Annotated in this window: 50 protein-coding genes and 2 tRNA genes (1 of these 52 running past the window's edge); 31 read left to right on the forward strand and 21 right to left on the reverse strand. The window is 67.8% G+C overall.

The window, feature by feature from the left end; genetic code table 11:
* Together ACT6QK_RS04435 and ACT6QK_RS04440 are read right to left on the reverse strand one after the other, a co-directional pair.
* A partial coding sequence (locus tag ACT6QK_RS04435) for a UDP-N-acetylglucosamine 1-carboxyvinyltransferase (protein WP_444596601.1) occupies positions 1–960 on the reverse strand: 960 nt, incomplete at its 3' end.
* Positions 961–1,064: 104 nt separating this feature from the next.
* A complete protein-coding gene (locus ACT6QK_RS04440) occupies positions 1,065–1,304 on the reverse strand; it encodes a hypothetical protein (protein ID WP_444596602.1) in 240 nt (79 codons plus the stop codon).
* A gap of 96 nt (positions 1,305–1,400) precedes the next feature.
* On the opposite strand from ACT6QK_RS04440, the gene ACT6QK_RS04445 reads away from it, so the two are divergent.
* A tRNA-Thr gene (locus ACT6QK_RS04445) sits at positions 1,401–1,475 on the forward strand.
* 121 nt (positions 1,476–1,596) lie between these two features.
* On the opposite strand, the gene ACT6QK_RS04450 is transcribed toward ACT6QK_RS04445, so the two are convergent.
* The 4 genes from ACT6QK_RS04450 to lipB all read right to left on the reverse strand — a co-directional run bounded on the left by ACT6QK_RS04450 (position 1,597) and on the right by lipB (position 5,156).
* A complete protein-coding gene (locus tag ACT6QK_RS04450) occupies positions 1,597–2,178 on the reverse strand; it encodes a hypothetical protein (protein WP_444596603.1) in 582 nt (193 codons plus the stop codon).
* 49 nt (positions 2,179–2,227) lie between these two features.
* Complete coding sequence (gene msrB / locus ACT6QK_RS04455; RefSeq protein ID WP_444596604.1) at positions 2,228–2,716, reverse strand: peptide-methionine (R)-S-oxide reductase MsrB; 489 nt, start codon at positions 2,714–2,716, stop codon at positions 2,228–2,230.
* A 72-nt stretch (positions 2,717–2,788) separates the two neighbouring features.
* Positions 2,789–4,273, reverse strand: coding sequence for a hypothetical protein (locus ACT6QK_RS04460; RefSeq protein ID WP_444596605.1), 1,485 nt, complete (start codon positions 4,271–4,273; stop codon positions 2,789–2,791).
* A gap of 127 nt (positions 4,274–4,400) precedes the next feature.
* A complete protein-coding gene (gene lipB / locus ACT6QK_RS04465) occupies positions 4,401–5,156 on the reverse strand; it encodes a lipoyl(octanoyl) transferase LipB (protein WP_444596606.1) in 756 nt (251 codons plus the stop codon).
* A gap of 74 nt (positions 5,157–5,230) precedes the next feature.
* On the opposite strand from lipB, the gene ACT6QK_RS04470 reads away from it, so the two are divergent.
* From ACT6QK_RS04470 to ACT6QK_RS04505, 8 genes are all read left to right on the forward strand, one after another.
* Positions 5,231–5,482, forward strand: coding sequence for a FliM/FliN family flagellar motor switch protein (locus ACT6QK_RS04470; RefSeq protein ID WP_444596607.1), 252 nt, complete (start codon positions 5,231–5,233; stop codon positions 5,480–5,482).
* Between the two features lie 150 nt (positions 5,483–5,632).
* Positions 5,633–5,884, forward strand: coding sequence for a four helix bundle protein (locus ACT6QK_RS04475; RefSeq protein ID WP_444596653.1), 252 nt, complete (start codon positions 5,633–5,635; stop codon positions 5,882–5,884).
* A 79-nt stretch (positions 5,885–5,963) separates the two neighbouring features.
* Positions 5,964–6,048 (forward strand) — tRNA-Leu (locus ACT6QK_RS04480).
* Positions 6,049–6,199: 151 nt separating this feature from the next.
* Positions 6,200–7,627: a magnesium transporter gene (gene mgtE, locus ACT6QK_RS04485; protein ID WP_444596608.1), complete on the forward strand. Its 1,428-nt coding sequence runs from the start codon at positions 6,200–6,202 to the stop codon at positions 7,625–7,627.
* Between the two features lie 99 nt (positions 7,628–7,726).
* On the forward strand, positions 7,727–8,935 hold the full coding sequence (locus tag ACT6QK_RS04490; RefSeq protein WP_444596609.1) for a glycoside hydrolase family protein: 1,209 nt from the start codon (positions 7,727–7,729) through the stop codon (positions 8,933–8,935).
* A gap of 62 nt (positions 8,936–8,997) precedes the next feature.
* A complete protein-coding gene (locus ACT6QK_RS04495) occupies positions 8,998–10,161 on the forward strand; it encodes an isovaleryl-CoA dehydrogenase (protein ID WP_444596610.1) in 1,164 nt (387 codons plus the stop codon).
* Positions 10,162–10,191: 30 nt separating this feature from the next.
* Positions 10,192–10,377, forward strand: coding sequence for a DUF3008 family protein (locus ACT6QK_RS04500; RefSeq protein ID WP_444596611.1), 186 nt, complete (start codon positions 10,192–10,194; stop codon positions 10,375–10,377).
* 72 nt (positions 10,378–10,449) lie between these two features.
* Positions 10,450–11,214, forward strand: coding sequence for an exopolysaccharide biosynthesis protein (locus ACT6QK_RS04505; RefSeq protein ID WP_444596612.1), 765 nt, complete (start codon positions 10,450–10,452; stop codon positions 11,212–11,214).
* Here ACT6QK_RS04505 and ACT6QK_RS04510 read toward each other — a convergent pair.
* Positions 11,211–13,073, reverse strand: coding sequence for an AMP-binding protein (locus tag ACT6QK_RS04510; protein ID WP_444596613.1), 1,863 nt, complete (start codon positions 13,071–13,073; stop codon positions 11,211–11,213). The genes ACT6QK_RS04505 and ACT6QK_RS04510 overlap by 4 nt on opposite strands.
* 149 nt (positions 13,074–13,222) lie before the next feature.
* Between ACT6QK_RS04510 and ACT6QK_RS04515 the strand changes: the two genes are divergently transcribed.
* A complete protein-coding gene (locus ACT6QK_RS04515) occupies positions 13,223–14,215 on the forward strand; it encodes a winged helix-turn-helix transcriptional regulator (RefSeq protein WP_444596614.1) in 993 nt (330 codons plus the stop codon).
* 21 nt (positions 14,216–14,236) lie between these two features.
* On the opposite strand, the gene ACT6QK_RS04520 is transcribed toward ACT6QK_RS04515, so the two are convergent.
* The gene (locus ACT6QK_RS04520; protein ID WP_444596615.1) at positions 14,237–16,441 is read right to left on the reverse strand and encodes a TonB-dependent receptor; all 2,205 of its coding nucleotides are present in this window, start codon (positions 16,439–16,441) and stop codon (positions 14,237–14,239) included.
* Positions 16,442–16,579: 138 nt separating this feature from the next.
* Between ACT6QK_RS04520 and ACT6QK_RS04525 the strand changes: the two genes are divergently transcribed.
* From ACT6QK_RS04525 to ACT6QK_RS04565, 9 genes are all read left to right on the forward strand, one after another.
* Entirely contained in the window at positions 16,580–17,494 is a 915-nt protein-coding gene (locus ACT6QK_RS04525; protein WP_444596616.1) for an SDR family NAD(P)-dependent oxidoreductase, read from the forward strand.
* Positions 17,495–17,570: 76 nt separating this feature from the next.
* On the forward strand, positions 17,571–19,046 hold the full coding sequence (locus ACT6QK_RS04530; protein ID WP_444596617.1) for a carotenoid oxygenase family protein: 1,476 nt from the start codon (positions 17,571–17,573) through the stop codon (positions 19,044–19,046).
* A 13-nt stretch (positions 19,047–19,059) separates the two neighbouring features.
* On the forward strand, positions 19,060–20,208 hold the full coding sequence (locus tag ACT6QK_RS04535; protein ID WP_444596618.1) for an acetyl-CoA C-acyltransferase: 1,149 nt from the start codon (positions 19,060–19,062) through the stop codon (positions 20,206–20,208).
* Between the two features lie 2 nt (positions 20,209–20,210).
* Entirely contained in the window at positions 20,211–21,899 is a 1,689-nt protein-coding gene (locus ACT6QK_RS04540; RefSeq protein WP_444596619.1) for an aldehyde dehydrogenase family protein, read from the forward strand.
* Complete coding sequence (locus ACT6QK_RS04545; RefSeq protein WP_444596620.1) at positions 21,896–23,122, forward strand: thiolase family protein; 1,227 nt, start codon at positions 21,896–21,898, stop codon at positions 23,120–23,122. The genes ACT6QK_RS04540 and ACT6QK_RS04545 overlap by 4 nt, the downstream gene beginning before the upstream one ends.
* Positions 23,119–24,627, forward strand: a complete 1,509-nt coding sequence (locus ACT6QK_RS04550) for a class I adenylate-forming enzyme family protein (protein WP_444596621.1) — start codon at positions 23,119–23,121, stop codon at positions 24,625–24,627. The genes ACT6QK_RS04545 and ACT6QK_RS04550 overlap by 4 nt, the downstream gene beginning before the upstream one ends.
* On the forward strand, positions 24,624–26,339 hold the full coding sequence (locus tag ACT6QK_RS04555) for a class I adenylate-forming enzyme family protein (RefSeq protein ID WP_444596622.1): 1,716 nt from the start codon (positions 24,624–24,626) through the stop codon (positions 26,337–26,339). Before ACT6QK_RS04550 ends, ACT6QK_RS04555 begins: the two co-directional genes overlap by 4 nt.
* Positions 26,336–27,295 (forward strand): NAD(P)H-dependent flavin oxidoreductase, encoded by a 960-nt coding sequence (locus ACT6QK_RS04560; RefSeq protein ID WP_444596623.1) that lies wholly within the window; start codon positions 26,336–26,338, stop codon positions 27,293–27,295. Before ACT6QK_RS04555 ends, ACT6QK_RS04560 begins: the two co-directional genes overlap by 4 nt.
* The gene (locus tag ACT6QK_RS04565) at positions 27,292–27,780 is read left to right on the forward strand and encodes a PaaI family thioesterase (protein WP_444596624.1); all 489 of its coding nucleotides are present in this window, start codon (positions 27,292–27,294) and stop codon (positions 27,778–27,780) included. Before ACT6QK_RS04560 ends, ACT6QK_RS04565 begins: the two co-directional genes overlap by 4 nt.
* 173 nt (positions 27,781–27,953) lie before the next feature.
* On the opposite strand, the gene ACT6QK_RS04570 is transcribed toward ACT6QK_RS04565, so the two are convergent.
* The gene (locus ACT6QK_RS04570) at positions 27,954–29,171 is read right to left on the reverse strand and encodes an acetyl-CoA acetyltransferase (protein ID WP_444596625.1); all 1,218 of its coding nucleotides are present in this window, start codon (positions 29,169–29,171) and stop codon (positions 27,954–27,956) included.
* A gap of 11 nt (positions 29,172–29,182) precedes the next feature.
* A complete protein-coding gene (locus ACT6QK_RS04575; protein ID WP_444596626.1) occupies positions 29,183–30,700 on the reverse strand; it encodes a carotenoid oxygenase family protein in 1,518 nt (505 codons plus the stop codon).
* A 132-nt stretch (positions 30,701–30,832) separates the two neighbouring features.
* Here ACT6QK_RS04575 and ACT6QK_RS04580 point away from each other — a divergent pair, with 132 nt between their 5' ends.
* A complete protein-coding gene (locus ACT6QK_RS04580; RefSeq protein WP_444596627.1) occupies positions 30,833–32,020 on the forward strand; it encodes an acyl-CoA dehydrogenase family protein in 1,188 nt (395 codons plus the stop codon).
* Between the two features lie 361 nt (positions 32,021–32,381).
* Here ACT6QK_RS04580 and ACT6QK_RS04585 read toward each other — a convergent pair whose 3' ends face one another.
* The gene (locus ACT6QK_RS04585; protein WP_444596628.1) at positions 32,382–34,700 is read right to left on the reverse strand and encodes a TonB-dependent receptor; all 2,319 of its coding nucleotides are present in this window, start codon (positions 34,698–34,700) and stop codon (positions 32,382–32,384) included.
* 372 nt (positions 34,701–35,072) lie between these two features.
* On the opposite strand from ACT6QK_RS04585, the gene ACT6QK_RS04590 reads away from it, so the two are divergent.
* From ACT6QK_RS04590 to ACT6QK_RS04605, 4 genes are all read left to right on the forward strand, one after another.
* Entirely contained in the window at positions 35,073–36,416 is a 1,344-nt protein-coding gene (locus ACT6QK_RS04590) for a spinster family MFS transporter (protein ID WP_444596629.1), read from the forward strand.
* Positions 36,413–38,056 (forward strand): AMP-binding protein, encoded by a 1,644-nt coding sequence (locus tag ACT6QK_RS04595; protein WP_444596630.1) that lies wholly within the window; start codon positions 36,413–36,415, stop codon positions 38,054–38,056. The genes ACT6QK_RS04590 and ACT6QK_RS04595 overlap by 4 nt, the downstream gene beginning before the upstream one ends.
* Before the next feature lie 31 nt (positions 38,057–38,087).
* Complete coding sequence (locus tag ACT6QK_RS04600) at positions 38,088–39,026, forward strand: winged helix-turn-helix transcriptional regulator (protein WP_444596631.1); 939 nt, start codon at positions 38,088–38,090, stop codon at positions 39,024–39,026.
* 73 nt (positions 39,027–39,099) lie between these two features.
* Positions 39,100–39,495 carry a nuclear transport factor 2 family protein gene (locus tag ACT6QK_RS04605; protein WP_444596632.1) on the forward strand — a complete coding sequence of 132 codons (396 nt, stop codon included), beginning with the start codon at positions 39,100–39,102 and terminating at the stop codon, positions 39,493–39,495.
* Between the two features lie 42 nt (positions 39,496–39,537).
* Here the strand turns inward: ACT6QK_RS04605 and ACT6QK_RS04610 are convergent, their stop codons facing one another.
* From ACT6QK_RS04610 to ACT6QK_RS04630, 5 genes are all read right to left on the reverse strand, one after another.
* Positions 39,538–41,073, reverse strand: coding sequence for an AMP-binding protein (locus ACT6QK_RS04610; protein WP_444596633.1), 1,536 nt, complete (start codon positions 41,071–41,073; stop codon positions 39,538–39,540).
* Between the two features lie 5 nt (positions 41,074–41,078).
* Positions 41,079–41,888: a DUF1295 domain-containing protein gene (locus ACT6QK_RS04615; RefSeq protein ID WP_444596634.1), complete on the reverse strand. Its 810-nt coding sequence runs from the start codon at positions 41,886–41,888 to the stop codon at positions 41,079–41,081.
* 39 nt (positions 41,889–41,927) lie between these two features.
* Positions 41,928–42,686 carry an SDR family oxidoreductase gene (locus ACT6QK_RS04620; protein WP_444596635.1) on the reverse strand — a complete coding sequence of 253 codons (759 nt, stop codon included), beginning with the start codon at positions 42,684–42,686 and terminating at the stop codon, positions 41,928–41,930.
* Between the two features lie 10 nt (positions 42,687–42,696).
* Entirely contained in the window at positions 42,697–43,242 is a 546-nt protein-coding gene (locus tag ACT6QK_RS04625) for a nuclear transport factor 2 family protein (protein WP_444596636.1), read from the reverse strand.
* 77 nt (positions 43,243–43,319) lie between these two features.
* Positions 43,320–44,342, reverse strand: coding sequence for an NAD(P)H-dependent amine dehydrogenase family protein (locus ACT6QK_RS04630; protein WP_444596637.1), 1,023 nt, complete (start codon positions 44,340–44,342; stop codon positions 43,320–43,322).
* A 148-nt stretch (positions 44,343–44,490) separates the two neighbouring features.
* On the opposite strand from ACT6QK_RS04630, the gene ACT6QK_RS04635 reads away from it, so the two are divergent.
* Positions 44,491–45,462 carry an SDR family NAD(P)-dependent oxidoreductase gene (locus tag ACT6QK_RS04635; protein ID WP_444596638.1) on the forward strand — a complete coding sequence of 324 codons (972 nt, stop codon included), beginning with the start codon at positions 44,491–44,493 and terminating at the stop codon, positions 45,460–45,462.
* 52 nt (positions 45,463–45,514) lie between these two features.
* Positions 45,515–46,054, forward strand: a complete 540-nt coding sequence (locus ACT6QK_RS04640) for a hypothetical protein (RefSeq protein WP_444596639.1) — start codon at positions 45,515–45,517, stop codon at positions 46,052–46,054.
* 128 nt (positions 46,055–46,182) lie between these two features.
* Here ACT6QK_RS04640 and tgt read toward each other — a convergent pair whose 3' ends face one another.
* The 4 genes from tgt to ACT6QK_RS04660 form a co-directional block, all read right to left on the reverse strand.
* Positions 46,183–47,292 carry a tRNA guanosine(34) transglycosylase Tgt gene (gene tgt / locus ACT6QK_RS04645; RefSeq protein ID WP_444596640.1) on the reverse strand — a complete coding sequence of 370 codons (1,110 nt, stop codon included), beginning with the start codon at positions 47,290–47,292 and terminating at the stop codon, positions 46,183–46,185.
* A 44-nt stretch (positions 47,293–47,336) separates the two neighbouring features.
* Positions 47,337–48,329, reverse strand: a complete 993-nt coding sequence (locus tag ACT6QK_RS04650; RefSeq protein ID WP_444596641.1) for an alpha/beta hydrolase — start codon at positions 48,327–48,329, stop codon at positions 47,337–47,339.
* A 68-nt stretch (positions 48,330–48,397) separates the two neighbouring features.
* Positions 48,398–49,687 (reverse strand): MFS transporter, encoded by a 1,290-nt coding sequence (locus tag ACT6QK_RS04655; RefSeq protein ID WP_444596642.1) that lies wholly within the window; start codon positions 49,685–49,687, stop codon positions 48,398–48,400.
* A 78-nt stretch (positions 49,688–49,765) separates the two neighbouring features.
* The gene (locus ACT6QK_RS04660; protein WP_444596643.1) at positions 49,766–50,593 is read right to left on the reverse strand and encodes a 2-keto-4-pentenoate hydratase; all 828 of its coding nucleotides are present in this window, start codon (positions 50,591–50,593) and stop codon (positions 49,766–49,768) included.
* 170 nt (positions 50,594–50,763) lie between these two features.
* On the opposite strand from ACT6QK_RS04660, the gene ACT6QK_RS04665 reads away from it, so the two are divergent.
* The 5 genes from ACT6QK_RS04665 (at position 50,764) to ACT6QK_RS04685 (ending at position 56,413) form a co-directional block, all read left to right on the forward strand.
* Positions 50,764–51,816, forward strand: coding sequence for a LacI family DNA-binding transcriptional regulator (locus ACT6QK_RS04665; protein ID WP_444596644.1), 1,053 nt, complete (start codon positions 50,764–50,766; stop codon positions 51,814–51,816).
* A 112-nt stretch (positions 51,817–51,928) separates the two neighbouring features.
* Positions 51,929–52,774: a 5-dehydro-4-deoxy-D-glucuronate isomerase gene (kduI, locus tag ACT6QK_RS04670; RefSeq protein WP_444596654.1), complete on the forward strand. Its 846-nt coding sequence runs from the start codon at positions 51,929–51,931 to the stop codon at positions 52,772–52,774.
* A 21-nt stretch (positions 52,775–52,795) separates the two neighbouring features.
* Positions 52,796–53,554 (forward strand): 2-dehydro-3-deoxy-D-gluconate 5-dehydrogenase KduD, encoded by a 759-nt coding sequence (gene kduD, locus ACT6QK_RS04675; RefSeq protein ID WP_444596645.1) that lies wholly within the window; start codon positions 52,796–52,798, stop codon positions 53,552–53,554.
* Positions 53,555–53,575: 21 nt separating this feature from the next.
* Positions 53,576–54,622: a PfkB family carbohydrate kinase gene (locus tag ACT6QK_RS04680; protein ID WP_444596646.1), complete on the forward strand. Its 1,047-nt coding sequence runs from the start codon at positions 53,576–53,578 to the stop codon at positions 54,620–54,622.
* 138 nt (positions 54,623–54,760) lie between these two features.
* A complete protein-coding gene (locus tag ACT6QK_RS04685; protein WP_444596647.1) occupies positions 54,761–56,413 on the forward strand; it encodes a pectate lyase in 1,653 nt (550 codons plus the stop codon).
* A gap of 164 nt (positions 56,414–56,577) precedes the next feature.
* On the opposite strand, the gene ACT6QK_RS04690 is transcribed toward ACT6QK_RS04685, so the two are convergent.
* Positions 56,578–57,671: the 3' portion of a UxaA family hydrolase gene (locus ACT6QK_RS04690; protein WP_444596648.1), read on the reverse strand. It continues 406 nt past the right edge of the window; only the last 1,094 of its 1,500 coding nucleotides appear in the window; the start codon falls outside the window, past its right edge; it ends in the stop codon at positions 56,578–56,580.

Raw genomic sequence — 57,671 nt, forward strand, 5'->3', positions numbered from 1 at the left:
CATCAGGGCCATGAACTGGGCCTGCAGGTCGGTGGCGAAGCCGGGATAGACCTCGGTCGCCACATTGACCGCCTTCAACCGCACGGCCGGGTCGCGCTTGACGATCACGCCGTCGTCGGTCGGCGTCACCTCGACCCCCGCCTCGACCATCGGGTCCATCAGGGAGGCGATCAGCCCGGGCGCGGCCTTGGTCAGCCGCACCTCGCCCCCCGCCATGGCGGCGGCGCAGGCGTAGGAGCCCATCTCGATCCGGTCGGCGATCACCGCCCAGTCCGTCCCCTTCAGCGAGGTCACGCCGGTGATGGTCAGGGTGTCGGTGTCCACGCCCTCGATCTTCGCCCCCATGGCGGTCAGGCAGCGGACCAGATCGCCGATCTCGGGCTCCCGCGCGGCGCGGCGCAGAACCGTCGTCCCCTCGGCCAGCACAGCGGCCATCAGGGTATGTTCGGTGGCCCCGACGGAGACGAAGGGAAACTCGATCTCGGCGCCCTTCAGCCCCTTCGGCGCGACGGCGGACACATAGCCCTCTTCCAGCTCGATCACCGCGCCCAGGCGCGACAGGGCGTCGAGGTGCAGATCGACAGGCCTGGCGCCGATGGTGCAGCCGCCGGGCAGGGAGACCTTGGCGTGGCCGGTCCGCGCCAGCAGCGGCCCCAGGACGTTGAACGAGGCCCGCATCTGGCGCACGAGATCATAGGGGGCGAAGGTGGAGGTGATGTCCTTCGCGTCGAACAGGGTCTGTTGGCCGTCGGGGCCGTCGCTCTCGGTCACCGTCACACCGAACTGGCGCAGCAACTGGCCGAGGAATTTCGTGTCCGCCAGACGCGGCATATTGGTCAGCCGCACCGGCTGATCCGTCAGGATCGTGGCGGCCATCAGCTTGATCGCCGAGTTCTTGGCGCCGCTGACGGAAATGTCGCCGTAGAGGGGGCCGTTGCCCCGAACCGCTATACTGTCCATGTCGATCCTGAGGCGGCGCGCCGTCCGTGGCGCGCAGCGAGCCGGCTATCTAGCGCTCGCGAGGGGTTGGGCGAAAGAGGCCCGGGCGCGCCGGACGATGACTTTCAGTTGCCGCTGCTGGGGGGCGGCCGTTTCGGCGCCTTGCGGCGGCGCAGATTGTCACGAAGGGCGCCGGCCAGCCGCGCCGCCCGCGCGGTCTGCTCCGCCGAACGCGACGGCGTGGTCGTCACAGGCGTCGTCGGCCCGACCACAGCGGGCGTCGCGACGGCGGGCGCGGCGGTGACCGGCGCGGCCTCCTCCGGCGAGGGATCGACGGGGGCGGAAAATTCAGGACCTTCGGGCATGTCCGCATCAAGCCCCGGAATTCTTTCCGCGCCAAGCTGCTTTTCGGGCTTTCCCCCCGCCTTGCGTTTGGCTATACGGCCGCTTCCTCAGAACAGGCCGCCGTAGCTCAGTGGTAGAGCGCATCCTTGGTAAGGCTGAGGTCGTGGGTTCGATTCCCCCCGGCGGCACCATCTGAACTGAAAGGCCCGATCGCGAGATCGGGCCTTTTTCAGTTTCAGGCCCCGGCTGGCGCGCCATCTTCGGTTCCGGCCGTTCGCATGCGCCGCCCCCCTGACGAGGCGGAGACGCGCCTCAATCGTCGGCGGTGAAACCCGGCGCGCGCCTCGTGTCGCGATCCTTGTCCCAACTGAGACCCAGAGACATCGACTGGCTGCTGCGGCTCGGCGACCCGTAGAAATCGTCATAGGCGCTGAACGGCGACGCGCGGTCGCCGTAACCGTACACGCCCGGATAGCCATAGCCGTAGCCATAACCCCAGGGGGCGTTCTTGGTCTGGCGATAGCTCAGATCGACACGGCCGGTCTCGCCGAACGGGATCGAAACCCGGGCCCCGTAGGACGAATAGTCGTTCGTGCCGATGCCGGCGGTGACCTCGCCATGGATCTTGCGGTCATCGCGGAACGCGAAGGGGTCGCGCGTCGAATCGCCGAAGGGCCGCTCTTTCGGGGCCCGTTCGCCGACCCAGCGGTCGATCTGCTGGGCCGTGGTCAGGCCGTGCGGCGACAGGGCCTGGAGCGACACCGACGGCGCCTCCACGACCGGGGCCACGGCGTCGGCCGCGACCGACTGAACCCCGCCGGGCGCCGTCGCGATCACCCCTTCGGGGTCGTCGGATCCGGCCAGCAGGGACAGGGCGATCAGGGCGGTCAGCATCGTGATAATCCTCCAGCGGCCTCAGACTGGGCCGGGATTGCGGCGGGGTTCAGGCGAGGCCGTCTCCGCGTCGCAACGGATCGGGCAGGGCCTCGCCCTGGGGCACGAAGGTCAGGGCGACCGAGTTGATGCAGTAGCGCAGACCGGTGGGCGGCGGTCCATCGGGAAAGACGTGACCCTGATGTCCGCCGCAACGGGCGCAGACCGTCTCGATCCGCACCATGCCGTAGCTGGTGTCGCGGATCTCGCCGACGTGGTCGGGGTCAACCGGCTCGGTGAAGCTGGGCCAGCCGGTGCCGCTCTCGAACTTGGTGCCGGCCCGGAACAGGGGCAGGCCGCACTCCCGGCAACAGACGACGCCCGGCCGCTTTTCGCCCAGCAACACACCGCAGAAGGGCGCCTCCGTGCCGTGGGACAGCAGAACCCGCTTCTCCTCGGGGTTCAGGTCCGCCTCCAGAGCGGCGCGCTCGGCGTCGTCGGGCGGCGTCAGGTCATAGCCGGAGGCGGAGCGGAAGGGGGCGGCGCGTGTGTCTGTCATGTCTCCGAAATAGGAAGGGGCGGCCGGGAGTTCCACCCCGACCGCCCCCGAAAGCCTGACGGCCGTCGATTCCTAGAACAGCGTGCCGACCCAGGTCCGGACAGCCGCTTCATCCGCCGGGTTGCCCGTATAGACGAGCCCCTGGGCCGGGGTGAAGGCGGTGTTCGAGGGGCGCTGGCGCGACGTCCAGGCCTTGTGACCGTAGCTGAGGTCCGAATAGTTCGACGGCAGGCGCTGCACGGTCGGCTCGATGAAGATCGAATCCGTCGCCGTCGGCGAACCGACCAGACGCACGTTGGGCAGACGGATCAACAGGTCGAGGGTGTCCAGGCAGCCGCCGGCGCAACCGCCGTCGACCAGCACCACGACCGGTCCGGTCACCGGATTGGCTGCGCCCGTGTCCGGCACGGCGGGACGGCCGGCCAGGGTGAAGGTGGTCTGGCCCGAGGCCAGGGCGGCGTCGAAGGCGGCGATGATGGCGCGCGTCTCCTCGATCACCGGCATGGATTCCTGCACGAAGCGCGGATCGGCCTCCATCCGGCCCAGGGTGGCGGCGTACCAGGCGCGGTTGTCGGGGGTTGCGCGATAGGTGATTTCACCTGCGGCCGGCTGGCGGCTGACGGTGAACTCGGGCGTCCAGATGCGGTTGGCCAGGCCATAGCCGCGCGAGGTCGAGCTGTAGGACTGGCCGCGCGCGCCGCGCAGGTCCAGCACGAAGCCCTGCGGGCCACGCAGCGCGGCCGCCTGGGCCTCGACCTGGGCGTTGAAGGCCTCCCAGCCGGCGCTGTCGGCGAAGGAGTGGACATGCACCCACGGACGGCCGTTGACCGTCTCCACGCCCAGCGGGGTGGCCGGGGCGACGAAGACGGTGGCGCGATAGGCGGCTTCCAGATCCGCGATCACGCCGGGCTGCGCCGTCAGGCGGAATTCGCGGGCGCGCCGGTTGTTGACGCTGAAGTTGCAGGCCAGCGGCATGCCGGCGGTGAAGGGGTTGTTGCGATTCCACAGAAGGAAGGGAGCGCTGTTGACGCGACCCGCTTCGGAGGTCAGGTCGGCCTCCCAGCGGTCCAGCTTCTCCTTGGCCAGGTCCTCGGCGGTCTTGCCGCCGCAGTCGACCAGGGCGGCGCCCAGGGGCGGCGCGCCGCGGACCCCCTCCTTGACGTAGGTCACGACGTATTTGCCGCCCCGCCAGCCGGTGGTGAAGCCGGGCCAGCTCGTGGCGAAGAAGGGGCTCAGACCCTCGAAGCTCGGCGTCATTGCGATGTTCGAGTCGCGGAAACCGCCCGCATAGTAGCGCATCAGATAGGCATGGCTGTCGCCGCTGCCGGCGCGCCCGGCCTTCTCGAGCGAATCCGCCAGACCGGCGTCGATCCAGGACTGGAACGGGGCGCTGGCCGGGCCCGAAATGACCGCGGCCGGGTGGTTGGCCTTGAGCGCGTCATGCGCCGCCTGCAGGTCCTGGCGCGCCAGGGCGCGGAAATCCTGGGCCGCGACGGCGCCGGCGGACACGGCGAGGGCGAGAACAGCCGTAGAGGCGGCGAGCAGACGATGGATCACAGGGAGCTCCAGATAACCGGTCGCAGAAGGGAGACGTGCGTTAAACCTTTCCCGGCCGTGATTGCCAAGTCCGAACCGCCCGCCGTTGATGCAGATGCGACATCAACGCCGTCGAATGCGGCAGGTTTCAGGCCGGAGCGCGGCCGACCGTCACGGGCCCGAAAATCCGTACGAAGGCCGATTTTAGCGCGTCGTCGGCCTCGTCCATCGTCGCGGGCACGCCCAGATCGACCAGGCTGGTCACACCGTGCTCGCGGATGCCGCAGGGCACGATGCCTCCGAAATGATCCAGGTCCGGCTCCACATTCAGGCTGATCCCGTGGAAGGTCACCCATTTGCGGACCTTGACCCCGATCGCGGCGATCTTGTCCTCGCGCGTCCACAGGCCGCCGTGATCGTCCGGCCCCTTGCGTTCGACCCAGACCCCGACGCGACCCTCGCGGACCCCCGCCTCAACACCGAACCGGTCCAGCGCGCCGATCAGCCATTGCTCCAGCCCCCGCACCAGTCCGCGCACGTCCCGGCCCCGCGCATTCAGGTCCAGCATGACATAGGCCACCCGCTGGCCGGGCCCGTGATAGGTGAACTGCCCTCCCCGTCCTGTCCGATGAACGGGGAACCGGTCGGGCGCCAGCAGGTCGTCGTCCCTGGCCGAGACCCCGGCGGTGTAGAGGGGCGGATGCTCCAGCAGCCAGACCAGCTCGGCCGCCTCTCCCGCCGCGATCGCCGCGACCCGCGCCTCCATGGCCGCGACCGCCGCCTCATAGGGCACCGGGGCGTCGGACACCGCCCATTCGACCGGGCGGCCGTCCTCGCGCATCCGCCTCGCATCGGACGGGGAGCCGGGCGAAGAATTCGGAGGGCTTAACGGCTCGGCAAGCATGATCCCTTCAATGTGGTTGCGGAGCCGCGCACACAAGTCCTTCGCCCGGCCCGCGACGACCGCCAGAGTATGCCGTGAGCCAGATCAACGCCGTCAATGTCGAGATTTCCGTCGTGCTGGGCCGCTCGGTCCTGCCGATGGCGCAGCTGTTGAAGATGGGTCGCGGCGCCGTGATCCCGCTGGACGCCTCCGAACACGACGAGGTCTGGATCCTCGCCAACAACCACCCTGTCGCCCGCGGCCAGATCGAAATCCGCGACGACCGCATCGCGATCACGGTCACGCGCCCGGCGGACGTTTATGACTTCATGGCGGGGGCGGCCTGAGGCGAGGCAACAGGCAACAGGCAACAGGCAACAGTGAATGTCTGAAATCCGAAGCCATCGCGACCTGCTTGTCTGGCAAAAGGCCATGACCCTTGCTCAGCACACGTATCAGGCCACTCGAATTTTCCGCGAGAAGAAGTCTTCGGCCTGATCTCTCAGGCCAGGCGCGCCGCCGTTTCCATCCCAGCCAATATCGCCGAAGGATATGGCCGAGGCACACGTGCTGCCTACGTCAGCTTCCTGCGCATCGCGCGCGGTTCGCTGCTGGAACTGGAAACTCACATCGAACTGGCCGCACGGATCGAACTTTTGACCGATGCTGAAGAGACGGCGCTTTTGAGCAAGACAGACGAACTCGGTCGCATGCTTCACAGCCTGATCTCCAAGGTCGGCAAAACCTGACTTCTGTTGCCTGTTGCCTGTTACCTATTGCCTGTTGCCTCTGCGAACGACCTCCGCTATCAGCCCCGCTCCGATGCGAGCGGTCGTGGCGGAATTGGTAGACGCGCAGCGTTGAGGTCGCTGTGGGGCAACCCGTGGAAGTTCGAGTCTTCTCGACCGCACCATCGCCAAGTCGAAATCGGACCTGACCGACCCGGTCGGGCAGGTCTCAGATTTCGACCGGGTTTGAATCTGGAGCATTTTCCAAAATGCTCCAGACGAATCAGGGATATTAATCGGCGCTACCGGCTGATCATCATCGAGAGGGAGGACCGCGTGAGCGACAAAGCCGCCACTCTCGAACCTGACGTCACTCCCATCGCGTTCGAGGTCGAGGACCACGAGGCGCTCGATGAGGACTATGTCCTCACCGCCGCCTTCGTCGAAAAGGTCGTGGACGCCGCCGACGACGGCGACGGCATGCGGCTGCGGTCGTTGCTGGAGGACCTGCACCCCGCCGACGTCGCCGACCTGATGGGCTTCCTGACGGCCGAGCATCGCGCCGTCGTGGTGCTGTGGCTGCCGCCGGAACTGCTGGCCGAGACCCTGCCCGAACTGGACGACGGCATCCGCGAGGAGGTGCTGGAGCGCGTTCCCGCCGGAACCCTGGCCGAGGCGCTGCAGGAACTCGATTCCGACGACGCCGCCGCCGTGGTCGAGGAGATGGAGGACGACCAGCGAGAAAAGGTGCTGTCGGCCATGCCGGCCCCGGATCGAGCGGCCATCGAGAGCTCCCTGTCCTATGAGGAGGAGTCCGCCGGACGCCTGATGCAGCGCGAGGTCATGGCCGCGCCCCAGTTCTGGACCGTCGGCGACACCATCGACCACGTCCGGGCCCAGGGCGATGATCTGCCCGAGCTCTTCTTCGACGTCTATGTGGTCGATCCGGTGAACCGCCCGGTCGGCGGGGTGGCGATCAGCCAGCTTCTTCGCGCGCCGCGCAACACCCCCCTTGCCGAACTGATGGAGCCGATCAACGAGATCGCCGTCGACCAGGACCAGGAAGAGGTCGCCTACATCTTCGAGAAATACCACCTGATCTCGGCGCCCGTCGTCGATGCGGGCGGTCGGCTGGTCGGCCAGATCACCGTCGACGACATCGTCAACATCATCCAGGAGGAGAACCGCGAGGACATCCTGCGTCTGGCCGGTGTGGCCGACGAGGATCGCGGCTCGTCCGTCCAGGAGATCGTGCGCGGTCGCGTGCCCTGGCTGACCATCAACCTGGCCACCGCCGTCCTGGGCGCCAGCGTCATCGGCTGGTTCGAGGGCACCATCCAGCACATCGTCGCCCTGGCCATCCTGATGCCGATCGTCTCCGCCATCGGCGGCAACGCCGGCACCCAGGCCCTGACCGTGACGGTGCGGGCCCTGGCGACGCGTGAGTTGAACAGCTCCAACGCCCCGCGAACCTTCTGGCGAGAGATGGCGGTCGGCCTCGCCAACGGCCTGATCCTGGCCCCCCTCATCGGTCTCGCGGCCGGTTTCTGGTTCCGGGGCGAGGACTGGCGGATCGGTCTGGTGATCGCCGCCGCCATGGTGCTGAACCTGCTGGTTGCGGCCTCGATCGGCGTCCTGACCCCTCTGACCCTGTCGAAGCTCAAGTTCGACCCGGCGGTCTCGTCCGCCGTCTTCGTCACCGCGACGACCGATTTCTTCGGCTTCCTGATCTTCCTCGGCCTGGCGACCATCGTCCTGCTCTGATTGGCCGTTATCGGCTCGCCCCTTGCGTGAACCCGCTTCAGGCAAGCCGTCCTGTGCCGTATTGGGTCAATTCCCGTGTCCGAACCCGTCATGCCGCGAATGAAGATCTCCCGCGAAGGCGTCTTGCTGATCAAGAGCTTCGAGGGCTTCCGGCCGCGCGCCCAGCTCGGCTCCGACGGGTGCTGGATTGTGGGCTACGGCCACACGGCCTCGGCGCGCGAGGGGGCGACCATCAGCGAAGCCGAGGCCGAACTTCTGCTGCAATACGATCTGATCCCGGTTCAAACCGCCTTGGTCGAGGGGCTGACCCGTCCGGTCAATCAGCACCAGTATGACGCCCTGGCCAGCTTCGCCTTTTCGGTCGGGACCGAGGCCTTCCGCGCCTCGGACGTGCTCGCGCGGGTCAACTCGGGCGCCGAAACCCAGGCCGCAGAGGCCCTGGTCGCCTGGCCCGAGCCGCCGGTGCGCGACGCCGGCCTGCGCCGCCGGGCCGCCGAGCGGGCCCTGTTCAAGGCGGACCCGGCCTCGGCCGTGACCCTGTCCGATCTCCTCGTCGCGCCCGTCTCCGGCACGGAACCGAGCCCCGCGCCCGAGGCTCCAGCGTCCAAGGCCCCGGCGGCCGAGATCGCCGACGAAGTGCCCATCTTCGCGCCCGAGGCGCCCGCCGTCGCCTTCGAGGTCGCCGCGAACGTCGGTCAAACCGGCTCGGTTCTTTCGGTCGCACAGCCGGCCGATCCTGCGGCCGAAGTCTCGCCGCCTTCGGTGACGGCGCTGACTCCGTCCCCTGCGGACGTCATCCAGGGCGCGCTGTCCGTCACGGCGGTCCCCGCGACATCCACGAGCCTTGCCGCCGATCCAGTCACCGGGGCGGTCGCCCCGAGCCAGCCTGTGACGCCCGGCGTGCTCGACGAGGCCGCCGCGCAGGGCGAGCTTCAGACCACCGGCGTCCTGGCCGAAGGCGCGGCCCTGACCACACCGCGGCTCGTTTGGCCGGACGGTCAGGGGGCGAACGTCTCGTTCGAGAACCAGGGTCGTCTCGACCCGGTCAACGACCGGGACGTCCCGACCGAGCCGATCGACGCCGGGACCTCGGGCTTCAGCTGGGGGCGGGTCTGGGCCTATCTGGTGATGGGGGGCTTCGGACTGGTGTCTCTGGCCATGTCGATGGCGGCCCTGCGCATGGCGTCCATGGCCGACACCGACACGACGAGCATCCTGGCCATCGCCGGCGTTCTGGCGGCTATCGGCGCGATCTGCGTCGGCGTCTCGGCTTACAACATCTATCAGCGTCTCAGCGACGACCGCTGAAGCCCGTGGATGCGACGGCGCCCCTCTCGCGGCCCGGGTCGGCTTCGTGCTAACCCGGCGGCATGAGCATTCCCTTCGCCCCCCAATCCATGGATTTCAGCCTCGGCGAGAACGCCGACATGATCCGCGAGACCACCGCCCGCTGGGCCGCTGACCGTCTGGCGCCGCGCGCCGCCGAGATCGACGAGACCAACACCTTCGCCCGCGACCTGTGGCCCGAGATGGGCGAGCTGGGGCTGCACGGGATCACCGTCGAGGAAGAATTCGGCGGCCTCGGCATGGGCTATCTCGAACATGTCGTGGCCATGGAGGAGGTTTCCCGCGCCTCCGCCTCGATCGGCCTCTCCTACGGCTCCCACTCCAACCTCTGCGTCAACCACATCCGCCGCTGGGGCAATGCCGAGCAGAAGGCGAAATACCTGCCCAAGCTGATCTCCGGCGAGCACCTGGGATCGTTGGCCATGTCCGAGGCCGGCTCCGGCTCTGACGTGATGTCGATGCGCACCCGTGCCGAGAAGAAGGGCGACCGCTACGTCCTGAACGGCACGAAATTCTGGATCACCAACTCCCCCACCGCCGACACCCTGGTCGTTTACGCCCGCACCGGCGAGGGCAACGGCGGCGTCACCACCTTCCTGATCGAGAAGGGGATGAAGGGCTTCAGCGTCTCCAGGAAGCTAGACAAGATGGGCATGCGCGGCTCCGACACGGCCGAACTGGTGTTCGAGGACTGCGAAGTCCCTGAGGAGAACGTCATGGGCCCCGTCGGCGGCGGCGCCGGCGTCCTGATGTCCGGCCTCGACTACGAGCGCACCGTCCTGTCGGGCGGCCCGCTGGGCATCATGCAGGCTGCGCTCGACGTCGTCCTGCCCTACGTCCGCGAGCGCAAGCAGTTCGGAAAGGCCATTGGCTCCTTCCAGCTGATGCAGGCCAAGGTCGCCGACATGTACGTCGCCCTGAACTCGGCCCGCACCTACGTCTATGCGGTGGCGCGGGCCTGCGACGCAGGCAGGACCACTCGCTACGACGCCGCGGGCGCTATCCTGCTGGCGTCCGAAAACGCGGTGAAGGTCAGCCTCGAGGCCGTTCAGGCCCTCGGCGGCGCCGGCTACACGAAAGAATGGCCCGTCGAACGCCTCGTCCGCGACGCCAAGCTCTATGACATCGGCGCCGGCACCAACGAGATCCGCCGCTTCCTCATCGGCCGGGAACTGTTGGGCAGCTGAGACCTTCCCCATGGCGGAAGGAGCCTCTCGATGCCCGCAAAATCCGCCGCCCAGCAGAAGGCCGCCGGCGCCGCCCTGAGCGCCAAGCGCGGCGATACGCCCAGGTCGAAGCTCAAGGGCGCCTCGAAGTCGATGGTCGAAACCATGACCGAAAAGCAACTCGAAGACCTCGCCCACACCAAACGCGCGGGAAAACCCGAGCACGTCAGGAACTGACTCTGGCGTCGCGGCACACTGCATCCTAAGTGTCGGCCGGACCAGATGGGTCCCCCTGGTCCCCCGTTCCGCATGTCCCTGATCGAGCCGCCCGAACCCCGTCCCCGGGCCTTCTCCGAGGTGCTGGAGTCGCTTGGTTACGGCGCGTCTCCCAAGCTGACGCTGGATGAGTTGGTCGAGGCCTTCGGCGACCGGGGTTTCGGGGCCTTGATCCTCGTACTTTCGCTTCTCGCCCTCCTGCCATGGCCCCCGGGCGGCAAGGCCGTCTTCGCCGTGCCGATCGCCTTGCTGTCGCTGGAACTCGCGTTGCAGCGAGATACCGTCTGGCTGCCGCGCTGGGCGCTCAGGGCGTCGGTGCCGAGAGACGCCTATCGAGCCCTCGTGTCCACGCCTCTCGCCGCGCCCGCCTGGCTCCGCCGGTGGATTCTGACGCGGAGATTCAACCTCGGTTTCGGCGTTTATGTTTTCTCGCCCTGGGTGAGACGCGCCGTTCGCCGTCGGCCCCAGGGTCTCAGCATGCTTCGTGGCCTGCGACGCATGGAACAGCTCACCAAGCCGAGGATGGCCCCGCTCACCGGGGAGATCGCCGACACGATCATCGGGCTTCTGTGTGTGCTTCTCTCGATCGTCATGGCCCTTCCCATTCCGCTGGGCGACGCCTTGCCGGGCGTGGCGCTCGTGCTGTTCGCGCTCGGCATGATGCAGCGTGACGGCGTCGCGATTATTCTGGGCGCCTTGGCCAGCGCAGCCTGCGGCCTCTATCTCTTTGTCATCTGGCGCACGGTCGCCGAGGCCGTCCAGCATATTGCCGGCTGGTTCGGGCAACTGGCGGGCTAAACGCGCAGCACGTCCGCCCCGGGTTCCCGCGCATAAAGCCGTTCGACATCAGTCGCGCGCCGTTTCAGCACCGCCGCGCGATTGATCGACCCCTTGTCAGACACCTCCTGCCCCCCGACGCTCGGGAGCTCGGACAGGAACAGCAGTCGCGCAATCCGCTCGGTCTGGCCGGGATGGGCCGCGTTGTGCCGGATCAGACCCTCGCGCGCCGCCGCCGCGACGCCATCGCCGCCCAGCCGCGCCCAGGCCGCATCGTCAGGCCAGGCCATGAGGGCCAGCATGTCCTGCCCGTCGCCGCACACCACCACGTCGCGGAACAGGCCCGGACAGGCGGCCAACACCTGTCCCCTCACCCGCCCGCCGGCCACGAAGGCGCCGTTGCCCAGCTTGAACTGCTCGCCGGTCCGGCCCGCGAAATACAGGCCCTCCAGAGGCCGATCCGGATCGTGGAAGTCGGCCAGGTCGCCCATCCGCAGATACCCCTCCTCGTCGAAGGCTTCGGCGTCGCGGGCGGGGTCGTTGAAATAGCCGGGGGTCACGCTGGCCGCCTTGACCCGGACCTCATAGGCCTGACCGGCCGGAACCAGTTTCAGGCTCGCGCCCGGGACCGGCAGGCCGATCCCGACCTTGTCGCTCTCCCACCAGGTGTAGCTGATCGCCGAGCCCGTTTCGGTTGAGCCATAGCCCGAGACGAAGACGAACCTCTGGCCGATCGTCTCCACCGCCAGCTTCTGAAACCGGTCATGCAGGGCCTGTGGCAGGCCAGCCCCGCCGAACAGCATGGCGCGCAACTCGCTGAAGAAGACCCGACGCAGCGCCTCATCCGTTTCCAGCGCATCGGCCAGCAGGGAGTAGCCCAGCGGCATGGTGCCGTAGAACCTCAGCGGCAGTTCGCGCAGGTTCCTCAGGGTCTCGCCGAAGGCCTGGGCCGTCGGCCGTCCGTCGTCGATATGCAGGGTCCCACCCATGTGGGTGACGTTGGTCAGCAGGCTCGAGCCCGCGATATGGCTCCATGGCAGCCAGTCCAGCATGACCCCGCCCCAGGCGAAGACGTCGCCCATGGCCTGGGCGCCGCTGACGGTGTTGCCCGTCATCATGGCCTGGGTATGGACCACCGCCTTGGGTCGGCCGGTCGAGCCGGAAGTCAGCAGGTAACGGGCCGGGGCCGTGGGATCGAGCCCGGCGACGCCGCGACCGACGCCCTCGACATCAGGATCGGCCAGCACTTCGGCCAGATCGACGACCTCCGGCCCGATCTCCAACGGCGCGCCGCTGACCACCACCGCATCGGACGGCGCGACCGCGCGGATGGCCTCGGCGAAGGCCGCGCCCTGTTCGGCGAAGATCACGCCCGGCCGGATCAGGTCGACGACATGCCGCAACCGCTCGAAGCCGGCCTCCCCATCCGTCGCGCCCAGGGTCGAATAGTTGACGCTGACCGAGCAGACCGGAACGCCCGCCGCGATCCCGCCGAACATCCAGGCGGCGTGGACGGGAGAATTCTCCGACAGGACCAGCACCGGCCGATCCGCCGTCGCCCCGATCCTGCCAAGCCAGGTCGCCACGGCCGAGACATCGGCCCGCCCCTGGCCATAGGTCAGGGGAACCCAGTCGCCCCGCCCGCCGTCGGGCAACAGGGCCCGACGCGCGATCCAGACGCGGTCGGGGTCACGGTCCGCCCAGTCCCAGAAGGTCTTCAGCAGATTGGCCTCGAAAGGCTCCAGCGGCGCCTGGGCCGACAGGATGCGCACCCCGTCGGGCCGGGCCTCGATCTCCAGCCCGACATCGCCGAACCGCACGGGCCGACACGGCGCGTCGCGCCAGTTCGTCCCTGTCTCGCCTGTCGCCGCTGCCGTCATGTCCTGGCTCCCCGACCCGTTGGGGCCTCATCGAGACCTATGCTCCCGGTCTCTCGTCTAGCCCCCTCCGACTGACTTGCAAATCAGGATTTATCTTGGCGATTCCGGCCGCGTTTCCCCTTGCGGCAAAAGACCGATAAAACGGGGCGGTGAACACCAAGACCGAATCCCCGACAAACGACGCCGCCACCGGCCCCTCCACCCGTGATCTCATCATGGGCAACCCGACCGCCCGGGCTTTCGCCATCACGGGCGACGCCTGGACGCAGTTGATCCTGCGCGAGGCCTTCTACGGCGCGCGCCGCTTCTCGGTCTGGCGCGAGCGGCTGGGCATTCCGCGCAGCGTGCTGACCGACCGGCTGAACCGTCTGGTTGCGGCGGGACTGCTGGAACAGCGCGGCGCGCCGGGCTCGGCCACGCGCATGGAATACCGCCTGACAGAGATGGGGCTCGACATGTTCGGCGTCGCCGTCATGCAGGGTCAGTGGGAACGCAAATGGGCGCGGTCGCCGCTCCAGGAACGGTATTTCCTGGCCTTCTACGACCGCCAGACCGGCGAGCGGGTGGTGCCGGCCATCTTCGATCACGAGCGCGGTCATCCCGTCGATGTCCATCATGTGCGCTGGGAGGCGAACGCGGGCCTGACCCCGATCGCGCCCCCGACCAGTCGCCGCCGGCGCACCAGCCCGGTGGAAACCGACCGGCCGATCATCGACCGGTCCACTGACATCATGGGCGACTACTGGAGTTGGGCCGTCCTGGCCGCCGCCTTCTTCCGCCTGCGCCGCTTCGACGAGATTCACGAGGCGCTGGGCGTCGCGACCAACATCCTGGCCGATCGGCTGAACCGGATGGTGCTGCACGGGGTGCTGAGAAAGGACCTCTACCAGAAGGCCCCGCCCCGGTTCGAATACCGGCTGACCGAGGCGGGCCTGGACCTCTTTCCGATCATCATGGCCATGCACGGCTGGAGCGAGCGCTGGCTCTGCCCGGACGGTCCGCCCCTGCATCTGATCGACACCCAGACCGGAGAACCGATCAAGGCCGTGGTCTGCGACCTGGGGTCGGGCCGCGCCCTCGACCCGCGCAACATCCGCTGGGAGGTCGAGGCGGCGACGCCAGTGGAAACCGGCGCCGCCTGATCCTCGTCAGAACCGCTTCGCCTAGAACCTCTTGGACAGGGCCACGCCGAACGACCGCGGCGCGCCGAAGACGCTGAAGCCGATGCCCACGTTCTTGATGATGTGGGTCTGATACTCGGTGTCGCCGAGGTTCTTGCCGTAGACCGCCAGCTTCAGCCCGCCCGCCGTTTCATAGGAGATGAAGGCGCTGGCCAGGCCGTGGGCCGGGGATCGCACCTCGGGGTTGTTGGATGGATCGAAGAAGAAGTCGTCCTGCCACTGATAGTCCGCGCGCGCGGCCAGGACGCCGCCCGCCACATCCCATTCGCTGTCGATGTAGAGGGTGTACTGGCTGTCGGGCGAGCGCGGCAGGGTCAGGCCGTTGTAGGGCAGGATGGAAGCCCCCGACACGGCGTTGGACGTGTATTTGGCGTCCAGGCTCGTATAGGAGCCGCCGAAGGTGATGTTCGACGTCACCGCCAGGGCCGTCTCGATCTCATAGCCCTTGACCTCGGCCTCGGCGTTGGAGGTCACCAGGTTCAGGCCCAGCAGCTCATAGACCTGCAGATCCTTGTAATCGAGCTGGAAGGCCGCGGCATTGAACCTCAGCCGCCCGCCGAGCACGGTCGACTTCAAGCCGATCTCGTAGTTGTCGAGCAGTTCGGACTTGATCGGCGTGGCGGCCTGAACCGCGCTCTGGGCCGTCGAGACGAAGGACCCGGCCTTGTAGCCCCGGTCGTAGCTCGCGTAGAGGCGGATGTTCTCGATCGGCTCGACCGAGAGGGCGACTTTCCAGGTCGGCTCCTCGAAGGTCTTGGCGCCGTCAGTGGCGTAGGGCGAACCCGTCGGTCCCAACGGGATGCCGACCGGCGGATTGGCGCCGTTGTCGTTGTCCACCGCCGTCTGGGTGATCTTGCGTTCGTCGTGCGTCCAGCGCGCGCCGAGGGTCAGCTCCCAGATGCTGGCGAACGGAATGTTGGCCTGACCGAACAGGGCGTAGCTGGTGTTCTCGGCCTGCTGGGTGAACAGGGTGTCGCCCCCGAACGACGGCGGCGCGATCGGCAGGGCGGCGGACACGATGAAGCGTTCGGACCGGTCCACATTCTCGCGGAAGGCATAGACGCCCGCGACCCACTGGACCGCCGATTCCGGCTTGGAGACGAAGCGGAACTCCTGGCTGAACTGTTCGGACTGCTCCGACGCCTGGTCGTCCACCAGAAGCGGGAAGCCCGGGAACGGCAGGCCGCCCAGGTTGTCGCGCCACTTGTAGTCGTTGTTGCGGTAGGAACTCAGGGAGACGAAGTCGAACTTCTCGCCCTCATGCTCGACCCGGCCCGTCAGGCCGAAGTTGAACCGGTCCTGATAGTTGCTGGGCGAGGAGAAGCTCTGGCGCACGTCCAGCCCGGCTCGCAGGCTGTTGATCAGGGCGACGAAGGCCGGGGCGGTCGAGGCGGTCGTCACAGGGATGCGGGCGTGGCCGTCCATCTCGTCCTTGGACACATCGACGCCGACCTGCACCTTCCACGGCCCGGCCATGTTCAGCACCGACAGGCGCGCGCCCCAGGACGTGCCGCCCTCCAGCCCCTCGCCGGTGGGCACGTTCTCGGCATAGCCGTCGTTGGTGTTGTAGCGGAAGGCGAGGCGGGCGGCGGCGTCCGGGCCCAGTTGGCGGTTGACCACGCCCTCGACGCCGTATTCGCCGAAACTGCCGGCCCGCGCCGTCAGGTCGGTGGTGTTCTCCAGCACCGGCCGGTTGGTGTAGATGTTCAGCGCTCCGCCCGAGGCGTTGCGGCCATACAGGGTCCCCTGCGGACCGCGCAGAACCTCCACCCGCTGGATGTCGAGAAAGGCCAGGGCGCTGGCCCCGGCCCGGCCGATGGAGACCTCGTCGATCGAGACACCGATCGACGGATCGCTGGCCGCCGAGTCGCTGGTCGTGCCGACGCCGCGGATGAAGACCTGCGGCTCGCCGATGTTGAACTGGGTCAGGGTCACGCCCGGCGCCTTGCCGACCACGTCCTGGATACCGGTGGCGGCGGTCCGCTCCAGGGTCTCGGCGCCGAAGGCCGTGATGGCGACCGGCACCTCCTGCAGGCTCTGTTCGCGCCGCTGGGCGGTGACGATGACCTCGTCGAGCGTCACCGCCTGATCGTCGTCCGGCGTCTGCTGTGCGAGCGCCGGCGTGGCGAGCCCGCCGGCGAAGATGAGCGCCGCGACGGACGCGGCTGTGGCGTGGATCCGTTTCATTCTCTGTTCCCTCCCCAGGGTTCCTGGCGCGTCTTCCGTTGGCCGGACTTGACGATGCACGGTGAGGCTTGCGCCAATGGACCAGTTTTGCAAGTCTTTTTACGAAAGTCGCATGAAGCGACGCCGTGGGAGGCGCAGATGACCGATCGATCGCTTGAGGGCCGCGTGGTGGTGGTGACCGGCGCGGGACGCGGGCTGGGGCTGGCCTACGCCCTTGATCTGGCGGCGCGCGGCGCCTCCGTCGTGGTCAACACCCGTCCCCGCGCCTCGGGCGGCCCGGCCTCGGCCGAGGCGGTGGTGGAACAGATCGTCGCATCGGGCGGCAAGGCCGTCGCCTGCCCCCTGAGGGTCGAGGCCGATGACGCCGGCGAACGGCTGCTGGAGGCCGCCCTCGCCGCCTTCGGCCGCATCGACGGACTGGTCAACAACGCCGGGGCGCCCGAGGCGAAGAGCCTGCACAAACAGACCCTGGCCGACATCCGCAGCGTGTTCGAGATCAACTATTTCGGCACCCTCAGCGCTACCCTGCCGATCTATCGCCACATGCGGGACCAGAGCTCGGGGCGTATTCTGATCACCACCTCGGCGGCCGGGCTCTATGGGGTGCACGGCATGGCCGCCTATTCCTCGTCCAAGGCCGCGTTGATCGGTCTGGCCCGGGTGATCGCCCTGGAGGGCGCGTCGCGAAACGTCTTCTGCAACGCCGTGGCGCCCTACGCCCTGACCGGGATGACCGAGGGCTATGTCTCCGAGGAGATCGGCGCGGCCCTGCCGCCGGAATACGTCGCGCCGGTTGTCAGCTGGCTGATGACCGAGGGCTGCACCCTGAACGGGGAGACCCTGGTCGCCGGGGCCGGCAAGGTCCGTCGCGCGGTCCGGATCGAGGGGCCTGGCGTGGCCTTCGATCATCCCGAACGCCTGGCGATCGACGACCTGATCGCCGCGCAGGGGCCGATGCTGTCGCTGGAGGGCTGGACCCTGCCGCCGAACGGCAACGCCTCGTTCGACGCCTTCCTCGCCGACAAACCGCCCCGGGTCGTGGCGGTCTCGTGACTTGCATTAGGAACCCTTACTTGCGTTAAGAAACCTATCGCCGTAGGTTTTACATCTGGACGGATCGGAGATTCCCGTGGCCGACGACGCGACCCTCGCTTCCCGCATCGACAACGCCTCGTTGATCGGGGTGAATGAGATGAACCCCTATCTGCAGGGCCTCTACGCCCCTGTTTCTACCGAGACGACGGCGCTGCAGCTCGATGTGATCGGCGAAATCCCCCGCGATCTGCACGGCGCCTTCGTCCGCAACGGTCCCAATCCCGCCCATGCACCCGAGGGGCTGCACCACTGGTTCGACGGCGACGGCATGGTCCACGCCGTCTATTTCGAGAACGGCAAGGCCGAGTATCGCAACCGCTGGGTCCGCACCGCCGACTACAGCGCCGAGGCGGCCGGCCAGATGATCACCGCCGGCGGGGTCATGCTGCCCTCGGCCCGCGCCCGGCCGGGATCCGGTCGCGGCGACCTCGTCTACAAGGACACGGCCAATACCGACCTGGTCTTCCACAACGGCTCGCTGATGGCGCTGTGGTATATCTCCGGCAAGCCGGTGCGCGTGGACGCCCGGACGCTCGAAACCCTCGGCGACGAAAGCTTCGGCGGCGCCCTGCCCCGCCACGTCTCGGCCCACGGCAAGGTCGACCCGAAGACCGGCGAGTTCTGCTTCTTCGACTATTCGCTCTACGAGCCGTGGATGACCTTCGGCGTCGTGGACGCCAACAACAATCTGACCAACTTCCAGAAGGTCGATCTGCCCGGGCCGCGCCTGCCGCACGACATGGGTCTGACCGAGAACTACATCATCCTGCACGACCTGCCGGTGGTCTTCACCGAGGGCGGCCTGCGCAACAGCCAGTGGCAGATCAAGGTGGCCGACCAGCCCGCCCGCTTCGGCGTCGTGCCGAAAGGCGGCCGGGGCGATCAGGTCCGCTGGTTCGAGACCGAGACCTGCTACATCTACCATGTCGTCAACGCCTGGGAGGACGGCGACGAGGTGGTCATGACTGCCTGCATGATGACGCCGAACGGCTATCCGCCCAACCCGGCCTATGGCCCCTATGCCGCCATGGTCAACGTCCTGGCCCTCAACGCCGTGCCCGTCGAATGGCGAATGAACATGGTCACGGGCGAGGTGAAGAAGCGCATCCTCGACGACCGCATCGGCGAGTTCCCGGTGGTCAATCTGGACTACACCGGCCGCAAGTCGAAGTGGTCCTATCACGTCTCCATGGCGCCGCAGGAGCTGCAGCGGTTCGACGGCCTGTTCAAATATGACCTCGGAACTGGCGCAGCCCAGACGTGGAAGTTCGACGAGGGTCTGGGCGGCTCCGAGCCGGCGTTCGCCCCGCGCATTGGCTCGACGGCCGAGGACGACGGCTATGTCATCGTCTTCACCACCGACGCGGCGACCGGCGCGTCCGAGGTCCAGATCCTGAACGCCCAGGATTTCGAGGCCGGCCCCGTCGCCCGCATCCCCCTGCCCGCCCGCGTGCCCGCCGGCTTCCACGGAACCTGGGCGCCCGGCGACCAGATCAACGCCGCCGCCTGACCGGACCGTTCGCATGACCGCCTATATCCTCGACGCCGTCCGCACCCCGCGCGCCAAGGCCCGCCCCGACGGCGGCCTGGCCTCCATGAAGCCGCACGAGCTGGTCTCGGGCCTGATCGACGCCATCGACGCCCGCAACGACGGCGCCGCCCATCGCGCCGACGCCCTGATCCTCGGCGCCGTGGGTCAGGTCGGCGCCCAGGGGGCCAATGTCGCCTTGGTGTCCAAGCTGCACGCGGGTCTGCCCGACGGCGCCTTCGCCTTCAGCCTGAACAACTACTGCGTCTCCAGCCTGACCGCGATCGGCCAGGCGGCGAACATGGTCGAGGCGGGCGGCGTAAAGACGGCCCTGGCCGGGGGGGTGGAGATGATGTCGCGCGTCCCCTTCATGGGCGACAAGGCCGACTATTACGAAGACGCCGACTTCCCGACCCGAACCCGCTACATTCCCGTCGTCGTCGCCGCCGACCGTCTGGCCGAGGATATCGGCGTTACCCGCGAGGAGATGGACGCTGCCGCCCTGACGTCTCAGCAGCGCGCGGCCGCCGCCGAGGGCACGCCCCTGGTCAAGTCGCGCATCCCGCTTAACGGACTGGACCGGGAAGAGCCCGCCCGGGCCTCGACGACGGCCGAGAGCCTGGCCGCCATGCCCGCCGCCTTCGCCCCCCTGGGCGAACAGTATGCGGAGGCCCTGGGCGGCCGGGTCATCGACCACCGCCACACCGTCGCCCACGCCCCGCCCATGTGCGACGGCGCCTCGCTCGCCCTCGTCACGGGTCAGGCCGACGGCGCCCGCGCCCGGATCGTCGCCTATGCCGAGGCCGGGGGCGACCCCGCCGCCTCCTTGACCGCCGGGTTCGAGGCCATGGACAAGGCCCTGGCCACGGCCGGGCTGACGCTGCCCGACATGGACCGGATCGAGTTCATGGAGGCCTTCGCCGTAACGATCGTGAAGTTCCTGCGTGAACGCGACGTCGATCCGGACAAGGTCAATGTCGGCGGCGGCCACATGGCCAAGGGCCACCCCATGGGCGCCTCGGGCGGTATCCTGCTGTCCTCCCTGCTCGACGCCCTGGACGCCTGCGAGGGCCGCTATGGCCTGGTCGCCGCCGCGGGCGCCCAGGGCGTAGGCGCCGCCATGATCGTCGAACGGCTGGGCTGACGATGGACGGGTTCGTCGCCGCCTTCGACCAGAGCCGCCTCGACGTCGTCGCCCGCCACGCCGCGACCCTCGACGCCGCCATCGAGGCCGTCCAGACCCGCAAGAGCTGGTCGCCCTATCGCGACAGCCCCTCGACCAAGATCCACGGCGCCGAAAAGCCGGTTCAGGGCCGGGCCGCCTTCGATGCCCGCCTGAATACCCTGTTCGATCTCGGCCAGCCCGGCGTTGTCGGGGAGGCGGGCGAGGAGGTGTCGCCCTTCACCGGCCGGCCCCTCGGCGTCCGCTATCCCGTCAGCGACCCGAACGTGTTGGTGGACGCCGCCCTCGCCGCCTGGGGCGACTGGCGCGCCGCCGATCCCGAACTGCGTCTGGCCCTGTGTCTGGAGATGAGCCAGCGCCTCTACGACCGCAATTTCGAGATGGTCCACGCCGTCATGCATGTGGCGGGACAGAGCTACACCCAGGCCTTCTCCGGCTCGGGCCCCAACGCCCTGGATCGCGGCGTCGAGGCCCTGGCCTATGCCGCCAAGGCCATGCGCGACGTGGTCCCGACCGCCCAATATCACCGCGACTTCGGCGGCGAGGCCGTGGCGCTGGAGAAGACCTACACCCTCGTCCCGCGCGGCGTCGGTCTGGTCATCTGCTGCGCCTCCTTCCCGACCTGGAACGCCTATCCGGCCATATTCGCCTCCCTGGCGACCGGCAATCCGGTCATCGTCAAGCCGCACCCCATCGCCGTCCTGCCCATGGCCATCGTGGTGGAGACCTGCCGGGCGGTCCTCAGCGACCACGGCTTTGACCCCAATCTCGTGACCCTGGCGGTGGACACCCTCGCCGAGCCCGTCGCCCAGAAGCTGGTGGATCACCCGGACGTGCAGATCATCGACTTCACCGGCAGCCCCCGATACGGCGGCCATCTGGAGCGCACGGTGACGGGAAAGCTGCTGTTCACCGAGACCGCCGGGGTCAACACCGTCGTCATGGACAGTGTCGCCGACCTCGATGCCGTGGCCCGCGCCGTGGCCCGCTCGTCCAGCCTGTTCTCGGCCCAGATGTGCACCAGCCCGCAGGTCATCTACATCGCACCCGACCTGTTCGAGCCCATGTCCGCCGCCATCGTCGAACAGATCGACGCCATCGCCGCCGACCCGGCCCAGGCCGCGGGCATCATGGGCGCCATCCAGGGCGAGGTCAGTCTGAAGGTCGTGCGCGACGCCCGCGCCGAGGTCGAGGACAAGTCCGGCGTCCGCGTCCTGCGCGAAGCCGCACCCTACGCTCACCCGCAGTTCCCGGACGCCCGCACCCTGACCCCTCTGGTGATCGCGGTGGAGGCGGACGGCCATCACGAACTCTATGCCGAGGAACGGTTCGGCCCGGTCCTCTATCTGGTCCGCAAGGCGTCCGATGAAGCGGTGACCGAGGCGACCTGGCTGGCGAAGACCCGGGGCTCGATCTCCTCCTACCTCTATTCGACCGACGAGGAGTTCATCGACCGCGCTGTCCCGGCCTATGAGGCGGCGGGCGCCAACCTGTCGATCAACCTGACCGGGGCGATGTGGATCAACTTCGCCGCCGCCTACAGCGACTATCACGTCACCGGCCTGAACCCGGCGGGCAACGCCTGTCTGGCCGACCTGGCCTTCGTCGCCTCGCGATTCCGCATCGTCCAGCGACGACGGCCCGTCCGGTGACGGCCGATGTCTTTATCGCCGGCGTCTCCATGACCGCCTTCGGCAAGCGTCCGGCTGACAGCGTCAAATCCCTGACCGCCGAGGCCGTGACGGCGGCCCTGAGCGACGCCGGGGCGACCGTCGCCGACATCCAGGCCGCATGGTTCTCCAACACCCGCCAGCCCATGCTCGAGGGCCAGAACACCGTGCGCGGCCAGGTCGCCCTGCGGCCCCTCGGCCTGACCGGCATTCCGGTCGTCAACGTCGAGAACGCCTGCGCCTCGGGCTCGACCGCCCTGCTCCAGGCCATTCACTGGCTGCGCGCCGGGGCCGGCGACATCGCCCTTGTCGTCGGGGCCGAGAAGATGGTCTTTCCCGACCGGCCGGAACAGGCCGCCGCCGCCTTCGCGGGCGGAACCGACATCCACGACCGTGCGGGCGTCCTCGCCTATATCGAGGCCATGGGCGGCGAGGATCCGGGCCCCGGTCGCAGCCTGTTCATGGACCTCTACGCCGCCCAGGCCCGGGCTCACATGGCCCGTCACGGCACGACCCAGACGGACTTCGCCCGACTGGCGGCCAAGAACCACACCGCCGCCCGCGACAATCCGCTCAGCCAGTACCGCACCCCGATGACGGTTGATCAGGTGCTGGCCGACAAGCCTGTCGTCTTTCCCTTCACCCGCGCGATGTGCGCCCCGGTCAGCGACGGCGCCGCCGCCGTGATCCTGTGCTCGGCCGCCGGGATGGTCAAACTGGACGCCGCAGGCCGCGCCGTCCGCGTGCGCGGTTGCGCCCTCGTCAGTGCAGGCGACCGCGCTCCGGCCGACCTCGACAACCATATCGGCCGCCGCGCCGCCCTCGCCGCCTACGAACAGGCCGGGATCGCCCCCGCCGACATCGACGTGGTCGAGGTGCATGACGCCACCAGCTACGCCGAGCTTCAGCAGATCGAGAACCTCGGCCTGGCCGAGCCTGGAACCGTCGGCGCCCGAGCCGCAATCGGCGACTTCGCCCTCGGCGGCCGGACCCCGGTCAATCCGTCGGGTGGTCTGGTCGCCAAGGGCCACCCGGTCGGCGCCACCGGCCTGGCCCAGCTCTATGAGCTGACCACCCAGCTGCGCAGCGAGGCCGGCGCCCGTCAGGTCGAAAACGCCCGGATCGCCGTGGCCGAGAACGGCGGCGGCTTCCTCGGCGTGGAAGAGGCGGCGACCGTGGTCACGGTGCTGGAGCGGGCCGCATGACCCACCCTATCCACGCCCTCTACAAAAACCGCGTCGCCAAGGCCGACCGCCCGGCCCTGATCGACGGCGAGACCACGATCACCCACGCCGACCTGATCGAGCGCGTCGAGGCCGCCGCCGCCGACCTGATCCGGCGCGGCGTCCGGCCCGGCGACCGCATCGGCCTGTGCGCCGCCAACAGCGCCGATCACGTCATCGCCTATCTGGCCATCCTGCGGGCCGGCGCCGTCTGGACACCGCTCAATCCCCGCAACGGCGCACGACTGAACTCGGACTTCCAGGCTAGGGCGAAGCCGGTGCTCACCCTCTATGACGCCGCCTCCATGGCCGCGACGGGCGCCTGCTCGCGGCCCTTGCCGCTCGAGGACTGGCTGGCGGACCTACCGCCCGCTGCCGACCTGCCGCCGGCCCACGACGATCCGGCCGCCCCCTTCGCCCTGAAGTTCACCGGCGGCTCCACCGGCGTGCCCAAGGGGGTGGTCCAGAGCCAGGCCAGCGGCCGGGCGGCCCTGGACTCGATGGCCGGCTTCTACGGCTTCACCGCCGATGACGTAAATCTCGCCGTCGCCCCCCTGACCCACGGCTCGTCCCACTATGTCCTGCCGGTGCTGGCGGCGGGCGGTGCCCACGTCCTGCTGGCCGAGCCGGACCGGGCGGCGATCCTGGCCGAGCTGAAACGCCGGGTCACCGTCGCCTTCATGCCCCCGACCCTGATCGCCCTGCTGATGGCCGAGGCCGGGTTCGGGCCCGACGACTTCCCGGCCCTGCGCCACATCACCTATTCGGCCGCCCCCATGTCGCCGGACAGGATCGCCGAGGCCATCGCCCGCTTCGGCCCGGTCATATCCACCCTCTTCGGCCAGACTGAAGCGCCCATGGCCATCGCCGGGCTTTCGCCGTCGGAAATGGCCGATCCGGCCCTGCGCGCCTCCGTCGGCCGCACCTTCCCCGGCACACGGGTGGCGGTGCTGGACGCGAACGGCGTCGTCCACGACCACGGCGAGGGCGAGGTGATCGTCTCGGGCGATCTGGCCCGCACCGACTATCTCGACGCGCCGGACCTGACCGCCGCCTCGCGCCATGGCGAATGGCTCAGGACCGGCGACATAGGACGGCTGTCGCCCGATGGCCTGCTGACCCTGATCGGGCGGTCGAAGGATCTCATCATCACCGGCGGCTACAATGTCTATCCGGGCGAGGTCGAGGCGGCGCTGAACCGCCACCCCGCCGTGCGCGAGGCCTGCGCCTTCGCCGTCGAGGACGAGGTCTGGGGCGAACGGCTGGAGGCGGCGGTGGCCGTCGATCCGGGCTTCACCGACGACGTCGGCCTCCGCGCCTTCGTTCGCGACGCCATCGGTCCCGTCCGCACGCCCAAGCGGCTCCACCTCCTGTCCGCCCTGCCGCGCAACCCGGTGGGCAAGGTGGTCCGCGCCGACATCCGTGATCTGGTTCTCCCCGGCCAGCCGCACAGTCCGCCCGTAGCCCAGAGGGAGATCGCCCGATGATCGTCATTCCGCAGTCGCGCATCCGCGAGATGAAGGCCAGGGGCTGGTGGGGCGATACGACGCTCGAGGATCTGTTCCAGAAGCATCTGAAGGCCCACCCCGACGCCGAGGCCCTGATCGACCCCCCCAACATGCCCGAGATCACGGGCGGCGAGGCCGAGCGTCTGACCTGGCGCCAGACCGGCCATGCCGTCAGCCGTCTGGCCGCCGTCCTGGTCGCCCACGGCATCCGCAAGGACGACGTGGTGGTGATCCAGCTGCCCAATATCGCCGAACTGACCATCGCCTATCTGGCCTGCCAGCGGCTGGGCGTCATCTCCAGCCCGGCCCCGGTCCAGTACCGCGAGCACGAGCTGGCCTACATCATCGAGAAGACCGACGCCGTCGCCGCCATCACCGTGGACCGGATCGGCAAGCAGAAGCATGGCGAGATGATCGCGGGGCTCAAGGGCCGCTGCCGCAGCCTGAAACACGTCTTCGTCCTCGGCGAGACCTGCCCCGAGGGGGCGCTCGACCTCGAACCCCTGATGGACGGCGTCACCCGCGACCAGCACAAGGCCGCCCAGAAGGCGCAGAAAAAGGCGGCGATCACGGCCGACGACATCGTCACCATCTGCTGGACCTCCGGCACCGAGGCCCAGCCCAAGGGGGTGCCGCGCAGCCACAATGAATGGATCATCATGGGCGACGGGGTCATCGACGCCGCCGACCTGGCCCCCGGCGCGCGGCTGCTCAACCCGTTCCCGATGGTCAATATGGGCGGCATCTCGACCGCCCTGATCGGCTGGCTGCTGCTGGGCGGCGCCCTGATCCAGCACCATCCGTTCGACCTTCAGGTCCTGCTGAAGCAGCTGCGGGAAGAGAAGATCGACTACACCGTCGCCCCGCCGGCCGTCCTGAACCTGCTGCTCCAGAACGAGGCCATGCTGGCCGGCATCGACTTCGACCGGCTGAAGTCCATCGGCTCGGGTTCGGCGCCCCTGTCGGAATGGATGGTGCGCGGTTTCCACGAGAAGCACGGCGTCCAGATCGTCAACTATTTCGGCTCCAACGAAGGCGCCTCCTTCCCCTCGGCGCTCAAGGACCTGCCCGAGGCGGGCGACCGGGCCAGCCTCTTCCCCCGCCTGGGCGAGGGCTTCACATGGGCCTGCAAGCTGCACGACCGCATCTTCACCCGGCTGGTCGATCCCGACACCGAACAGGAGATCACCGAGGGCGGCCGTCCCGGCGAACTGCGGGTCAAGGGCGCCACCATCTTCTCCGGCTACTGGCGCGCGCCCGAGATCAACGCCCGCGCCTTCGACGCCGACGGCTGGTTTCGCACGGGCGACCTGTTCGAATACGCCGGCGACCGGCTGCAGCATCTGCGCTTCGTCGGCCGGCTGAAGGACATCATCATCCGGGGCGGGATGAACATCTCGTCCGAAGAGATCGAGAACCACCTGATGGCCCATCCCGCCGTGGCAGAGGCCGCCATCGTCGGCGCGCCGGACCCCAATCTCGGCGAACGCCTCGCCGCCTTCGTCGTCTTCCGCCCTGACCAGTCGGCGACGCTCGAAGAGATCAACGCCTTCCTCGTCAACGACCGTCAGGTCGCCGTCTACAAACAGATCGAGCGGCTCGAGCCGATCGCCGCCCTCCCCCGAAATCCCGTCGGCAAGGTGCTGAAACGCGACCTCCGCCAGAGCTTCCAGAAGACAGAGTCCGTATGAGCACGCCCTTCGACACCCTCCGCCTGCCCGTCTTCGCGGCGCCCATGTTCCTGATTTCCGGTCCGGAGATGGTCATCGCCGCCTGCCAGGCCGGCGTGGGCGGCGCCTTTCCGACCACCAACTGCCGAACCGTCGAGGAACTCGACGGCTGGATGGGCCGGATCACCGACGCGCTGAAGCCCGGCGACGCCCCCTGGATCGCCAATCTGATCACCCACTCGACCAACGCCCGTCTGGCCGAGGACCTGCGTCTGGTTGCGGAATACAAGCCGCCGGTGGTCATCACGGCCCTCGGCTCGCCCAAGCCCGTGATGGAGACGGTCAAGGCCTATGGCGGTCTGGTCTTCGCCGACGTGGTGTCGATGAACCTGGCGAAGAAGGCCGCAGCGGCGGGGGTGGACGGCCTGGCCTGCGTCAGCGCGGGCGCCGGGGGCCATACCGGCCACCTGTCGCCCTTCGCCTTCATCTCGGCGGTGCGGAACTTCTTCGACGGCTATATCGCGGTCGGCGGAGGCGTCGGTGACGGCGCCGGGATCGCGGGCGCGGTCGCGGCCGGAGCCGACTTCGTCTACATGGGCACCCGCTTCCTGGCGACGACCGAGAGCATGGCCCAGCCTGAATACAAGCAGATGGTCGTGGACGCCGGGCCCGACGATCTGGTGGTGTCCGCCGCCGTCACCGGCACCGACGCGTCCTGGCTCAAGCCCAGCCTGCGCGCCGCGGGCCTCGATCCCGACAATCTCGGCGGCCCGGCCGTGCGCGATTATTCGGGCGGCTCCAGCCAGAAGCGCTGGAAGGACATCTGGGCCGCCGGCCAGGGCATCGAGTCGGTGCGGGGCGTCGAACCCATCGCCGACGTGGTCGATCAGCTGGAACAGGAATACCGTGCCGCCTTGGACCGCTTCGCCGCCCGCGCCGATGTGACCGCCCGCCGCAAGACCAGCGCCGCCGCATGAGCGCAGACCTGCCACGGGGCGGCGTCGTCCCCGTCGCCTTCCAGCTGGACCCGACCCACACCGGTCTCCAGATGCTGGAGCGCTGGCGCGACATGGGGCTTTCGGTCGGCGGCTTCCTGACCCGTCTCTCCTGCCTCGTGGCCGAGACGGGCGACGGCTATGTGAAGGTGGTCTGCGACATCGATCCGGGCCATTCCAACTTCGTCGGTCTGGTCCACGGCGGGGTGACCGCCGCCATGGTCGACATGGCCGGCGGCGGGGCGGTGATGAGCATCCTCAAGCCCGGCCAGACCCTGCTCTCGACCGACATCACCATGCGCTATCTGAACGCCGTGCCGGGCGACTGCACGCAGATCGCCGCCGAGGGCAGGGTCACCTACAGCGATGCGCGCAAGGCCGTGGTGGACGTCAAGGTCGTCCTGCCCGACGGAACCATCGCGGCCATGGGCGTGGTGGGACTGGCGATCCGGTCGCCGCGCGGATAGCGCCCCGCATCCCAAACCGCCGTCATCCTCGGGCTCGACCCGAGGATCGGATTGTCCGCCGCCTAGACGAAGACGCGGCGCACGATGGCCCATGCGCCGCGTCTTCTTCTTTTACCCTGAACATCCGGCCCTCGGCTCAAGCCCGAGGGTGACAGATGGGGGTTGGGGAGCCCCTACACCCCGACCAGCAAACTCACCGTCGTCGTCGTCGAGCCGCCGATGTTCAGGGTCTGGACGTTCTTCGCCCCCTCGACCTGATAGTCGCCGGCCGTGCCCGTGGTCTGTTTGAAGGCGTCCAGCGCCATCCGGACGCCCGTGGCGCCGACGGGGTGGCCTAGACCGATCAGGCCGCCGGAGGGGTTGATCGGCAGGCGTCCGCCAATCTCGATGTCGCCCGCCTCGACCGCCTTCCAGCTCTCGCCCGGCGCCGTCAGGCCCAGATGGTCGATGGCCATGTATTCGGTCATGGAGAAACAGTCGTGGGTCTCGACCGCGTCGATGTCCGACAGGCCCAGGCCGGCCCGCGAACGCGCCTCGTCGATGGCCTTCTTCACATGGGGGAAGACGTAGGGCTGGTCCTTGCTGTCGGCGACCTTGGTTGCGTACTGGATCGGCGCCGAGCGATGGCCCCAGCCCTTGATGCGCGGCAGGCTTTCCAGTGGGATGCCCCGCGCCCGGGCGTATTGCGCAGCCCGTTCCGGCGAGGCCAGAACGACCGCCGCGGCCCCGTCCGTCACCTGACCGCAGTCGGTCTTGCGCACCCGCCCCTCGATGACCGGATTGGCCTCGTCGTCGGCGGTGAAACTGGCGTTGGAGAAGGTGTAGTTGCGCGTCTGGGCGTTCGGATTGCGCTTGGCGTTGTCGAAGTTGATCTGGGCGATCCGGCGCAGATGCGCCTCATCGATGCCGTAACGCTCGTCGTACTCGTCCGTCAGGTTGGAGAAGGCGCGAGGCCAGACATAGGTGGCGTCGCCGAACTCATGACCGGTCCAGGCCGCCGCGCCCAGATATTCCGCCCCCGTCTGGCCCGGCACGTTCCGCATCAGCTCGATGCCCAGCACCAGAGCCGTGCCGTAATGACCCGCCTGGATGTCCGACATGGCCGCCAGCAGCGCCAGACTGCCCGAGGCGCAGGCGCCCTCATGCCGCGAGGTCGGCAGGTCGCCGAAGCGCGGCTCGGCCTGGGCGAAGAAGCCGCCCAGCAGACCCTGACCGGCGAACAGGTCGCCGACGAAGTTCCCCACATGGCCGACGTCGATGTCCTCGGGATCGAGGCCCGTCGCCTCCAGCCCGCCGTGCACGGCCTCGCCGAAGCCGTCGAACATCTCCTTGCCCTCGCGCGCCCAGTTGCGCCCGAAGTCCGACTGCCAGCCGCCCAGAATGTAGGTCATGGTTCGTCTCCTCAGGCGGCGTTGGCGGTTTGCGACGCGCGGATGGTGGACCCCTGCGACCAGGTCGCGTGGGTGCCGCTGGAGATACGGCCGGGCAGGATGATCCGGGCGACAGGTCCGTCGGCGAGCTTCCGCGCATCATAGATGACGCATTCGGACCGGTCCTCGATCATGTCGGTGACGAAGGTGATCAGATAACCGTCGTCCTCCTCCGTCGCCCCGACGCGCGGCGCGAATCCGGGTTCGGAGCCATAGCGTTCCGGCCCGAAGTCGATGGCCTGGCTCTCGCCCGTGTCCATGTCGTGCTTGACCACGCCGGTGAACAGGAACCAGCCGGGCTTGGACACGGCGCTGTAGGCGTATTTGTATTTCACGCCGGCGAACTGGTTGTTGATGATGCCGAACTCCAGCACCCGGTCATCCAGCCGCTGCTCGATCGTCTCGCCGGTCTTCAGGTTGAAGCGCCAGCGGTGCAATTTTGGTTGAAGCATGTTCTGGTCGAGGAAGGTCATGATCCGCTCATAAGCGGGCCAGGCGTCGGGGCTGGTCTCCGGCACCGGATTGTCCTGGAAGTACCCGTCCATGATCACCTCGTCGCCGTCCTCCCAGGCGTTGAGGAAGTGCAGGACATAGGTCGGCTCGGCCTCGAACCAGCGCACCTGGTCGGCCGTGCCATAGCGGGGGATCAGCCCGAAGCGCGACTTCATCTCCGGATGGAAGCGCGCCACGTGATAACCCTTGGGCAGCAGATGCTCCTCCCAGAACAGGGGGAAGTCGTTGAGGATCGACCAGTTCGTCGTGAAGGCCATGTCGTGCGGCAGTCGCGCGCCCGGCAGGGGGATCGGCGTGAAATGCTTCAGCCGGTTGTCCGGCCCGACGACGCCGTAGTGCATGAAGGGCGCGGTCTTGGAATAGTTGAAGAACAGCAGTTCGCCCGTCTTCTCGTCCACCTTGGGGTGGGCCGAAATGCCCTCGGGCGGGCACCAGTCGGCGCTGGGCAGCTGCTCCATCGTATAGGGGTCGAGGCGATAGCCTTCGCCGCACTGGTAGAAGGTCGAGAGAATGGCGCCGGCGTGGATGATGACGTCGGTCGAGGACGAATCCTTCAGCCCGCCATGGGCGCCCCAGCCCGGCTGCTCCGACAGCGACGGATGCTCGGCCAGCCCGGCCCAGAGCGCGCGCCCCGCCGCCTGCTCGGCCTGGAAGCCCTTGGTGCGGACGAAGCGGTTGCGATAGGCGGCCTTGCCGTCCCGGAAGCTGATCGAGTGGATCATGCCGTCGCCGTCGAACGGGTGATAGCGGCCCTTGGGATTGTGGACCGGGTTTTCGGTATTGCGCACATAGACGCCGTCGATGTCGGTCGGGATCGTCCCGATCACCGGCATGTCCTCGGCCGTGTGTTCTGCGTGCTGCGGCGTCCAGGCCCCGTTCATATAGGGATGGTCGTTCGGCTCCAGCGTATATTTGATCGGCTTTTCAGCGGCTTCGGAATAGGCGGCGCGGTCGGCGCCCGTGCGTTCGAAACCCATGTCAGGCTCCTCGATGTGATGACACGCAAATAGTGAGTTGCGTTAGAATACCATTATTGCAGCCCTTGGCGAGAGGTTTTAGTATCCCTTTGCAAGCCACACCGAAAACGGTGGGTGAAAAGGGAAACGCGCATGGCCGACAGAACCCCCACCGTACTGGATTTCGACGCCCTGAGGCCGCCCAGCCCCTTTCTGACGCCCGAACACGACGCCTGGCGCGCCAAGCTCCGGGCCTTCATCGACACCCACGTCGCCCCGCATCTGGATGATTGGGACGCGGCTTCGGACTTCCCTGACGACCTCTATGTCCAGGCGGCGAAGGACGGCATCCTGGGCATGGGCTTCCGCGAGGATCTGGGCGGCACGGGCGAGAACATCAGCCTGTATGATCGCATCCTGTTCGCCGAAGAGTTCTTCCGCCTGGGCTCCGGCGTCGTTTTCGCCGACCTCGCCACGCCCTGGATCGCCCTGCCGCCCATCATCAGCGGCGGCGCGCCGGAGATGCTGGACCGCGTGGCGCGGCCTGTCCTGGCCGGCCAGAAGAAGATCGCCTTCGCCGTTACGGAACCCGGCGGCGGCTCCGACGTCTCCAACTTCACCACCACGGCCGAGCGGCGCGGCGACGTCTTCGTCGTCAACGGCGGCAAGACCCTGATCTCCGGCGCGATGAAGGCCGACTATCTGCTGACCGCCGTCCGCACCGGCGGCCCGGGCATGGGCGGGCTGTCGATGCTGCTGATCGAGACCGATCGGCCCGGCGTCACGCGCGGCCCCCTGCCCGGCCTGCAGTGGTACAACAAGAACAACGGCTGGCTGAAGTTCGACAATGTCGAGGTGCCGATCTCCAACCTGATCGGTGAGGAGAACCGGGGCTTCGCCGGACTGGCCAGCCAGTTCAACATCGAGCGGTTCAGCGGCATCTCCGCCACCCTGGCCATGACCCGCACCTGCGTCGCCGAAGCCATCGCCTTCGCCCGCGAGCGTCACACCTTCGGCAAGCGTCTGGTCGACCACCAGGTCATGCGCCACAAGATCGTCGACATGGTCCAGCGGCTGAAGGTGGCCTATGCCTTCCTCGACATGCTGGTCTGGCGGTTCGAGCGTGGCGAGAACGTCATCGCCGACCTGGCCATGCTCAAGATCCAGGCGACCAACACCCTCGAACACTGCGCCCGTGAGAGCCTGCAGGTGCTGGGCGGCCGCGCCTATACCGGCGGCAACCGGGTCGAACGCATCTATCGCGAGGCCCGCATCTTCGTCATCGGCGGCGGCTCCGAGGAAATCCTGCGCGACCTGGCTGGGCGCCAGCTCGGCCTGTAGCCCTTTCATCCCCGGCTCCTGCAGGGCCGCTTCCGTCGGGAGCGGCCCTTCCTTTTGAATGATCTCGCTTTGAGTATTGGAGGTCGGGGCTTTTCCCGCGCCAGCGGGCTTCAGTGCGAGAAATGGGTTCATCACAGCGGGCACAGCGAGGCACGACGACCGCCACGAGGCCGATCCAGCCCCGTTGTGATCGCTGTGAAATCTCTGTGCCCGCTGTGATGAACCTAAGCGCCAGACCGACGCCCGCTATCGCGGGGGCCCTGACCCCCAAATCGACCTGGAAACAGCCCAAAGAAAAGCCCCGCCGCTTTCGCGACGGGGCAGGCTGGATCCAGGAACGGATCGGGTGGTCTCGGAGAAGTCAGAAGTTGCGGCGCAGGGTGATCCCGTAGGTGCGCGGATCGCCCAGGAAGGCCGAGTAGGAACCCGCCTGGAAGGTCGCGGGGATGACGCGGCGGTAGTAGTCCTGGTCGAAGATGTTGCGGCCCCAAAGGTCCACGGCCCAGTCGCCGTTGGCGCTGCGCAGCGAGAACCGCGCATTGGCCGTGGTGAAGGCCTTCTGGATGCGGTTCGGATCGAAGCCGCCCGAGAAGAACTCTGACGCATATCGGGCGTCGATATAGGCCACGCCGGTAAGGGACGACCCGATCGGGAACTCCCAGGTCGCCGATGAGACGTTCACCCAGTCGGGCGACTGTTCCATCTCCTTGCCGGAATAGGTGCTGTTGCCCGCCGACACCGGATAGTAGGCGTCGGTGTAGGTCAGACCGTTGGTCAGGGTCACCCCGGCCATCGGCTTCCAGGTGATCTCCAGCTCCGCGCCCTTGGTGATGGCTTCATCGAGGCTGCGGACGATGAAGTTGATCCCCGTGTATTCGATCAACTGGAAGCCCGAGAAGGTCTGGTGGAAGGCGGCGAAGTTGACCCGCAGGGACCGGTCGAAGAACTCGCCCTTTAGACCCAGCTCATAGGCGTCGACCGTCTCTTCCTGGAAGGCCAGATCGCGCGCGTTCGGCGTCGCAGGAGTGGTGAAGCCTGCCCGGTCGAAGTTGTAACCACCCGACTTGTAGCCCCGGGAGTAGGACAGGTAGGAGTTCAACTGCTCGCTGAACTTGTAGCCGATGTTCAGGGTGCCGGTCGTGGCCGTTTCGGTCCGCTCGTCGGAATCGCCCGCGACGTTGAACCGGGTGTCCCAGAAGGCGGCGCAGAAGCGGGTGACCCCCGCGGCGTCCGCCCCGGCGATGGCCACGCCGCACGCTGGGTTGAAGTTCTCGCCGTAGAAATTGATCTCCTTGCGGTTGTTCGTATAGCGCAGCCCGGCCGTGACGCTGAGCTTGTCGGTCACATGGAAGATGTTGTGGGTGAAGACGGACATGTCGCGCCCGTCCTGCTTGCCGATGCCGCGGGCGCCGTCGCCGGGGGTGAAGGCCGCAAGGGTCGCGGGCTTGAAGGTCGCGGCCCCGCCGTAGATCAGCGGATAGTCGGCCCCCATGCGATAGGCTGAATCATTCAGCACCCTTTCATCGGAGTAGTAGGCGCCGACCAGCCAGTCGAGCCGGCCGTTGGATCCGGCCAGACGCAGTTCCTGGGTGAAGACGTCGAACCCCTGATGCAGGCCGTTGGGGGCGAAGAAGCCCAGGTCTGCGCCCGAATGGTCGAAGTCCTGCGACCGCCAGGCCTCCCAGCTGCGATAGGCCGTGATGGTCGTCAGCTGACCCCAGCCGAGGTCGATATCGCCCTGGGCCGAGAAGCCGTAGTCGGTGATGTCTTCCTGGTTGCGGCGTCCGCGCGTCTTGGACGCCTCGCGATCGAACGGATCGGTCGAGGTGTAGCCGATATTGCCGCGCGCGGCTGAAAGACTGTTGACCAGGTTATAGGTGGGGCCGGCGATAGCCAGGACGGCGACGCAGCAGTTCTCCTCGCGCGTGGTGTAGTCGGCGCTGAACATCCAGCGCATCCTGTCCGACGGCCGATAGAGCAGCTTGGCCCGCACGAAGGCGCGGTTCAGGTTGTCCAGTTCCTCATCGCTGTTGGCGTCGGGATAAAAGCCGTCGCGGGTTTCCTTGCTGCCCTCGACGCGCAGGGCCGCTGTGTCGGACAGGGGGATGTTGATCGATCCCGCCACCCGGATGTCATTGTAGTTGCCGTAGGTGGCCTCCGCCCGGACACCGAAGGCCGAGGTGTCCGGCGTCTTGGTCACGACGTTGATGAGGCCGGCCGAGGTGTTGCGGCCGAACAGGGTGCCTTGGGGTCCGCGCAGCACCTCGATCCGCTCCAGGTCGCCGAGTTCAGACAGGGCGACGCCGGTGCGGGCACGGGCCACGCCGTCGATCACGACGCCCACGGCCGACTCAAGGCCGGGGTTGGTGGAGGTGGTCCCGATGCCGCGCACGCGGATCGAGGAATCGGCCCCGCCGCCGGGAGTCTGGAACTGCACGCTGGGGGCCAGACCGGTCAGTTCGCGGATGTCGGTGACGCCGGAATTTTCCAGCTGTTCCCCACCCACGGCCGTCACGGCCACGGGCACGTCGATCAGGCGCTCTTCCCGTTTGGTTGCGGTGACGATGATGTCCTCGACCTGGGTCGCCCCAGGATCGGTTTGCTGCGCCAGGGCGGGCGATGCGCCCAGCACGCCGGCCAGTACGAGGGCGGATACGCTAACAGAGCCTTTGACGGTCATTCCTCAGTCCTCCCATGAGCCCCCGTTCGCCGAGGTGCTTCGGGCGCAACATGTCACTGGCATATTGAGACTGTCAAATAGCTTTTGTAATCAGACCAACTTGTGTGCTTGAGTGGTGGCGGACAGGACACGTTCGACAGTCGCCCCGCACAGCCGGGCGCTGAAACTGATCGGTGTTCACATAGAAAGACCCGGAAAACCGGGCTTCTGATGGGAGTTGAGGCGCGTGATGCAACGATCGCTCTTTGGCGTCGGTGGTGAGGACGGGTCGGAACCGCAGCGCCCCGGCGCGATGCGGAGGCTGCCCCTGATCGCCGTGAATCCTGATGTTTCAGTGACTTTCATCCTGAGATTTAAGATGATGAGGCCGCGATGAGCATGCATCCCGACACCTCCCCTGCGCCGCGCATCTGGCCCTCGTCCGGATGGGCCTGGTTCGCGGTCGCCGCCCTGATGATCGCCTATACGTCCAGCTTCATCGACCGCCAGATTCTCAGCCTGCTGGTCCAGCCGATCCGCGCGGATCTCGGCATCACCGACACCCAGTTCAGCCTTTTGGCGGGCCTGGCCTTCTCCCTGTTCTACACCCTGATGGGCGTGCCCCTCGCGAAGCTGGCGGATCGGGGCAGCCGGCGGATGATCATCTTCTTCGGCATCGTGGTCTGGAGCGTCATGACCGTGGCCTGCGGACTGGCCAACAGCTTCTGGGCCCTGTTCGCGGCCCGCATCGGCGTCGGCATCGGCGAGGCGGCCCTGTCGCCCGCCGCCTATTCGATGATCTCCGACTATTTCCCGCCGGCACGCCGCGCCCGCGCCCTGGCCGTCTATTCGATGGGGCCCTACATCGGCGCGGGGCTGGCCCTGATGATCGGCGGCGGCGTGATCGACCTGATCGCGCGTTCGGGCAGTCTCGACCTGCCGTTGATGGGGCATCTGGAGCCCTGGCAGCAGACCTTCGCCCTCGTCGGCGCGCCCGGACTGCTGATCGCCCTGCTGTTTCTGATCGTGCGCGAACCGCCGCGGCATGGCGTGGCCAAGGCGGCGGCCGAGGCGGGGGTCCTGAAATACATGTGGAGCCGCAAGGCCACCTTCTACACCATGATCCTGGCCTTCTCGATCTTCGGCATGGCGGGCATCTCCTATCTCGCCTGGATCCCGGCGACCTTCATCCGCCAGTACGGCTGGGAGCCGTCGCAGGTGGGCGTCGCCTACGGCGCCATCCTGCTGTTCGGGGCCACGCCGGGCGTGCTGGTCGGCGGCTGGCTGACCGACACGCTGGCCGCGCGCGGCCGCAAGGACGCGCCTCTCTACGCGGCTGTCATCGCCCTGATCCTGGCCCTGCCCTTCGCCGTCGCCACGCCCTTCATGCCGAACGCGACCCTGGCCCTCTGTGGACTGGCCGTGTTCAGCTTCTTCGCCGGCGTGATGAACAGCCTGCCGGCCACGGCGCTGCAGGCCGTGTCGCCCAACCAGCTAAGGGCCCAGGTCACCGCCATCTATTTCCTGATCGGCAATCTGATCTCCCTGGGCCTCGGCCCCACCGTCGTGGCGGCGCTCAGCGACCGGGTGCTGGGCGGCTCCCAGCATATCGGTCAGGCCCTCGGCATCGTCAGCGGCGTGACCCTCGCCGTGGCCATCGGCCTGCTGATCCGCACTCTCCCCGCCTATCGCGCCAGCGTCGACGAAGCCGCCGCCTGGCAGGGAGGCCCGAAATGACCGCCTCATCCGACAAGCAGAAGGTGCCGTGGTTCGACCCGGCGCCGCCGACCGCCGACCAATGCGTCAACTCCCGGCTGATCGACCGCTTCGCCGCCGAGACGCCGGACAAGGTCTTCATCCGCTTCGAGACCGGCGAGACCTGGACCTGGGCCGAGACCCGCTTGCGCGCGATGGAGACCGCCGCCGCCCTCCAGGCGCGCGGGGTGAAGAAGGGCGACATCGTCGCCGCCTGGGCGCCCAACGGCCCGGCCCTGCTGCGCGCCTGGTTCGGTGCCAACTATGCCGGAGCGGCGCTCGCCCCCCTGAACACCAGCTTCCGCGGCAAGCTGCTGGAACACGCCATCCGTACCTCGACGGCGTCGCTGTTCATCGTCCATCCCGAACTGGTCGAGCGGCTGGAGGGCCTGTCGCTGGGCGGGGTCGAGCGCGTCATCCTGACCGGCGCCCCGGGCCAGGGCGCCGCCCTGCCCTCCGTGTCTTGGGAAGGGCCCGAGGCCCTCGTCGCCGACGCCTCGACCTATCAACGGGTCGACAGCGATCCGTGGGACTGCCCGGTCATCATCTTCACCTCCGGCACCACCGGGCCGTCCAAGGCCGTCATCACCTCCTACGTCCAGGAATGGACCACCGCCGCCGTCACCTACGGCTATATGCGGACCGAGGACCGGATGCTGGTCAACCTGCCGATGTTCCACGTCGGCGGCATCGCGGCCATCACGGCGGCGGTCCAGTGCGGCGGTTCGGTCGCACTGTTCGACGCCTTCGACACCCGCAGGTTCTGGGATCTGGTGCGCGAGACGGAATCGACCGTGTGCAGCGGCCTGATCGGCGCCCTGACCACCTTCCTGACCAAGGAGCCTGTCCGGCCGAACGACGCCGACAATCCCCTGCGCATGGTGACCCTGGCCCCGATCACCGAGGAGACAGCTCCACTCGCCCGCCGCTTCGGCTTCGACTACCTGTCCGGCTTCAACATGACGGAGGCCTCGGGCCCTCTGATCTGCGCGGTCAACGATACGGTCCTGCGCAGCTGCGGCCGGGTGCGCGAAGGCATGGAGGCTCGCGTCGTCGACGACCACGACAACGAGGTGCCCCATGGCGAGATCGGCGAACTGATCCTGCGGTCGGACCATCCCTGGGTGCTGACCCCCGGCTATCTGGGCAATCCCGAGGCGACGGCCGAGGCCTGGCGCAACGGCTGGTTTCACACCGGCGACCTGATGCGGCGCGACGAAGCCGGCAGCTTCTACTTCGTCGATCGCAAGAAGGACGCCATCCGACGGCGCGGCGAGAACATGTCGTCGCTGGAGATCGAGCTGGAGGTCCTGGCCCATCCCGACGTGCGAGAGGCCGCGGCCTATGGCGTCGACATGCACGGCGGCGAACAGGAGGTGATGGTCTGCGTCGCCCCCGTTACCGGCGCCGAGATCGACGCCCGGGCCCTGGTCGAATGGCTGATCCCGCGCATGACCCACTTCATGGTCCCGCGCTTCATCCGGGTCGAGGCCGAGCTGCCCAAGACCCCCACCAACAAGATCCAGAAGGTCGAACTGCGCCAGGAAGGGGTGACCGCCGACACCTTCGACCGCGAAGCCGCGGGCCTGACCGTCAAACGGCATAAGCTTTCCCCGGCTTGAACCCGGTTCGTTTAGGCCGGTAAGACAGGTCATGGCTTCTCGCGGCGCGCCGAAAACCCGACTGGTTCCAAAGAGCTCCCTGAACCGGGCGCTGAACGCGCTCGGCGACCGCTGGAGCCTGCTGGTGCTGCAGGAGGCCTTCCTCGGGGCCACGCGATTCGAGGAATTCCACGAACGTCTCGGCGGCGCGCGCAGCACCCTGTCCAGCCGCCTTCAGGCGCTGGAACGGCACAACATCCTCAAGAAGAAGCCCCACCGTGAGGACGGGGCGCGGATGGCCTATCACCTGACGCCTCGCGGGGCGGACATGTTCGACTCCATCCTGGCCATGTGGGCCTGGGGCGTGCGCTGGGGCGTGTCGGGTCGTCGGGCGCCGACGGTCTTTGTGCATACCGACTGCGGCAAGCCGATGCTGCCGGAAACGACCTGCGGACATTGCGGCGATCCGCTGACCCTCCACTCCTGCACCTTCACCCCCGGTCCCGGCCAGGGTTGGGAGCGGCTGCCGGTCCAGCGCATGCATCGCCGCCGCGCCACCGAGGACAGCCCGGCCATCGAGCTGGTCGATCTTTTGGGGGACCGCTGGACCGGGCTGGTCGTCTCGACCCAGTATTTCGGCGTCCACCGGTTCGACGAGATGCAGAGCATGCTGGGCATTGCCTCCAACATCCTGACGGACCGTCTGCGCACCCTGGAGCTGTCCGGCATTTTCGAGCGACGGCTCTATGAGATCACGCCGCCCCGATACGAATACCGCATGACCAAGAAGGGGATGGACCTCTATCCCCACGCCCTGCTGATCCTCGCCTGGGCCGATCGGTGGCTGCGCGACAAGGCCGGACCCGAGGTCGTCATCACCCACAAGTGCGGCAATCCGGTCGAGACCCAGATGTCCTGCAGCGCCTGCAAGGGCCGGCTCACGATGGCCAACGTCCTCATCAAGGCGGGCAAGGGTCACACCATCAGCTAGGCCGCAGGCGAAGCTTGCATAGGCAGACTTATCGACCTAGCGTTCGTCCAACGACAACGCCGGGAGAGACGCCATGAGCGAGAATATGAAGGCCGTTCAGGCCATGATGGACGCGTGGAAGAAGCGCGACGTCGAGGCCTTCATCGACAGTCTGAACGACGACATCGAATACTACTGGCATCCGACCAAGAAGCCGGCCGTCGGCAAGGAGAAGATGCGGAAGTTCCTCTCGAACTACGAAGCCGGGTTCGACCAGCAGGAATGGACCGTCAAACATTCCGCCGAGAACGGCGGCACCCTGTTCATGGAGGGGCTGGAGGTTCTGGTGGACCGCTCGACGGGCCAGCGCATCGAAAACCCCTTTGTTCAGGTGTTCGAGATCCGCAACGGCAAGATCAGCGGCATGCGCGACTACTACGACACCTCCCAGGTCCATGCGCCCGCCAAACCGGAGGCCAAATCGGCCTGATCGGACGAGAGACGGCGACGGGGTCCGCCCCGTCGCCTCATCTCACAGCCGCGCCGCCCTCAGGGCCCCGCGCCGCACCTTGCCCGCATCGTCGCGCAGCCGTTCGGTCGTGACCTCGATCGTGCGGGGCTGCTTGTAGCGGGCGATCCGCTCCGCCAGGAAGGCGCCGAGCGCCGCCTCGTCCAGCGAACCGTCCGCCGTCTCGATGATGGCGTGAACACGCTGACCCAGATCATCGTGCGGCAGGCCCACCACCACGCTGCACTGGACGCCGGGGAAGGCGTCGATGGCCGCCTCGACCTCGGCCGGATAGACGTTGGCGCCGCCCGAGACGATCATGTCCACCCGCCGGTCGGCCAGGAACAGATAGCCGTCCTCGTCCACATAGCCCATGTCGCCCAGGGTCTCGAACTCGCCCTGGGCCTTGGCCTCAGCGCCGAGATAGCGGTAGGTGGTGCCCTGCCCGCGCAGAGGCCGGAAGAAGATTTCCCCGACCTGACCCGGCGACACGGGCTCGCCCGCCTCGTCGAGGATGAGCATCTCGTAGCCGGGCAGGACCTTGCCCACAGAGCCGCGCTTGGTCAGCCATTCGACGCCGCGAATGCCGGTGCCGCCCAAGGCCTCGGTGCCGGTATAGACCTCCCAGATGGTCTCCGGGCCCAGCCACTCGATCCACTTCTCCTTGAGCCAAGGCGGGCAGGCCGCGGCGATATGCATGACGGCATCGACGGACCCGACGTCGTATTGCGCCTTCACCTCCTCCGGCAGGGCCCAGATGCGGTGCATCATGGTGGGGACCTGGAACAGCCAGCTGACCTGATGCCGGTCGATCAGTTTCAAGGTCTCTTCGGCGTCGAAACGCGGCATCAGGACGACATGAAGCCCCCAGCCCATGGCGAGGCAGGTCATGCCGAACGGCGCGGCGTGATAGAGCGGGCCGGGGTTCAGGATGGTGTCGCCGGGCTCCATGCCCAGCAGGGCCACGTCCGGATCCATGATGGCGGGGGCCATATCCACGATCACCTTCGGCCGACCCGTCGAGCCGCCGCTGGCGATGGCCTTCAAATGCTTCGAAGCGATCTCCGGAAGAGGCGTGTCGTCCGCCTCGGGATCATAGGTCTCGACCTCCGTGAGGCTGGGCCAGCGCCCGGCGCGGGCCGGATCCTCGATGACGAGGATGCGGGGCTGGAGCAGGTCCAGAATGCCGTCCAGCTCGGCCGCCGGCAGCTTGTGCGACAGGGGCGCCGGGGTGGCGCCCAGTTGCCAGACCGCATAGGCGAGCTCCAGAAACGCGGCCGAATTCGGCAGGGCGATGGCGACGAAGTCTCCCTCCACCACCCCCGCCTTCGCCAGCACTCGCGCTCGACGATTGACCCGCGACGCCAGTTCGCCGCGCGTCAGGGTCACCCCTTCGAAGGTCAGGGCGGGCTGGTCGGGATCACGCGCGGCGTGGATGTTCAGCAACTGCCCGACCGCCCGGGGGTTGGGCATGGCCACCCCCGGCGTCGACAAGATGCGGGGCTTTCGGGGCCGTATCTCGGGGGACGGGGTCCGGGGGTTCAGAGTCGCGGTCGTCATCCGCCTCAGCCCTTCTTGGGCGGCCAGGGGATCATCGGGCTGGTGCGGGCCATATAGTCCGCATAGCCGGGACGCGTGTGCTTCAGGCGCTTCTCATAGGAGACGCCGCCGCTGTACCGGACGAACATCAGCACCAGCAGCAGCGGGCCGACGATCGAGGCCACGCCCCACAGGCCGGTCTCGGCCGCGATCAGCCACAGGCCGAACCAGACGCACAGGTCGCCGAAATAGTTGGGGTGCTGGGTATAGCGCCACAGACCCTTGTCCATGACCTGGCCCTGATTGGCGGGGTTCTTCTTGAACCGCACCATCTGCCAGTCGGCCGTGCTTTCGAACAGGATGCCGAAAACCACCAGGGCCGCCCCGATCCAGCCGATGGTCCCGACGGCGACCGGCGTCGCGGACATCTGGCCCAGTTGCACCGGCAGGCTGACCACCCAGAGGATCGGCGCCTGAAGCTGGAACACCATGACCCAGGCGGCCTTGGGATAGCTCATGCCCTTCTCTTGAGCCCGGTCCAGCATCTTCACATAGCGACGGTCCGGCCCGTGGTCGCGCCAGCGCCACAGCATGTAGGAGCCCAGCCGCAGGCCCCAGAGGCAGACCAGCACCAGGATCAGTTGCATCCGCTGCGGCGAACCCTCGGCCTGGAAGAAGGTCGCCACCCCCATGGAGGCCAGGCCAAGAGCCCACCAGGCGTCGACGAAGGTCACGTCCTTGATCGCCACCCCCAGCGCCCACAACAGGACGAAGGAGGCGACGCAGAGGCCGAAGTTGATGGCCAGGATCTGCAGGATGTCGAGAATGGGCGGCATGGTTTGGTCTCCCCCTGAGTGTTCTGTTCGCTACGGCGTCTAGCGGCCGGTGGATGGGTTGGTGACGTGCAGCATCTTGGCCATGCCGCGTTCCATCCCCTTGGGATCGCGGGCCAGGGCGGCGCGGCTCTCGACCGCGAAGATGTCGGTGTCGATCTCGTCGGTGCCCCGGGTGATGCCCTTCATGGCCGCACGGGCGATGTCCTCGGGCTTCTCCTTGGCGCCCTTCACATGGGACGCCATCCGCGTGTCGACCGAGCCGACGATCAGAGAGGTCACCGTCGTGCCCTGCTCCGCCAGTTCGGCGCGGATACAGGTTCCAGCCGCGCGCATGGCGAACTTCGACGGGCTGTATCCGCCCATGTTGGGCACGGCGACGATGCCGCCGACCGACAGGACGTTCAGGATCGCCCCGCCGCCGTTGGCCTTCAGGGCAGGGGCGAAGGCGCGGGCCATCTGCAGCGGCCCGAAATAGTTGACCTCCATCTCGTCGCGCGCAGCCGAGATGTCATCAGAGCCGATCAGCAGCTTGTTATGGAAGGCGCCGGCGTTGTTGACCACCACAGACACGTCGGGACAGGCGGCCGCCGCCGCCGTGATCTGGTCCGGCTTGGACACATCCAGTCTGACGGCCACGGCCTTGCCCGGGAACTCGCTCTCAAGATGGGCCGCCGAGGCCGGATCGCGCGACCCGACATAGACCTTCGCCGCCCCCTCGGCGATCAGCACCCGCACGAAGGCCTCCCCGATGCCGCGATTGCCGCCGGTCACGATGGCGACGCACCCCTTGATGTCCATGTCTGTCTCCTCAGGCCGCGCTGACGCGGGCGGTGTAGATGATGTCGTCAGGCTTCTTCTGACCCCGGCGCAGGATGGAGGGATCGGTCGTGATCGCGCCGCGAGCCCAGGTCTCGTTGATCTCGCGTTCCTCGGTCCATTCCCAGCACATGGTCCGCCTGAGGATGCGCCATTCGTCGCCGCGCTTCTCCCACTGGTCCACGCAGCGGGCCAGGGTCCGGACGTCGAAGGTCTCGCCGTTCACCGTCGGCCGCGTCGCGGTCAGGATGTAGCATTCCGAGGTCGCCCGGGTCGGCCCGGCCATCTCGATCATCAGATTGTGCACGAGGTGGTTCATCAGGATCGGATGGGCCAGACGCGCCTTGACCGAGGCCACCCATTCCGAGGCCGGCCCGTCGAACGTCCCGCCATGGTCCTCCCAGCCGTCGGGCCAGTAGGCGCGCTCGACCAGATCGGGGTCCGCACGATCGCAGCCGCGCAAGAACCCCAGCAGCACTTCCTCGATCGCCTTCTTGTCGAGCAGGGCCTGCAGCTCGGGATCGCGAGCAGCGGTCATACATCCTCCCTTGGTCGTCTTTTTAGTCTTTAATCGAAAGTGACATGGCTTGCGTTAGCAGGCAAGTTTGATGTCGGTCACAGCCGCAGCAGGCCCGGCTCGGCCGCGACCACGCGCGGGATCGCCTCGCGCACCATGGCCGCCACAGCGAACTGCTCCGGCTTGGTGCGGACGCCGTCGGGCGCCGTGTCGACCAGATCCATCGAGATCGTCAGGCCGGGCAGGCCGTCCACCGTGATCTCCCAGTGCGGCTTGCCGGCGAAGACGGGCTCGGTCGGGTCCATGATCCAGTTGACTTCATGGGTGATGCGCCGAACCCCGTCCTTCACCCCATGCACCCGCCAGGTCGTCGCCGAGACCGTCCCGGCCGGGATCACCCCCGCCGCCACGGTCAGGTCGCTGCGGGCGGGATAGAGCTGATGGTCGGGCTCGAACCCGTCCAGTTCCAGGCCGATCCGTGCGGCCAGTCCGCCCGCCGCCTGGGCGAACATGGCGTTGAAGGTCTGAGCCAGTTCTCCGTCCGTCAGGTCGATCGACGACGGGTCCGCCCCGAACCCGAGGGCGCCGAAGACGTAGTCGGGATTGGGCACGGTGGTGCAGTCGATGATCTCGCGCGTGGCGATGTTGCGATGTTCCAGGCACAGGGCGACCGCATTGGCCGCCATCCGCTCGGCCACCCAGCCGGGATTGACCCCGGTCCCCGCCAGGGTCGCCCCGCCCTTGATCGCGCTGGCCTCCAGCCCCGCCGCAGGGTCGGCGCCCAGGGCGCGCGGCTCGAAGTAGTTGTTGATCGAGATGACGTTCTTGCCGCTCTCCAACAGCCGCTTCACATCGGCGTCGTGCCCGTCATAGGGGGCCGACAGCATCGGACAGTGCAGCACCACGTCAGCGTCCAGGGTGAGGATCTCCTCGATGTCGCGCGTGGCGATCACCCCCGTCTCCGGCCTCCGCGCGATCTCGCCGGCGTCTCTGCCCGCCTTGCGCTCGCCATAGACGAACAGCCCGACCAGGCGGAACCGGTCGTCGTCCAGTACCGCCCTCAGGCAGGCCTTGCCCATCGAGCCCGTGGCCCACTGTATTACCCGGATGGGATCGCCCATGCCCCTCCCCCGTCACTTGCTATTCCGGACCGTCCGCCTTTCAGTCCAGAAACGCAAGTGGCTTGCCAAGCGCGCGATTGAGATTAGTGTCTTTACGCAAGCGACCGGGAAGACCGTCGGTCATGCCCATTTCGAGGGGGAAATCACCATGGCCGAACCGCCCGCCCTGCAGGCCCTGATGAAGTCGATCAACTTCTACGGCCGCTTCACCCCCTCCTTCACCCGCATCGGCTATGTGGCCCGCGGCATTCCGTTCAATCCGGTGCGCGCCGACTATTCGGGCCAGACCTGGCTGGTCACCGGGGCGACCGGGGGCCTCGGCAAGGCGACGGTGCTGCGCGCCGTGACCAAGGGGGCGACCGTCCTCGCCGTCGGCCGCAACATAGCCGCGCTCGACGCCCTGAAGGCCCAGGCCGACAAGACGCGCGGCAAGGTCGTGCCCGTGGTCTGCGACCTGTCCTCGATGAAGGCCGTCGCCGCCCTGCCCGCCCGGCCGGAACTGGCCGACGTCCGCCTCGACGTCCTGGTCAACAACGTCGGCCTCTTGATGCGCGACTACGGCGTGACGGAAGAAGGCTACGAGGTCTCCTACGCCACCAACATCCTGGGCCACTACATCCTGACCGAGGCCCTTCGGGAGCGCGGCATGCTGAAGCCGCGCTCGGCCATCATCAACGTGGTGTCCGGCGGCCTCTACAACATGCCGCTGAACACCCGGGCCCTGAACGCCCCGGAGAAGTATTTCAACGGCTTCGCGGCCTATTCGACCCACAAGCGGGTCCAGATCACCCTCGGCGAACACTGGCGCGAGCTCTGGAAGGATCAGGGCATCAAGACCTACGCCGTCCATCCGGGCTGGGCCGACACCGACGGGGTCAAGACCTCCCTGCCCAAGTTCCGCAAGGTCCTGGCCTCCATCCTGCGCAACGCGCACGAGGGCTCCGACACCATCGACTGGCTGGCCGCGACCCGCCCGCCGGAGGTCACCGACAAGATCTGGTTCGACCGCAAGGCGCGCACGGCCCACGCCTATCCCCACACCCTGAACCCCAAGACCCAGCCCGCCGACGTCCTGTCCTATCTGTCAAAGGACCGGGACGCCGTCCTCGGCATCGGCTGAGCACGACCCCGGGCCCCTTCCCTTCTCTCCCCGAAGGCGCTTCAAGGGGCGGATGATCCGTCGTCCGCTCCTTGTCGCGTTTCCGCTTCTCGTCGTCCTGACCGGCTGTTCGGCCGCCGGCCAGATTCGCGCCGGCTTCGGCGACGCCGCGACCCAGCCCCTGGTCGATCTGAACGTGCGTCGCGACCAGATCCCGACCGTCCTGCTGCAGGCCCAGGCCAATCCCTACGACCGGCGCAATCTGAACCGCTGCTCGACCATCGGCGCCGAAGTCCGTCGTCTGGACGAGGCCCTCGGCCCGGACCGCGACGAGCCCGCCCGTCCCGACGGCTCCACGCTCAGCGAACGGATGCAGGACGAAATCGCCGAACAGGCCCTACGCGCCATCCGCGACGCGACCACCGACTTCATCCCCTACCGCAGCTGGGTCCGCGCCCTGACCGGCGCCCAGGCCCGCTCGAAACAGGTTCAGGACGCCGTCGAGGCCGGCCGCCTGCGCCGCGCCTTCCTGAAGGGCCTGGGCATGAAACAGGACTGCGCCCCGCCGGCCTCCCCCGCCTGGTATCGGCCGACGGGGCGGTCGCAGCGGTAACACACGATCCGTCACCCTCGGGCTTGACCCGAGGGTGGGAGTTTCCACGGCGTTGCGTCCGTCCTGACGCACAGACCCGGACATGCCGATCCTCGGGTCAAGCCCGAGGATGACGGTGGATGGCGCCCTCAGTTGCTCACGTGCCGCGCGTGGAAATCGCGCCGCCAGGCCTCGAACCGCCCTTCGCTGATCGCCGCCCGCATGGCCGCCGTCAGGGCCTGGAAGAAGGCGATGTTGTGCCAGCTCAGCAGCACCTTGCCGAGGATCTCGTCGGCCCGGATCAGGTGGTGCAGATAGGCCTTCGAATAGGTGGATGACGGGCCGGCGATCGTCGGATCGAGCGGGTCCTGATCCTCGGCGTGGGGGGCGTTCTTCAGGTTGATCGGCCCGTCCCAGGTCCAGGCCTGGCCGTGACGGCCCGCGCGGGTCGGCAGGACGCAGTCGAACATGTCCACGCCGCGCCAGACCGCCTCGACCAGATCGATCGGCTTGCCGACGCCCATCAGGTATCGCGGCCGGTCGGCGGGCAGCATCTCGGGCGCATAATCCAGCACCTCGCACATGGCCTGATGCCCCTCGCCCACGGCCAGACCGCCGATGGCGTAGCCGTCGAAGCCGATTTCCCGCAGCTGTTCCGACGACTGGCGGCGCAGATCCTCGAAGGTCGAGCCCTGCTGGATGCCGAACAGGGCCTGATGCTTCCGCTCGCCGAACGCCGCCTTCGACCGCGCGCCCCAGCGGATCGAGAGCTCCATCGCCTTGCTCGCCGCATCCTTCTCGGCCGGATAGGCGACGCACTGGTCCAACTGCATCGAGATGTCGGCGCCGATCCGGTCGGCCTGGATCTCGATGGACCGTTCCGGCGACAGGACGTGCTTGGACCCGTCGATATGGCTGGAGAAGGTCACCGCCTCCTCCTTCACCTTGGAAATGCCCGCCAGTGACATGACCTGGAACCCGCCGCTATCGGTCAGGATCGGCTTGTCCCAGCCCATGAACCTGTGCAGCCCGCCCAGCCGCTCCATCCGCTCCGGCCCGGGCCTCAGCATCAGGTGATAGGTGTTGCCCAGGATGATGTCGGCGCCGGTCTGCTTGACCTGATCCACCGTCATCGCCTTGACCGTCGCGGCCGTGCCCACCGGCATGAAGGCGGGCGTGCGGATGTCGCCGCGCGAGGTCTTCAGCACCCCGGTTCTGGCGCGGCCTTCAGTGGCCTTGATGTCGAACGGAAAGGGCAAGCGAACCTCTGTGCGGCGAGCCGCGCGATATAGAGGGTCAGCCCCTAGAGCGCAAAACCCGCCCGCCCCGCCCAGGCCCGCGCCAGTTCCGGCCAGACGGCCGCCGGGCGTCCCTGAATCAGGCGGATGCCGAAGCCGTGGCTCCCTTCCTGGAACAGGTGCGCTTCGGCCTTCACCCCGTCGGCCTTGAGACGCGCCAGCAATTGCAGACTGTTCTCGACCGGAACGGAGGCGTCATCCATCGCATGAACCAGCCAGACCGGCGCCGCTCCCTTCCAGTCCATCTCCTCCAGCGAATAGGCCGCCAGCTGGGCCTCGGTCGGCGTCTCGCCCAGCAACAGGCGGCGCGATCCGGCGTGGACCTGGGGATCGCGCATGGTCGCCACCGGATACATCAACAGGCTGAAATCGGGCCGGAACGACACCGCATCCGCAGCATCCACATTCGCATAGGTCGCATCGGTCCGCGCGCTCGCCAGACCGCCGAGATGCCCGCCCGCCGAGGCGCCCAGCAGGCCGATCTTCGCCGGATCGACGCCGAAGTCGGCGGCGCGGTGGCGGATGATTCGCATGGCCCGCTGGGCGTCCTGCAGGGGCGCGTCCGAATGGGCGGCCCAGCCGTCGTCGGGCAGGCGGTAGCGCAGGACGAAACAGGTGGTCCCCGTCGCCGCAAAGACCCGGGCCACGTCGTAGCCCTCCTTGTCCAGCACCGCCCAGCGATAGCCGCCGCCCGGGATCAGCAGCAGGGCCGTACCGTTCGGCCGCTCGGGCCGGAACACCGTCAGGATCGGATCGGTCGTGTACTGGGCGAAGCGGTCGTGGAAGGCGGGATCGGTCGAGCGCTCGGTGACCGTTCCGACCACCTTCACCCCCTCCCCGCCCGGCGCGCCGTTCGGCCACAGTCGGATGATCTCGGTCGGGTCGGCCGGTCCGGCCTTGCCGCCGTCGGCCAGGGTCTGGGCCGAGGTCGCCCCCGCCAGGGTCATCCCCGTCCCCACGGCGGCCAGACCCAGCAGGGTTCTGCGTTCGATGTCCATGTCGTCCTCCAGACAGCAGAACGGCCGGATGATCTCTCACCCGGCCGTTCGTTTTCATGCGTCCCGCATCAGACCTTTGCGGGGGCGTACTTCGGCATGATCACATGGATCACAAGAAGCGCGATCAGATAGACCGAACCCGCCACGATAAAGATGGGGGTGTAGGTGCCGATCTTCTCTAGAATTTGGCCGACGTATTTGGAGAAGACCATCCCCCCGATGCCGCCCAGCATGCCGCCAATGCCGACGACCGACCCCACGGCCTTTCTCGGGAAGACATCCCCCGGAAGCGCATAGAGATTGGCCGAGAAGCCCTGGTGCGCCGCCGTAGCCACGCCGATGATCAGGACGGCGATCCACAGGTTGGAGGCGAAGGAGGCGAACATCACCGGCACCGCCAGCAGGGCGCACAGCAGCATGGTCAGCTTGCGCGCCTTGTTCAGGCTTATCCCCATATGCATCATCCGCGAGGACAGCCAGCCGCCGCCGACGGACCCGACGTCACTGAGCAGATAGATGGCCACGATCGGCGGGCCGAAGGTCTTCAAATCCAGTCCATAGCGCTTGCCCAGGAAGTCCGGCAGCCAGAACAGGAACATCCACCAGATCGGATCGATCAGGAACTTGCCGGCCGCATAGGCCCAGGTTTCCTTGACCTTCAGCAGCTGACCCCAGCCCACCTTCTCGTCGGTGTCGGCCGGATCCTGTTCGATATAGGCCAATTCCGTCGCGGAAAGACGCTTCTGCTCGCGCGGACGGCGATAGACCAGCAGCCAGATCGGCAGCCAGATCAGACCCAGCAGGCCGGTGACGACGAAGGCCATCTGCCAGCCGAAGGCCAGGACCAGGACCGGCACGATCAGGGGCGTCACGATGGCGCCGATGTTGGTGCCGGCATTGAACAGACCGGTGGCTAGCGCGCGTTCCTTCTTGGGGAACCACTCGGTGACCGCCTTGATGCCGCCGGGGAAGCCACCCGCCTCACCGGCGCCCAGAACCATTCGGGCCATGATGAAGTGCGACAGGTCGCGCGCCCCGGCGTGCAGGATGTGGCCGACCTGCCAAATGCCGAAGGCGATGCCGAGACCCCAGCGGGCCCCGATCTTGTCCATGATCCGGCCCCAGATCGCATAGAACAGGGCGTAGGTGGCCTGGAACCAGAAGACGATGTCGGCATAGTCGGTTTCCGACCAGCCCATCTCCACCGACAGGGTCGGCTTCAGGAAGCCAATCATCTGGCGGTCGACATAGTTGATCACCATGGCCGCGAACAGCAGCCACATGATCAGCCACCGGTACTTGCCCGGCGACGGCGCCTTGATCTGGATCGGCGGCGGCGCGCTCGCAGCGTCAGTCATGATTCAACACCCGTTCCTGTTGTCCTCTGCGCGTCCCGGTTCTGTCCGCAGGGGCGGAGACCGGGTTGGCGTCGATGATTAGTGCTTCGCTTCGGCCCTGACGACCGTGCAGTGAATGTCGCCCACGCCGTCGAAGGCGCACAGGGCCTCGTCGCCGTCATAGACCCGATGGACGCCCGTCACGGCGCCGGTGGAAATCAGTATGCCCTTCTTCAGCGGCCGTCCGCGGCGCGCGCAGTGCTCCAGGAGGAAGCGCACCGATTCCATCGCACCCCCGGCCAGGGAGGGCGAACCGCCGATCCCCAGGCTCTCGCCGTTGACGACGGTCTCGACCGAAAGGCTGTCCAGACGGGCGCGCCAGTCGGCCACTTCCGGCCCGACGATCAGCCCGCCGTTGTTGCCGAAGTCCGAGGCGACGACGGCGGAGCCCAGATCGTTGATCTCCGACAGGGGACTTCCGGCCAGTTCGACGCCGATGAAGACCGCATCCACCTGGGCAGCGGCCTCCTCGATCGTCCAGTCGGTCTTGGCGGGGTCGGCGTCCACGCCGATGCGGGCGATGAATTCCGACTCCACGGCCGCGAACCCGCCCTCGAAGGCCGGCAAGGGCGTTGGCCCGTCGGTAGCCACCGGCCAGACGTTGCGGCTGAAAATCGGGCCGGAGACGCGATGCACGCCCAGCTGGGGTTGCAGGACCGGGGGCACGCCGCCGACCTTCCAGCCGACGATCTCGTCGGGGTACAGGGCGATGGCCGCTTCCTGCACCGCATAGGCCTGATCCATGGTCTGGGGGATCTGTCCGGGATAGCCGTCCACCGCCCGCGCCTCCAGGCGCGCCTGGACGAAGCGTTCGGCGATGGTCCCGGGCCGGGTTTCAGCCTTTGCGGCGGCGGCGGTCGCGCTCACAGCTGGACCGCCGACGGTTGAACTTGGATCACGGGGTCGCCTCGTCTCAAAGAGCGGCGATAATGGGCGGGGCAGGAAACCGGTGTCAATCCGCTTTCACGTCACCCCCATGGCGCGACGGCTGCGACGCGGCTATGCCTGTGTGTAACGACTGAGGGGGAAGGCCGAAATTGGCTCAGGACGATCCGCACACCACAAGGGGGGCGAAACGCGCGACGATCAATGACGTCGCCCGCGAGGCCCAGGTGTCGAAGAAGACGGTTTCGCGCGTCATCAACCAGTCGCCGTTCGTCCGCGAGGACACGCGCGAGCGGGTCAAGGCGGTCATCGAACAGCTCGGCTTCACCCCCGACCCCCAGGCGCGGGGCCTCGCCTTCCGTCGCTCCTTCCTGGTCGGGCTGATCTACGACAACCCCTCCCCCACCTATGTGGTGAACATGCAGCAGGGGGTTCTGGACGCCCTCAAGGGGTCGGGTCTGGAACTCGTCGTCCACCCCTGCAACCGCAACTCCGACGACCTTCTGTCCGAGATTCGCGGCTTCGTTGAGCGCCAGCGGCTGTTCGGCGTCATCATGCCGCCGTCGGTGTCCGAGGACCAACGCGTCATCGACCTGCTGCGCGATCTCGACTGTCCCTATGTCCGCATCGCCTCGGTCTCGCTGGACGAGCCCCGTTCGATGGTCGTCACCAACGACTGGATCGGGGCGGCGGAGGCGGCGAACCACCTGGCCGATCTGGGCCACCGCCGTATCGGGCTGGTGCGCGGCCCCGACCTGTTCCGCTCGTCGGAGGTGCGCGGCAAGGGCTTCTCGGACGCCCTGGCCGAACGCGGCATCCCGCTGGACCCGGCGTTCGACATGACCGGCGCCTATACGTTCGAATCGGGTCTGGCCTGCGGACATGCCCTGCTGTCCCTGCCCGAGCCGCCCACCGCCATCTTCACCCTGAACGACGACATGGCCATCGGCGTCATGCAGGCGGCCCGCGAACGGGGGCTGGAGCTGCCGCGCGACCTGTCCGTCGTCGGCTTCGACGACCTGCCCATGGCCGCCCGCGTCTGGCCCAACCTGACCTCGGTCCGCCTGCCGATCCGCGACATGGGCCGGATGGCGGCCGAGAAGCTGCTGGCTCCGATGCGCGGGGTCGATCCGGCGAAAATGGTCCAGCCCGAGGTCCGTCCGGCTCTGGTGGTGCGTCAGTCGGCAATTTCCGCCGATGCCTGACCCCACCGCGCGCCGAGGCTTGCAGAACGGCATGACACCGGTTACCTAACCCTCAACCAAGGGCGGATCGAGCCGCCCGCAAACCCTCGGGAGACCCGCCTTGTTCGATCCGATGTACGACAAGGTGTATCAGGCTACCCATCCCGACATGATGGCGGGCGCGACCAACGATCAGCTGCGCGACCGCTATCTGGTGTCCGGCCTGTTCGTGCCGGGCAAGCTCAGCCTCAACTATTCGCACAACGAGCGGATGATCATCGGCGGCGCGACGCCGACCGACGCCCCCCTGTCCTTGCCGACCCAGTCCGAGCCGCCGTCCCTGACCGGCGAGGCCCTTCTGGCCGCGCGCGAACTGGGTGTGGTCAACACCGGCGGCGCAGGGTCGGTGACCGTGGACGGACAGCGGATCGACCTGGGCTTCCGAGACGGCCTCTATGTGCCCCGCGGGTCCGTCGAGGTGACGTTCCGGTCTGACGACCCCGGCGCCCCGGCGAAATTCTACCTGGCCTGCACCCCGGCCCACACTCGGCACGATCTGGCGAAAATCTCGATCGACGAGGCCGTGCCGCTCGAGATGGGATCGTTGGAGACCTCCAACGAACGCACCATCTACCAGTACATCGTCCCGGCCAAGGTGAAGTCCTGCCAGCTGCTGCTGGGGGTGACGGTGCTGAAGCCCGGATCGGTCTGGAACACAATGCCGCCCCACATCCACGACCGGCGCTCCGAGGCCTACCTCTATTTCGGTCTGGGCCAGGACGACCGGGTCTTCCATTTCATGGGCCAGCCGGACGCCGCGCGGCATATCGTCGTCTCGGACGGCGAGGCCGTGATCTGCCCGCCCTGGTCGATCCACATGGGGGCGGGCACCTCCAACTACACCTTCATCTGGAGCATGGGCGGCGAGAATCTCGACTACACCGACATGCACAAGCTCGACATCTGCCAGCTCAAGTAAGACATCAGGGAAGAAGACATCATGGCCAATCCGTTCAGCCTCGAAGGCAAGGTCGCCCTCGTCACCGGCGGCAACGTCGGTCTGGGTCAGGGCATCGCCCTGGCGCTCGCCGACGCCGGCGCCGACATCGCCTCGGTCGCCCTGTCCGATTCGGATGACACCGTCGGCCAGGCCCTGGCCAAGGGCCGCAAGGCCATCTCCATCTCGGCCGACCTGACCTCGATCGAGCCGGTCGGTCGCGTCGTGCAGGAGACCTTGGACGCCTTCGGCCGCATCGACATCCTGGTGAACAACGCCGGCCTGATCCGCCGCGCCGACGCGGTGGACTTCACCGAGGCCGACTGGGACCTGGTGATGAACATCAACCTGAAGACGGTCTTTTTCATGAGCCAGGCGGTCGCCCGCCAGTTCATCAAACAGGGCGACGGCGGCAAGATCATCAACATCGCCTCGATGCTGTCCTTCCAGGGCGGCATTCGCGTGCCCTCCTACACGGCGTCCAAGTCGGGCGTGGCCGGTCTGACCAAGCTGATGGCCAACGAGTGGGCCAAGCACCGCATCACCGCCAACGCCATCGCCCCCGGCTATTTCGCCACGGCCAACACCCATGACCTGCGTCAGGACCCGGTCCGTTCGGCCGAGATCCTGGGCCGTATCCCGGCCGGTCGCTGGGGCGATCCGTCGGACCTGGGCGGTGCGGCGGTCTTCCTGGCCTCCAGCGCCTCCGACTATGTCCAGGGCGCCATCCTGCCTGTCGACGGCGGCTGGCAGGCGCGCTGATCCCGCGCTAATCCTGTCTGCATGACCCACCACGCCTCCGGCGGCAAAATTCTCTGCTTCGGCGAGATGCTGCTGCGCTTCACGCCGAACGCCAATGAGCTGCTGATGCAGTCCCCCGCCCTGACGGTGCGTCCGGGCGGGGCCGAGGCCAATGTCGCGGTGGCCCTGGCCCAGTTCGGCGCGTCGGTGGCCATGGCCACGGTCCTGCCCGACAACGCCCTGGGCCGCGCGGCGCGCGATGAGGTCCGGCGCTACGGCGTCGACGCCTCGCCGATCGTCTTCACCCCGGGCCGGATGGGGCTCTACTTCCTGACGCCGGGCGCCGTGCGTCGCCCGTCGGAGGTCCTCTACGACCGGGCCGGCTCGGCCTTCGTCGAGAACGTCCATACCGCCTTCGACTGGGACGCCCTGCTGGACGGCGTCGAGTGGCTGCACGCCTCGGGCGTGACCCCCGCGACCGGACCGAACGGCTCGGCCGCCGCCATCGCCCTGACCGAGGCCGCCGCACGCAAGGGCGTCAAGGTCAGCTACGACGGCAATTTCCGCGGCAAGCTGTGGGAACAGTGGGCCGGCGATCCGCCTGCCACCCTCGGCAAGATGCTGTCCAGCGCCACCATCGCCTTCGCCGACGACCGGGACTTCGCCCTGGTGCTGGGCCGCAAGTTCGAGAGCGCGGACCCCGCCGAGCGCCGCCGCCTGGCCGCCGCCGCCGCCTTCGAGGCCTTCCCGCGCCTGCAGCGCATCGCCTGCACCCTGCGCGTGCAGGAGAGCGTGGCCGATCAGGCCCTGTCGGCCGTCATGCTGACGCGCGGCCCTAACGATGTGGTCGTCGAAACCCACGCCGAAGCCATCCACATGGCCGGGGTCATCGACCGGGTGGGGGGCGGCGACGCCTTCGCCTCGGGCGTCCTCTACGGCCTGTGGAGCGGTTGGGACGACCAGAGGTCCCTCGATTTCGGCCTCGCCGCCGCCGGTCTGAAACACTCGGTTCCCGGCGACTTCAACCTGTTCTCGGCCGCCGAGGTCGAGGCCGCCATGGGCGCCGAAGGCTTCGACATCAAGCGTTGACTGGACGCCTTTCGGGCGTGCGGCAAAGGTTTGAAGACCTTCTTCGACGGGTCTAGGAAACCGGTGTCAGAAGTGCTTCACTGACCCGAACAGACGTCGGCCAACGGCGCGTGGAAACGTGACAGTGAGGACTATTCCATGACCGCTTCGATGAGCCGCCGCAGCCTTCTGGCCGCCGGCGCCGCCGCCACCTTCGTCGCCGCTTCGGCCCCTGCACTCGCCCAGACCGCTGCAGGCGCCACGCCCGACCGCGCCGCCATCCTGGCCGCGATGAAGCGGGCCACGGCCTTCATGACCGACGAGGTTGCCGTCGGCGGCGGCTATGTCTGGAACGTCCTGCCCGACAAGTCGCGCCGCTGGGGCGAGATCGAGGCCAACCCGACCATGATCTGGGTCCAGCCTCCGGGCACGGCCACGGTCGGCCACGCCTATCTGGACGCCTATCACGCCACGGGCGACGAACAGTTCTACGCCGCCGCCGCCGCCGCCGCCGACGCCCTGATCTCGATCCAGCATCCGCGCGGCGGCTGGAACTACGTCGGCGACACGGCCGGCGAGGAATCGCTGAAACAGTGGTACGGGACGGTCGCGGCCAATGCCTGGCGGCTGGAGGAATTCCACCGCTACTACGGCAACGCCACCTTCGACGACGCCGGCACGGCCGAGGCCTCCCAGTTGATGCTGCGCATGTGGCTGGAGAAGCGCGAGCCCCGCTTCAAGGTCGCGGTGGACAAGGCCATCGCCTTCGTCCTCGACAGTCAGTACGCCAACGGCGGCTGGCCCCAGCGCTTCCCCTTCGTCGAGAACGGCGGCGCCCATGGCCATGCCGACTATACCCCCTACATCACCTTCAACGACGACGTGGCGGGCGAGAACCTCGAGTTCCTGATCTATGCGTATCATGGCCTGGCCAATCGGAACCGGGGCGACGCCCGCATCCTGGACGCGATCAACCGGGGCATGGACATCTTCGTAAAGACCCAGCAGCCGCAGCCCCAGCCGGCCTGGGGCCTGCAGCACTTCCCCGACACCCTGAAACCCGCCGGCGCCCGCACCATCGAGCCCCAGGCCTTCGCCACCCACGCCACCGGCACCAACATCAAGTCCATGCTGGGCTTCTACCGCCTGACCGGCGACCGCAAGTATCTGGAACGCCTGCCCGAGGCCCTGGACTGGCTGGATCAGGTCAAGACGCCCCAGAACCTGATCGCGCCGGGCCGCACCCACCCGACCTTCATCCTCGAAGGCTCCAACACCCCGGTCTATATTCACCGCAAGGGGTCGAACATCGCCAACGGCAGCTACTACGCCGACGCCAACCCCAATAATCTGATCGTCCACTACGGCTCGTTCCGCAGTATCGACACCGCCGCCCTGCGTCAGGAACTGGCGCAGCTGACCGCGATGACGCCGGAACAGGCGACCCACAACTCGCCACTCAAAGCCCGGCCCGGTTCGCTGAACCTGCCCAAGTATTTCACGCTTCAGGACGTGGACGTCTGGGACATGTCGACGGACGCCCGCAAGGCGGCGGCGGCCCACCCCGGCCGCGCCGCCGAGCTCATTTCAAGCCTGAACGCCCGGGGCTACTGGCCGACGCCGATGACCACGACGTCCAACCCCTATCGCGGCCCCTCGCCCAAGGAGGTCACCGGCGGCGAATACCAGACCACCCGCGTCGGCGACCTGTGGGACACCTCCCCCTACCAGACCGACTTCCCGGTCGAGGCCATCTCGACCCAGGCCTTCATCCGCAACATGGGCGACCTGATCGAGGCTCTGGAGGGATAGGGGCAACCCTTCTCCCCTTGTGGGAGAAGGTGGCCCGCAGGGCCGGATGAGGGGTGTGTGTCATCAGACCGGACCTCCGGTGGTCTGGCGACTGAAGGGCTGAACCACCCCCTCATCCGTCAGGCTTCGCCTGCCACCTTCTCCCACGAGGGGAGAAGGATTATTTAGAGATACGCCCCGACCGCCCAGGGCACGAACTCGTTGTCCCCGATGCCCAGGGCCTCGGACTTGGACTTCTCGCCCGAGGCCACGGCCAGCATTCGCTCGAAGATCTCGCGACCGACCTCGGCCATCGGCGTGCCGGTCAGGACCGGGGACGCATCCACGTCCATGTCCTCGTCCATCCAGGACGCCAGTTTGGCGTTCGACGCGACCTTGATGGTCGGGGCGGGCTTGGCCCCGAATACTGACCCCCGGCCGGTGGTGAAGACGATCAGATTGGCGCCCGAGGCGATCTGGCCGGTCGCCGAGCAGGGGTCGTAACCCGGGCTATCCATGAAGCTGAGCCCGTGGGTCGTCAGCGGCTCGGCGTATCCGATCACGTCGTTCAGCGGCGTCGATCCCGACTTGGCCACCGCCCCCAGAGACTTCTCCAGAATCGTCGTCAGGCCGCCCTTCAGATTGCCCGGCGAAGGGTTGTTGTTCAGCTCCATCTGGTGCCGGTCGGCATACTCCCGCCACCAGTCCAGACGGGCGTTCAGCCGGTCCGCCACGCCCTGATCGGCCGCGCGACGCAACAGGAGATGTTCGGCGCCCCAGATCTCGGGCGTCTCCGACAGCATGGCCGAGCCGCCGTGGGCGACCAGAAGGTCCACCGCCGCGCCCAAGGCCGGATTGGCCGTGACGCCGGACCAGCCGTCCGACCCGCCGCATTGCAGGCCGACGGTCAGGTGGGACGCCGACACCGGTTGACGCTTCACCGTCGCGGCCTCGGAGACCAGTTCGCGCACGATCTCGACGCCGGCCTCGATGGCCCGTGCCGTGCCCCCGGCCTCCTGAATGGTCAGGGCGCGCAGGTTCGGACCCGCCTCCAGCCCCTCATTGGCCAGCCAGGCAGGGATCTGGTTCGCCTCGCAGCCCAGGCCGACGATCAGGATGGAATGGAAGTTCGGATGGCGCGCATAGCCGGCCAGAGTCCGCTGCAACAGGGTCACGTCGCTCGACAGCGACGAGCCGCCGCATCCACCCTGATGGGTGAAGGCCACCACCCCGTCCACGCCCTGGGGCAGACTGGAATCGGGGAAGGCGTCGGCGATCC

This window comes from Brevundimonas sp. (assembly GCF_052436175.1).
Classification (GTDB): domain Bacteria; phylum Pseudomonadota; class Alphaproteobacteria; order Caulobacterales; family Caulobacteraceae; genus Brevundimonas.

Coding starts and splice junctions, on each gene's coding strand:
- ACT6QK_RS04440 (WP_444596602.1), bottom strand. CDS start 1,304: ATGCCCGAAGGTCCTGAATTTTCCGCCCCCGTCGATCCCTCGCCGGAG.
- ACT6QK_RS04450 (WP_444596603.1), bottom strand. CDS start 2,178: ATGCTGACCGCCCTGATCGCCCTGTCCCTGCTGGCCGGATCCGACGAC.
- msrB (WP_444596604.1), bottom strand. CDS start 2,716: ATGACAGACACACGCGCCGCCCCCTTCCGCTCCGCCTCCGGCTATGAC.
- lipB (WP_444596606.1), bottom strand. CDS start 5,156: ATGCTTGCCGAGCCGTTAAGCCCTCCGAATTCTTCGCCCGGCTCCCCG.
- ACT6QK_RS04490 (WP_444596609.1), top strand. CDS start 7,727: ATGAAGATCTCCCGCGAAGGCGTCTTGCTGATCAAGAGCTTCGAGGGC.
- ACT6QK_RS04495 (WP_444596610.1), top strand. CDS start 8,998: ATGAGCATTCCCTTCGCCCCCCAATCCATGGATTTCAGCCTCGGCGAG.
- ACT6QK_RS04500 (WP_444596611.1), top strand. CDS start 10,192: ATGCCCGCAAAATCCGCCGCCCAGCAGAAGGCCGCCGGCGCCGCCCTG.
- ACT6QK_RS04505 (WP_444596612.1), top strand. CDS start 10,450: ATGTCCCTGATCGAGCCGCCCGAACCCCGTCCCCGGGCCTTCTCCGAG.
- ACT6QK_RS04510 (WP_444596613.1), bottom strand. CDS start 13,073: ATGACGGCAGCGGCGACAGGCGAGACAGGGACGAACTGGCGCGACGCG.
- ACT6QK_RS04520 (WP_444596615.1), bottom strand. CDS start 16,441: ATGAAACGGATCCACGCCACAGCCGCGTCCGTCGCGGCGCTCATCTTC.
- ACT6QK_RS04525 (WP_444596616.1), top strand. CDS start 16,580: ATGACCGATCGATCGCTTGAGGGCCGCGTGGTGGTGGTGACCGGCGCG.
- ACT6QK_RS04535 (WP_444596618.1), top strand. CDS start 19,060: ATGACCGCCTATATCCTCGACGCCGTCCGCACCCCGCGCGCCAAGGCC.
- ACT6QK_RS04540 (WP_444596619.1), top strand. CDS start 20,211: ATGGACGGGTTCGTCGCCGCCTTCGACCAGAGCCGCCTCGACGTCGTC.
- ACT6QK_RS04550 (WP_444596621.1), top strand. CDS start 23,119: ATGACCCACCCTATCCACGCCCTCTACAAAAACCGCGTCGCCAAGGCC.
- ACT6QK_RS04555 (WP_444596622.1), top strand. CDS start 24,624: ATGATCGTCATTCCGCAGTCGCGCATCCGCGAGATGAAGGCCAGGGGC.
- ACT6QK_RS04560 (WP_444596623.1), top strand. CDS start 26,336: ATGAGCACGCCCTTCGACACCCTCCGCCTGCCCGTCTTCGCGGCGCCC.
- ACT6QK_RS04565 (WP_444596624.1), top strand. CDS start 27,292: ATGAGCGCAGACCTGCCACGGGGCGGCGTCGTCCCCGTCGCCTTCCAG.
- ACT6QK_RS04570 (WP_444596625.1), bottom strand. CDS start 29,171: ATGACCTACATTCTGGGCGGCTGGCAGTCGGACTTCGGGCGCAACTGG.
- ACT6QK_RS04575 (WP_444596626.1), bottom strand. CDS start 30,700: ATGGGTTTCGAACGCACGGGCGCCGACCGCGCCGCCTATTCCGAAGCC.
- ACT6QK_RS04580 (WP_444596627.1), top strand. CDS start 30,833: ATGGCCGACAGAACCCCCACCGTACTGGATTTCGACGCCCTGAGGCCG.
- ACT6QK_RS04585 (WP_444596628.1), bottom strand. CDS start 34,700: ATGACCGTCAAAGGCTCTGTTAGCGTATCCGCCCTCGTACTGGCCGGC.
- ACT6QK_RS04590 (WP_444596629.1), top strand. CDS start 35,073: ATGAGCATGCATCCCGACACCTCCCCTGCGCCGCGCATCTGGCCCTCG.
- ACT6QK_RS04595 (WP_444596630.1), top strand. CDS start 36,413: ATGACCGCCTCATCCGACAAGCAGAAGGTGCCGTGGTTCGACCCGGCG.
- ACT6QK_RS04600 (WP_444596631.1), top strand. CDS start 38,088: ATGGCTTCTCGCGGCGCGCCGAAAACCCGACTGGTTCCAAAGAGCTCC.
- ACT6QK_RS04605 (WP_444596632.1), top strand. CDS start 39,100: ATGAGCGAGAATATGAAGGCCGTTCAGGCCATGATGGACGCGTGGAAG.
- ACT6QK_RS04610 (WP_444596633.1), bottom strand. CDS start 41,073: ATGACGACCGCGACTCTGAACCCCCGGACCCCGTCCCCCGAGATACGG.
- ACT6QK_RS04615 (WP_444596634.1), bottom strand. CDS start 41,888: ATGCCGCCCATTCTCGACATCCTGCAGATCCTGGCCATCAACTTCGGC.
- ACT6QK_RS04620 (WP_444596635.1), bottom strand. CDS start 42,686: ATGGACATCAAGGGGTGCGTCGCCATCGTGACCGGCGGCAATCGCGGC.
- ACT6QK_RS04625 (WP_444596636.1), bottom strand. CDS start 43,242: ATGACCGCTGCTCGCGATCCCGAGCTGCAGGCCCTGCTCGACAAGAAG.
- ACT6QK_RS04630 (WP_444596637.1), bottom strand. CDS start 44,342: ATGGGCGATCCCATCCGGGTAATACAGTGGGCCACGGGCTCGATGGGC.
- ACT6QK_RS04635 (WP_444596638.1), top strand. CDS start 44,491: ATGGCCGAACCGCCCGCCCTGCAGGCCCTGATGAAGTCGATCAACTTC.
- ACT6QK_RS04640 (WP_444596639.1), top strand. CDS start 45,515: ATGATCCGTCGTCCGCTCCTTGTCGCGTTTCCGCTTCTCGTCGTCCTG.
- ACT6QK_RS04650 (WP_444596641.1), bottom strand. CDS start 48,329: ATGGACATCGAACGCAGAACCCTGCTGGGTCTGGCCGCCGTGGGGACG.
- ACT6QK_RS04655 (WP_444596642.1), bottom strand. CDS start 49,687: ATGACTGACGCTGCGAGCGCGCCGCCGCCGATCCAGATCAAGGCGCCG.
- kduI (WP_444596654.1), top strand. CDS start 51,929: ATGTACGACAAGGTGTATCAGGCTACCCATCCCGACATGATGGCGGGC.
- kduD (WP_444596645.1), top strand. CDS start 52,796: ATGGCCAATCCGTTCAGCCTCGAAGGCAAGGTCGCCCTCGTCACCGGC.
- ACT6QK_RS04680 (WP_444596646.1), top strand. CDS start 53,576: ATGACCCACCACGCCTCCGGCGGCAAAATTCTCTGCTTCGGCGAGATG.
- ACT6QK_RS04685 (WP_444596647.1), top strand. CDS start 54,761: ATGACCGCTTCGATGAGCCGCCGCAGCCTTCTGGCCGCCGGCGCCGCC.